Origin of the sequence: Streptomyces roseochromogenus subsp. oscitans DS 12.976, assembly GCF_000497445.1 — a bacterium.
In the GTDB taxonomy this organism is placed as follows: domain Bacteria; phylum Actinomycetota; class Actinomycetes; order Streptomycetales; family Streptomycetaceae; genus Streptomyces; species Streptomyces oscitans.
In genome coordinates this window covers 3,539,276-3,583,166 of record NZ_CM002285.1, presented here as the reverse complement: position 1 = coordinate 3,583,166, position 43,891 = coordinate 3,539,276, and the positions used below count along the sequence as shown (strand labels likewise).

The following is a 43,891-nucleotide window of genomic DNA, read 5'->3' as shown; positions in this document are numbered from 1 at the left end:
CCCTCGACCAGTTCCGCGCCGGCACCCTGGTGATCGGCGCCGCCCTGCTGGCCGGCGCGGTCATGCGCTGGATACTGCCCCGCGTCGGCATGCTCGCCGTACGTTCGCGGTTCACGGACATCGCCACCTACGGCATCCTCGGCCTCGCGATCGTCCTGCTGGCGCTGATGGCCCAGCCCAAGCCGTGGATCGTGGTCCCCTTCCTGAAGGACACCCTGCACTTCACGCTCAGCAGCAACAGGTAGCGCTGTCCGCGAGCGGTCTGCGGCTGAACGGCGGCTCGTCCCCTCCCCCGAGAAGGACGAACCGCCGCCCCGAATCAGCCTTCCGCCTGTGAACTGCCTGTTCAACGCCTGTCCTTGCGCTGTGGCATGGAAGTGACCGTTCCGCTACGGTGCCCGCGCGCCGTCCACGCTCCCGCGCGCCCCCACTGCGGGAACTGGGATCCTCAGTCGGTGCATCCTTGTGGGTAGCCAGGACGGGGAAAGCAAGACGGGGGAAAGCAAGGGGGGAGCCATGCCTCGTTGGAAAGATCTGCCGGACGATCTGGATCCGCAGATCAAGGAGTTCACCAACCAGGTGCGCCGGCTCGTGGACCACAGCGGCCTGAGCGTCGCGGCACTCGCCGACCGCACGGGCTACAGCAAGACGTCCTGGGAGCGTTATCTGGGCGGCCGGCTCCTCGCACCCAAGGGCGCGATCGTCGCGCTCGCCGAGGTCACCGGCACCAATCCCGTGCATCTGACCACGATGTGGGAGCTGGCCGAACGCGCTTGGAGCCGGGCGGAGATGCGGCACGACCGCACCATGGAGGCGATCCGCATCTCCCAGGCGCGCGCCGCACTCGGGGAGTTCGGGGCGGCGGAGGCCACCGGGGGGCCGTCGGGCCGTACGAGTGCCGACTCGTCGGGTCGTGGGGGTGCCGACCCCTGGGGACGCAGGGGCGCCGACTCGTCCGGTCGTACGGGTGAGGGGCCGTCGGGTCGTACGGGTGCCGGACCTTCAGGTCGTACGGGTGCCGGGCCCTCGGGTCGTACGGATGGGGGATCGTCCGGTCGTACGGGTCGTACGGGTGGCGGTGTCGGTGCGGCCATGGGGATCGCCGGTCCGGCCGGTGTCTCCCCGACGATTCCGCCCCAGCCGACGGCCCCGGACGCCGACGCTCGCGAGGGCACGGGCCGCGGGGCGGCCGACCGTGATGGTGCGGGCCGTGCTCCGGGCGACCGTGACGGTGCCGGGCGCGGCAGCGGGACCTCGGGGGGCAACTCCTGGGGCCTGGCCGGGTATCAGGGCCCGTCCCAGGCAAGCGCACGCCCCGGCACCGGCGCACGCGCGGGTAGCGGGGCGGGCGGCGCTGCCGCCGTGGGCGCTGACGGTGCCTCGGGCGTAGCCGCTGACGCCGCCTCGGGCGGTGCACGGCCCGGCGCCTCGCCCTACGGCCCCGGCTGGACCCCGAGCACCCCGAACCCGTACGACGGGCAGGGACAGGGACAGGTAGCGGCGGCCGGGCCCGCTGGGGGTACCCCCTCTGGGGGAGACACCGCGGCTCCAGGGAGTGCCGGCCGGCAGCGGGTGATCATGTTCGTCGCGGGGCTCGTCGGTGTGCTCGTCGTCATCGCCGCCGTGTTCTACGTCACCGACCGGGGCGGTGCGCGGCACGAGAACGCCGCCAAGCCGTCCCCGAGCGCGACGCACGCGAGCCCGCCGCCCGGCGTCAAGTGCGCCGGCTCCGCCTGCGACGGCAAGGACGCCGAGGCCATGGGGTGCAGCGGCGACCTGGTCACCACCGCCAAGACCGCCACCATCGGCACGACCACCCTGGAGGTCCGCTACAGCAAGGCCTGCGGCACCGCCTGGGGCCGGATCACCGGCGCCGGCCGGGGCGACAAGGTCCAGGTCTCCGCCGGCCGGGTCCAGCAGACGGGCGAGACCAGCGGCGTGGGCGACACCATCGCGTACACGCCGATGGTCGCGGTGCAGGACGCGGCCCAGGCCAAGGCGTGCGCGACGCTGGCGTCCGGGCGGACGGGGTGCACGAAGTAGGACCGCGCGGATGGGGTGGTACGCGGCGGTGCGCGGGGCCGGGAAATCGGGTGGGTGAAATTCCGGGGGCGGGCGCATGGAGGGGCGGATCCTGGGCACGCGTGGGATACCCCCACGGGAGTCCGGCCATCCGGTACCCCCACCCGGCGGCCGCCTCCGTCCTCTCCCCCTCTCCCGGACGGGCGGCCGCCCTTTCGTTCCGACACGCGTGCCGCCTCCGGTTCCGCTGCCGGTTCCACCGCGCGTTCCGCCTCGGATTCCACCTCGCATTCCGCCTCGGGTTCCGCCTTGTGGGGCGAGCCACAGGGCCCCGTACGTCTCGCATGCCGGATGCGCGATAGCCTGACCGGTGGATCTCTCTTGACGCCAAGAGATCGATCATCCGCCCGGGGCAGGGACGCCCCACCGCCAGCTGTCATACGGAGAACGCCATGACCCGCACTCCCGTGAACGTCACCGTCACCGGCGCGGCCGGCCAGATCGGTTACGCCCTGCTCTTCCGCATCGCCTCCGGCCAGCTGCTCGGCGCGGACGTGCCGGTCAAGCTCCGCCTCCTGGAGATCACCCCCGCGCTGAAGGCCGCCGAGGGCACGGCGATGGAGCTCGACGACTGCGCCTTCCCCCTCCTCCAGGGCATCGACATCACCGACAACCCGAACGTCGCCTTCGACGGCGCCAACGTAGGCCTCCTCGTGGGTGCCCGGCCGCGCACCAAGGGCATGGAGCGCGGTGACCTGCTGGAGGCCAACGGCGGCATCTTCAAGCCGCAGGGCAAGGCCATCAACGACCACGCCGCGGACGACATCAAGGTCCTGGTCGTCGGCAACCCGGCCAACACCAACGCGCTCATCGCGCAGGCCGCCGCGCCGGACGTCCCGGCCGAGCGCTTCACCGCGATGACCCGCCTGGACCACAACCGCGCGCTGACCCAGCTGTCGAAGAAGACGGGCACCCCGGTCTCCGAGATCAAGCGCCTGACCATCTGGGGCAACCACTCCGCCACGCAGTACCCGGACATCTTCCACGCCACGGTCGCCGGCAAGAACGCCGCCGAGGTCGTGAACGACGAGAAGTGGCTGGCCGAGGACTTCATCCCGACCGTGGCCAAGCGCGGTGCCGCGATCATCGAGGCCCGCGGCGCCTCGTCGGCCGCCTCCGCCGCCAACGCCGCCATCGATCACGTGTACACCTGGGTCAACGGCACCGCCGAGGGCGACTGGGCCTCCATGGGCATCCCGTCCGACGGCTCCTACGGCGTCCCGGAGGGCCTGATCTCCTCCTTCCCGGTGACCGTCAAGGACGGCAAGTACGAGATCGTCCAGGGCCTGGACATCAACGACTTCTCCCGCGCCCGCATCGACGCCTCCGTCAAGGAGCTGGAGGAGGAGCGCGAGGCGGTCCGCGCCCTCGGCCTGATCTGACGCGTCACATCTGACCGGCAGCATCCGTTCCCGGTCCCCGGCCGCTGCAACAGCGGCCGGGGACTGTTGCGTTCAGCACCCGAACAGCCTCCCCGAAGGGAAACTGGACCTGCTGGACTTCGTCGGTGCAGCGCGCGGAGTACGCCCGCATCGCCGACCGCCCCGACGCATCCCGCTCCAACGTCACCACGATCGCCGGTGTCCGCTACCGCGTCACCCGTGTCGAACGCCTCGTCCGTATCGATCCCGACGGCCCCGAGGGCCCCCGTCCCTCCGACCACGACCCCGAGCCGCCCATCGACGTCCACGTCCGTCAGCTCAAGGAGCAGGGCCTCTGGAAGGAGGACGGCGAGGAGGAGCCGGTCGAACCCGATGAGCGGCAGGAGGAGTTGCGACGGCTCTGGGAGACGGAGTGGGAGCGGATCCAGGCGCTGCGCCGCAGACGAGGGCGTAATGAGTGAGCCGGAGCGGGGCCGGTCCCGGTCGTCGGCCGTCGGCCGTCGGACGTCGGTCGTCCCCGGAGCCGGGGCCGCAGCAGTGTGTGCCGCCCTGCCGCCCCGGTCATGAGCGGCCCGCACCGGACAGCTCCGGCTCCCGCCCGGCCTCGACCGTACGGCCCCCGGCCCCGCCGCCCCCGTACCCCGCCACCACCACCGCCGTGGCCCCCAGCACCACCACCGCCACCGTCCGCAGGGCCGGGCCCAAGCCGTAGGTGAGGTCGGCGTGGGCCGACAGGACCGTGCCTGTGACCGCTACTCCCAGGGCTGCGCCGGTCTCCCGGGCGGTCGTGCCGAGGCCGGAGCCCAGGCCCGCCTGGTGGGCCGGGAGTGAGGTGACCACGCCGAGGGTCAGGGCGGGCATGGACAGGCCGGTACCGGACGCGATGACCAGCAGCCAGCCGACGTACACCGCGTAGGGGGTGCCCGCGTCGGCCGTGGACGCGCCGAGCAGGCCGAGGCTGATCAGAGTGAGTCCGGTGCCGATGACCGCGCGGGGGCGGTGGGCCCAGCGGGTGGCCAGCCGCTGGGCGACTGCCATGCCGACGGGCAGCGGCAGGATCGCGACGCCGGTGAGGGCCGCGCCGAAGCCCTTGAGGTCCTGCAGATACTGCGAGTTGACGAAGAACAGGGCGAACAGGCCGAAGAAGCCGACGGCCGTGCCGAGCGAGGACGCCCGGAGGCGGGAGGAGCGGAAGACACGCGGGTCGAAGAGGGGGGCGGGGGAGCGCAGGGCGTGGGCCGTGAAGGCCGCCACAAGCACCGCGCCCGCCGTGAAGGCGCCGAGGATGCGGGTGGAGGTCCAGCCGTAGGCCGGGCCCTCGATGATGCCGAACAGGATCGCCACCAGGCCCGCCGTCAGCAGCAGGGTGCCGAGGGGGTCGGGGTTGCTCCGGGTGGAGCGTTCGGTGCGCGGGACCGTGGTCGAGACGGCCACCGCGAGGACGACGGCGAGCGGGACCATCGCCGCGAACAGGGCGCGCCAGGTGAGGAACTGCCCGGCCAGGCCACCGCCCAGGTTGCCCGCCGCGCCGCCCAGGCCGATCGACAGCGTCCAGGCCCCCATCGAGCGGGCCCGGTGCTCGGGCGCGGACAGCTGCATGAGGATCGAGAGGGTGGACGGTGTGATCAGCGCTGCTCCGGCGCCGGACAGGCCCCGGCCCGCTATCAGCACGGCCGGGCCGGTGGCGAGGGCACTCGTGGCGGCGCCCGCCGCGAACAGGGTGAGCCCCGCGAGCAGGGCGCCCTTGCGGCCGTACCGGTCGCCGAGCGCGCCGGCCGGGATCAACAGGCCCGCGAAGACGATGCCATAGGCGTCCACCGTCCACAGGATCTCCGTGTGCGTGGGATGCAGGGGCGACGAACTCAGTTGCGGGATCAGGAGGTTGATGGCGGCGACCATGCTCTGCGCGACCAGGACGCAGGCGCACAGCGCGAGCAGGGTGGGGCGTTTCAGGGCGTGCGGGGGCACGGCTCCTCCCGGGAGCTTCGGTGGGTGGTGTGGGATGCGATCTCACCGTAGGCTCGCCGCTGACCTGCTTTCCAGTGCAACCTTTACAAGGGATACCTGCGCATGACGCAATCCACCGGGCCGGACCTGAGACTGGACCTGAATCTGCTGGTCGCGCTGGATGTGCTGCTGGAGGAGCAGAGCGTGCGGGGCGCCGCGCACCGGCTGCATCTGTCCGAGCCCGCCATGAGCCGCACCCTGGGCCGGATCCGCAAGGCGCTCGGCGACCCCGTCCTGGTGCGGGCCGGACGTCAGATGGTGCCCACCCCGCGCGCGCTGGCCGTGCGGGCCGAGGTGAGCGCGGTGGTGGAGCGGGCCCGGGCCCTGTTCGCGCCTGGCCGGGATGCCGATCTGCGCACGGTGACCCGTACGTTCACGATCCTCGGCCATGACTCGATCGCCGCCATGCTCGGCGCCGCCCTTTTCGAGCGCGCCGCCCGCGAGGCGCCCGGCATCCGGCTGCGTTTCCTCTCCGAGAGCCATGTGGACGCCCCGTTCCTGCGCCAGGGCACGGCCGACCTGGAGGTCGGGGTGATCGACACGAGCGCGCCCGAGGTGCATGCGGAGACGGTGTACGAGGAACGCATGCTGGGCGTCGTACGGGCCGGACATCCGCTGCTCACCGGGGAGTTGACACCCGAGCGGTTCGCCGGGGAGGCCGGTCATCTGATCGTCTCCCGGCGCGGCAGGCAGCACGGGCCGGTCGACGAGGCACTGGCCGAACTCGGCCTGAAGCGCCGGGTGGTGGGCAGCGTCGGCACCTACCCCGCCTCGCTGTTCGTGCTGCGTGAGACCGATCTGATCGGACTGATCAGCCACTGGGGCCGCCCGCTGGCCGACACCCTCGGCCTGGCCACCTTCGAGATCCCGCTGCCGCTCCCGGCGGTCGGCGTCGGCTACGCCTGGCACCCACGCCACGACGCCGACCCCGCCCACGCCTGGCTGCGCGCGTGCGTAAGGGAGCTGATCGTCCGGGCGTCAGGCGCCGGTAGGGCCTGTCCGGCGGATCAGGTCGCAGGAAAGTGACGGTACGTCACCAGTTCAGGTGAGCGGGGGCTGGTGCGTCCAGCTGCACGGCGGAGGAGGGCGGCGACGCGGAGCGTCGGCAACCGACGACAACGCCGCTGGGGGTGCCCCCACGCCCTTGAGGCAGTGGGGGAGGGCGTGCCGGCCCCCGCGTCCGCGACAGGATCCGCCGGACAGGCCCTAGAGCCGCTTCTCGAACCAGTGGGCGGCATAGACGTTGTCGTCGTAGCGCGGGATCTCGGTGTATCCGCACGCCCGGTACATCGCCTGCGCCTCGCTGAGTACGGCGTGTGTGTCCAGGCGTACGACCGTGAGGCCGCGCGCCAGCGCCGCCCGCTCCAGCTCCGCCAGCAGCCGGCGAGCCAGACCCAGCCTGCGCGCCTGCGCATGCACCCACAGATGCCGAATCTCGCCCACGCCCGGTTCCAGGCGGCGCAGGGCCCCGCAGCCCACCGGCAGCCGTTCCTCGTACGCCACCAGGAAGGCGCCGGCGTCGCCGGTGACCTCTTCGGGCCGGACCAGGGCCGCCTTGTCGAAGCCCTCGGGGAAGCGGGCGTCGATGTCCGCCGCGTAGGCGTCCAGGCAGGCCCGTGCGTCCGGGCAGGCGCCGTCGACGGTCTCGACGGTGATCCCGGCCAGCCGCAGCAGCCGCTCCGCGCTCCCCATGGCTCCGCTCAGCTCGGCCCGCTGGGCGGGGGTGAGCCCGCCGAGAAGGCCGGCCACGAGCGCGTCGGACCGGCGGTTCTGCTCGGCGACCTCGGCGCGCCCGGCCGGGGTCAGCTCGACCCTGCGCAGCCGGTTGTCGTGCGCGGGCACACCGACCCGGACCATGCCCTGGGCGTCCAGCGCCTTCACCATCCGGCTGAGATACCCGGCGTCCAGCCCGAGCCGCCCCCGCAGCTCCCGCAGGGACACCCCGTCACCGATCTCGAACAGCAGCCGGGCCTCACCGAGCGGCCGGTCCTGGCCGAGGTAGTGATCGTCCAGGACGCCGATACGGCGCGTGAAATACCGATTGAAGCGACGGAAGGCGGCGATGTCCTCGTCCGAGGCCGGTCGCTCGACCTCGTCCGAAACTGGCCGCTCGACCTCGTCCGGGACCGGTTGCTCGACTCCTTGACCTGAGTCAATGGAATGCATTCTTTGACTTTAGTCAGAGAATTGGGCCGCGTCCACGGTTGCTTTTAGTCGTTCTGTCCGTTTTCGGCCGCATTTTCAGTGACGCCGCGCACTTTCGGTCACCGATTACGCATGGTTTCCGCGGGGTCGGGGCAGGCGGACGCGGTCCCCGAGGGTGGCACGTGTGTGACACAGGGGCAGGGAACAGGAACGGAAGGCAACACCGATCATGGCGGACAGAACGGAACGACAGGCTCAGGCGACCATCCACGCGGGGGGCGAGTGGCTGGGAGCGATCTCTGGCGCGACGCGCGAGGTCCTCGACCCCGCGGACGCGCGGCCGTTCGCTGTGGTCGCGGAGGGTGACGAGAAGGATGCCGAGCGTGCGGTGGCCGCCGCCCGGCAGGCATTCGACCACGGCCCCTGGCCCCGCACCCCGGTCGCCGACCGCGCCGCGCTGCTGCGCCGCGTCGCCGACCTCCTCGTGCGGGGCCGCGAGGAACTCGGCCTGCTGGAGAGCCAGGACGCGGGCAAGACCGTGGAAGAGGGCCGTATCGACATCGACTGTGTCGCCGACGCCTTCCGCTACTTCGCCGACCTGGTCGCCGCCGAGGCGCCCGGCCGGGTCGTGGACGCGGGCTCGCCCGACATCCACAGCGTGGTCGTGCACGAGCCCGTCGGTGTGTGCGCGCTGATCACCCCCTGGAACTACCCCCTTCTCCAGGCCAGTTGGAAGATCGCCCCGGCGCTCGCCGCGGGCAACACCTTTGTCATCAAGCCCAGCGAGATCACCCCGATGACGACCATCGCGCTGATCGAGCTGCTCGCCGAGGCCGGGCTGCCCGCCGGTGTCGCCAACATCGTCACCGGCCCCGGGCACACCGTCGGCGCCCGGCTCGCCGAGCACCCCGACGTCGACCTGGTCTCCTTCACCGGCGGCCTGGCCAGCGGCGTCAAGGTCGCCCAGGCCGCCGCCCCGACCGTGAAGAAGGTCGCGCTCGAACTCGGCGGCAAGAACCCCAACGTCGTCTTCGCCGACGCCTGCGCCACCGAGGAGGGCTTCGACACGGCCGTCGACCAGGCCCTCAACGCTGCCTTCATCCACAGCGGCCAGGTCTGCTCGGCCGGCGGCCGGCTGATCATCGAGGAGTCGATCCGGGACCGCTTCGTCACCGAACTCGCCCGCCGGGCCCAGAAGATCAGGCTCGGGCGGGGTACCGCCGACGGTGTCGAGTGCGGCCCGCTGGTCAGCTGGCAGCAGCGCGCCAAGGTCGAGGCGTATGTCGCCTCCGCGCTGGAAGAGGGCGCGGTGCTGCGCTGCGGCGGCAAGCGGCCCGAGCCGAGCGAAGCCCGCCCGGAGTCCGGCTACTTCTACGAGCCGACCGTCCTCGACGCCTGCCACCGCGAGATGAAGGTCGTACGCGAGGAGGTGTTCGGACCCGTCCTCACGGTGGAGACCTTCCGTACCGAGGACGAGGCGGTGCTGCTCGCCAACGACACCGAGTACGGGCTCGCCGGCGCCGTCTGGACCGCTGACGCGGGCCGGGCCCGCCGCGTCGCCGGCCGGCTGCGCCACGGCACCGTCTGGATCAACGACTTCCACCCCTACCTGCCGCAGGCGGAGTGGGGCGGCTTCGGCAAGAGCGGCACCGGCCGCGAGCTGGGGCCCGCCGGACTCGCCGAGTACCGCGAGGCCAAGCACGTCTACCAGAACCTCGCGCCGAAGCCGGTGCGCTGGTTCGCAGGCGGCACCGACTGAATCGACCGAGTCGAAAGTCGGCTGAATCGGCTGAGTCCCACCTCTTTCCCCACCTCTGGAGTAACACCCCTCATGTCCGAGACCACCCCCCACGTCTACGACTACGTCGTCATCGGCGGCGGCACCGCGGGCTCCGTCATCGCCTCCCGCCTCACCGAGAACCCGGACGTCACCGTCGCCGTCATCGAGGGCGGCCCTAGCGACGTCGGCCGCGACGACGTCCTCACCCTGCGCCGCTGGATGGGCCTGCTCGGCGGCGACCTCGACTACGACTACCCGACCACCGAGCAGCCGCGCGGCAACTCCCACATCCGGCACAGCCGCGCCCGCGTCCTCGGCGGCTGCTCCTCCCACAACACCCTCATCTCCTTCAAGCCGCTGCCGTCCGACTGGGACGAGTGGGAGGCGGCCGGCGCCAAGGGCTGGGGCGCCGTCCCCATGGAGGCCTACTTCGCCCGCCTGAAGAACAACATCGTCTCGGTCGACGAGAAGGACCGGAACGCCATCGCCCGCGACTTCGTCGACGCCGCCCAGTCGGCCCTCGGCGTGCCCCGGGTCGAGGGCTTCAACAAGAAGCCGTTCACCGAGGGAGTCGGCTTCTTCGACCTCGCCTACCACCCGGAGAACAACAAGCGGTCGAGCGCGTCCGTGGCCTACCTCCACCCGGTGATGGACGAGCGCCCCAACCTGACCATCCTCCTGGAGACCTGGGCGTACAAGCTGGAGCTGAACGGCACCCGCGCCGAGGGCGTCCACGTGCGCACCAAGGACGGCGAGGAACTGCTGGTCCGCGCCCGGGGCGAGGTGGTCCTGTGCGCGGGAGCCGTAGACTCCCCGCGCCTGCTGATGCACTCGGGCATCGGTCCGCGGGCGGACCTGGAGGCCCTCGGCATCCCGGTCGTCCGCGACCTGCCGGGCGTCGGCGAGAACCTGCTCGACCACCCCGAGTCGGTCATCGTCTGGGAGACCCACGGCCCGATCCCGGAGAACTCCGCGATGGACTCCGACGCGGGCCTGTTCGTGCACCGCGACCCCGACCACGCGGGCCCGGACCTGATGTTCCACTTCTACCAGATCCCGTTCACGGACAACCCCGAGCGACTGGGGTACCAGCGGCCGGAGTTCGGGGTGTCGATGACCCCGAACATCCCCAAGCCCAGGAGCCGCGGCCGCCTGTACCTGACCAGCGCCGACCCGTCCGTGAAGCCCGCCCTGGACTTCCGGTACTTCACCGACGAGGACGACTACGACGGCCAGACCCTGGTCGACGGCATCCGCATCGCCCGTGAGATCGCCAAGACCGAGCCGCTCGCGAGCTGGCTCAAGCGTGAGGTCTGCCCCGGCCCGGAGATCCTCGGTGACGCCGAGCTGAGCGAGTACGCCCGCAAGGTCGCGCACACCGTCTACCACCCCGCCGGTACCTGCAAGATGGGCGCCGCCGACGACCCACTCGCCGTGGTGGACCCGGAGCTGAGGATCCGCGGCCTCGACGGCATCCGGGTCGCCGACGCCTCCGTCTTCCCGACCATGCCCGCCGTGAACCCGATGATCGGGGTGCTCATGGTCGGGGAGAAGGCTGTCGACCTGATCGGTGGTGATGCGTGATGAGCACGGCCATGACGACGATGGACTCGCCGACGACGGAGACGCCCGTCTTCTCCGTCTCCGGCCTGTGGAAGGTCTTCGGCCCCAAGCCGGAGCGGATTCCCGCCGACCAGGAGCTCAGCGCGCTGGACCCGGCCGGCCTGCGCGCCCGCACGGGCTGTACGGCGGCCGTCCGGGACGTCTCCTTCGACGTCCGCAAGGGCGAGGTGTTCGTGGTGATGGGCCTGTCGGGCTCCGGCAAGTCCACCCTGGTCCGCTGTCTGACCCGCCTCATCGAGCCCACGGCGGGCACGATCGCCATCGACGGCGAGGACGTCCGCGCGATGGACAAGTCCCGCCTGCGCGAACTGCGCCGCCACCGGGCCGCCATGGTCTTCCAGCACTTCGGCCTGCTCCCGCACCGCACGGTCCTCGACAACGTGGCCTACGGCCTGGAGATCCAGGGCGTCGGCAAGGCCGAGCGCCGCGAGCGGGCCGCCGAGGTCGTCGCCAAGGTCGGCCTGGAGGGCATGGAACACCGCCGGCCCGCCCAGCTCTCCGGCGGCCAGCGCCAACGCGTCGGTCTCGCCCGGGCACTGGCGGTCGACCCCGAGGTGCTCCTCTTCGACGAACCCTTCAGCGCCCTCGACCCGCTCATCCGGCGCGACATGCAGGACGAGGTGGCCCGCCTGCACCGCGAGGAGGGCCGCACGATGGTCTTCATCACCCATGACCTCACCGAGGCCCTGAGGCTCGGCGACCGCATCGCCCTGATGCGTGACGGCAGGGTCGTCCAGCTGGGCACCCCGGAGGAGATCGTCGGCTCCCCGGCCGACGACTACGTCCGCGAGTTCGTCCGGGAGGTCCCGCGCGAGCAGGTCATGACCGTGCGTACGGCCATGAAGCCGGGCGACTGCGGCGGCCCGGACCACCCGGGCGCACTGGCCCCGGACGCGGTCGTCGTGGACGCGATCAAGACGGTGGCGGACATCGGCACTCCGGCGTGCGTGGCGGAGAAGGGCAAGTGCGTGGGCATGGTCGACCACGAGCGCCTGCTCGGCGTGGTCGCCGGCGTCACCACACCAGCCGCGGCACCCGACGCCGCCGTAGGGGCGGGCAGTCGTGCCGCTGGGGCGGCGCCCGTCCCACAGAAAGCAGCACCCGACAAGCGTCGGCAAGCGACCCCACCCAGCCCGCGCACCAGCCCGGAAGGCCCCCGCACCAGCCCGGAGGCCGTCTGATGGCAACGCTCACCGTCCCCACCTCCACCCGCGCCAGAGCACCCCGCGTCCTCAAGAGCCGAGCCGCGGGCAAACTCCTGCTGCTCGCTCTCGTCGCCGCGGTCCTCGCCCCCTGGGCCGCCACCCAGTGGCCCGGCGCCGCCTGGCCCCACGACCTGACCGTCAGCCTCGACAAACCCCTCGCCTCGGCGAGCAACTGGGTCATCGACAACCGGGACAGCCACCCCCTGTTCCTGTACTTCTTCGGCTACATCAGCAACGCGGTCGTCCTCTCCGTACGCGCCGTCTACCTCACCCTGCTCGCCGCGGGCTGGACCGGCGTCACGGTCTTCGGCGCCCTCGTCGCCTGGCGTGTCGCCGGTGCCCGCCTGGCCGCCGGCACGGCGATCGCCTTCCTGGCCTGCGGAGCACTGGGCATGTGGGTCCCGACGATGCAGACCCTCGCACTGATGGTCGTGGCGGTTCTCGCCTCCGTGGTCGTCGGCGCCCTGCTCGGCCTCGCCGCCGGTCTCTCCGACCGCCTGGACCGCGCCCTGCGCCCGGTCCTGGACACCATGCAGGTGCTCCCGGCCTTCGCCTACCTCCTCCCCGTCGTCCTGGTCTTCGGCATCGGCGTCCCCGCGGCCGTCCTCGCCACCGTCGTGTACGCCGCCCCGCCGATGGCCCGCCTCACCGCGCTCGGCCTGCGCGGCGCCGACCCCGAGGTCCTGGAGGCCGTGGAGTCCCTCGGCTCGACCCGCCGCCAGCGGCTGCTGACCGCGCGTATCCCGCTGGCCCGGGGGGAACTCCTCCTCGGCCTCAACCAGACGATCATGATGGCGCTGTCCATGGCCACCATCGCCTCGATCATCGGCGCCGCCGGCCTCGGCGACCGCGTCTACCAGGCGCTCGCCTCGGTCGACGTCGGCGCGGCCCTCGCGGCCGGCATCCCGATCGTGCTGCTCGCGGTCGTGCTGGACCGGGTGACCGGAGCGGCGGGCGACGGCACCACGCGCCCGAAGACCATCGGCTGGGCATACGCCCTGGCCGTCACCGTGGCCGTCGCCCTGGCCGCCCGCCTCCTCGGCCGTCTGGACTGGCCGAGCGGCTGGAACCTGAACATCGCCGAACCGGTCGACCGCGCCGTCGACTGGATGACCAGCCATCTGTACTCCGGTGTCCCGGTCGTCGGCGGTACGGCCGACTGGGCGGGCCACTTCACCACCTGGGTCCTGGACCCCGTCCGCGGCGGCCTGCAGTGGCTGCCCTGGTGGTCGGTGCTGCTGATCGTCGCCGCCCTGGCCTGGTCGATCGGCACCTGGCGCACCGCCCTGACCGCCGTCCTCGCCATGGCCGCGATCGGTGTGCTCGGCGTCTGGGGGCCCGCCCTCGACACGCTCTCCCAGGTGCTGGCCGCCGTCGCCGTCACCCTGGTCCTCGGCTTCGCGACCGGTATCGCCGCCGCCCGCAGCGACCGCGTCGAACGCGCCCTGCGCCCGGTCCTGGACGTCTTCCAGACCATGCCGCAGTTCGTGTACCTGATCCCGGTCGTCGCCCTGTTCGGCGTGGGCCGCGCGCCCGCCGTCGCCGCGGCCGTCGTCTACGCCCTCCCGGCCGTCGTCCGGATCACCGCCCAGGGCCTGCGCCAGGTCGACCCGGCCGCGCTGGAGGCGGCGCGCTCGCTCGGCGCGACCGGCCGCCAGCAGCTGTGGCAGGTCCAACTCCCGCTCGCCCGGCGGTCGTTGCTGCTCGCCGTCAACCAGGGCGTGGTCCTGGTCCTCGCCGTGGTCATCATCGGCGGCCTGGTCGGCGGCGGCGCCCTCGGCTACAGCACGGTCTTCGGCCTCGCCCAGGGCGACCTGGCGACCGGTCTGGTGGCCGGTGCCGCGATCGTATGCCTGGGCCTGATGCTCGACCGGGTGACCCAGCCGACCGAGCGACGTACGAAGAAGGGAGCGTGACATGACGAAGCATCCGAAGTCGACGAAGCTGAGCCGCAGGACGGCGCTGATCGCCGCCGGAGCGGCCACCGTGTCGCTGCTCACCGGCTGCGGCGCCGCCGACATGACCAAGCAGGCCAGCCCGTTCGCGAACGCCCAGGGCGCCAAGTCCGTGACCCTGTCCGTGCAGTCCTGGGTGGGCGCGCAGTCGAACGTCGCCGTGGCCCAGTACATCCTGGAGCACAAACTCGGCTACCGCGTCGACACCGTCCAGGTCGACGAGGTGCCCGCCTGGGACGCGCTCAGCCAGGGCCGCGTCGACGCGATCCTGGAGGACTGGGGCCACCCGGACCAGGAGAAGCGGTACGTCGAGGACAAGAAGACCATCGCCCGCGCCGGCGACCTCGGGGTGACCGGCCACATCGGCTGGTTCGTGCCGACCTACCTGGCCAAGCAGCACCCGGACATCACGGACTGGAAGAACCTCAACAAGTACGCCTCCCTCTTCCGCACCGCGGAGAGCGGCGGCAAGGGCCAGCTGATGGACGGCTCCCCGTCGTACGTCACCAACGACAAGGCCCTGGTGCAGAACCTGAAGCTGAACTACCAGGTCGTCTTCGCCGGCTCCGAGGCCGCCCAGATCACCCAGATGAAACAGTTCGCCAAGCAGCAGAAGCCCTTTCTGACCTACTGGTACTCACCCCAGTGGCTCTTCAAGAAGGTCCCCATGACGGAGGTGAAGCTGCCGCCGTACAAGGACGGCTGCGACGCGGACGCGGCGAAGGTCGCCTGCGCCTACCCGCACACCCCGCTGCAGAAGTACCTCAACGCCGGTTTCGCGAAGTCCGGCGGCAAGGCGGCCGCCTTCCTGAAGAAGTTCAAGTGGACGACCGAGGACCAGAACGATGTCTCCCTGATGATCGCCGACGAGAAACTGTCACCCCAGGACGCGGCGAAGAAGTGGGTGGACAGCCACCCCGACGTATGGAAGCGATGGCTGACCTGAACGGCCCTGTCAGGCAAGCCTGTTGGCGACCTCCCGCAGTGCGGACGTCGCCATCCGCTGGAGTCCCGGTCCGAACGTGATGCGGCTGGCCCCGAGTTCGCCGAGTTCGGCGAACGAGGGGCCCTCGCCGTCCGGGCGGGCGTTGATGTTGACCGGGCCCTGGATCCCGGACCGCAGCAGAGGCAGTACGTCCGCCGGGGCGAGGATCGGGTAGACGCAGTCGGCGCCCGCCGCCACGTACAGCGCGGCCCGCTCGATGGCCCGTTCGGGATCCTTGTCGCCGTGCACGAAGACGTCCACGCGGGCGTTGACGAACAGCCGGTCGGCGGCGGCCGAGCGGACCTCGGCGAGGAACTGGGCCTGCTCCCGCGGGTCCTTGAGGACACCCCCGACCGAGTCCTCCAGGTTGCAGCCGACGGCACCGGCCTCCAGCAGCCGCTCCACCAGCTCCTTGGGCGCGAGCCCGTACCCGCTCTCGATGTCCGCCGATACCGGCACGTCCACGGTCCGGGTGATCCGCGCGACCGCCGCGAACATCTCGTCGGCCGGCGTGGACCCGTCCTCGTAGCCGAGCGACGCGGCCACCCCCGCGCTCGGCGTGGCCAGTGCCGGGAACCCGGCCTCCACGAACACCCGGGCGCTGGCCGCGTCCCAGGGCCCGGGAAGGATCAGCGGATCGCCCGGCACGCGCCCATGATGCAGCGCGCGGAACACCTCGACCTTGTCGCTCATGGCCGGTAACCCCCTGGCAGGACTCGACGGCTGACCATCAGGCGGTTCCAGCCGTTGATGACGGTGATCAGGCCGATGAGATGGGCGAGTTCGGCCTCGCTGAAGTGTTTCGCGGCATGCTCGCACACCTCGTCCGACACGCCGTCGGTGAGCAGGGTGACCGCCTCGGTCAGCGCCAGCGCCGCCCGCTCCCGCTCGCTGAAGAGGTCCCCGGTCTCCTCCCAGGCATTGAGGAGCTGGATCCGCTGCTCCGACTCCCCGTGCTCACGGGCCAGTCGGAGGTGCATGTCGAGGCAGAACGCGCAGTGGTTGAGCTGTGAGGCGCGGATCATCACGAGCTCGGCGATGACCGGATCACCGAGCCCTTTCTTCGCGGCCGCGCTGAGCGCGGACATCGCCTGCGCGACCTCCCGGTCCAGTATCTGCGTACGGCTCACTTGTGCTGCCCCGGTCGGTAGTGGCCCGGGACCATCCGCGTGGTCACGCCGATCCGGTTCCAGGCGTTGATCACCGTGATCGCGGCGATCAGCTGGGCCAGCTCGGCCTCCTCGAAGTGCTTGGCGGCCCTGTCGTACACCTCGTCCGGCACGAAACCGTCGGTGAGCACGGTGATCGCCTCGGTCAGCTCGATCGCCGCCAGCTCCTTCCCGGTGTAGAAGTGCTTCGACTCCTCCCAGGCGCTGAGCTGCACGATCCGCTCCACGCTCTCACCGGCCGCGAGCGCGTCCTTGGTGTGCATGTCGAGGCAGAACGCGCAGTGGTTGAGCTGCGAGGCGCGGATCTTCACCAGCTCGTACAGCGTGGGGTCCAGGCCCCGCTTGGCGGCGGCGTCCAGCCGGATCATCGCCTTGTAGACCTCGGGGGCGTGCTGGGCGAATTGCAGCCGGGGGGTGTGCTCGGGGGCGTACTCGATGGTTTCTTGTGCACTGCTCATGTCCTCGACCCTACGAGCGAGGCAGCCCAGGAGTATGGTCCATTTCCATGGCGGAATCATGGGCCACTCTGGGCGTCGACCTGCACCTCGAACCGACCGCCTCCGGCGGACTGCGCCGGGGCCTGACCGACGCCCTGCGCGACGCGGTCCGCACCGGCCGTCTCGCCCCCGGCACCCGGCTGCCCTCCTCCCGCAGCCTCGCCACCGACCTCGGCATCGCCCGCAACACCGTCGCCGAGGCCTATGCCGACCTGGTCGCCGAGGGCTGGCTCACGGCCCGCCAGGGCTCGGGCACCCGAGTGGCTGAGAGGGCCGCCGTCCCGCCGGCGGATGCGGCACGGGGCAGGGCACCGAGCCGCAGGGAACCGGCCCGCCCGGCCTGCAGCCTCATCCCCGGCAGCCCCGACCTGGCCGCCTTCCCGCGCGCCGAGTGGCTCAAGGCCGCCCGCCGCGCCCTCACCACAGCCCCGTACGACGCCCTCGGCTACGGCGACCCGCGCGGCCGCCCCGAACTGCGCACCGCCCTCGCCGGCTATCTCGCCCGCGTGCGCGGCGTCCGGACCGACCCGGAGACCATCCTGATCACCTCCGGCTTCGCGCACGCCCTGCGCATCATCGCCGCGGTGCTCGCGGCGCGCGGGATGCGCACGGTGGCCGTCGAGTCGTACGGCCTGGACGCCTACTGGCGCCTGCTGCAGGAGGCAGGCCTCGCCACCCCCGCGCTGCCCTACGACGAACTCGGCACCGACACCCGGGAGTTGGCCGACGCCGACGCGGTGCTGCTCACCCCCGCCCACCAGTTCCCCATGGGCACGCCCCTGCACCCCGACCGGCGGACCGCCGTCGTGGACTGGGCCCGGCACACCGGCGGGCTGGTCCTGGAGGACGACTACGACGGCGAGTTCCGCTACGACCGCCAGCCCGTCGGCGCCCTCCAGGGCCTCGACCCCGACCGCGTCCTCTACTTCGGCACCGCCAGCAAGTCCCTGGCCCCCGGACTCCGGCTGGGCTGGATGGCACTGCCCCCGGCCCTGGCGGCGGAGGCGGCCTCGGCCAAGGGCGGCAACGACACCGTGGGGGTGCTCGAACAGCTCACCCTCGCCGAGTTCATCACCTCCGGCGCGTACGACCGCCACGTCCGCTCCTCCCGCCTGCGCTACCGGCGCCGCCGCGACGCCCTCGCCGCCGCCGTCACCGCCCGCGCGCCCGAGGTCACGGTCACCGGAATCGCCGCCGGCCTGCACGCGGTGCTGCGCCTGCCGCCGGGCACGGAACAGTCGGTGATCCAGGCCGCCGCCTGGCAGGGCCTGGCTTTGCAGGGCCTCACCTTTCACCGCCACGAGGCGGCTGCCGCCGAGCCACTGGACGCCCTGGTCGTGGGCTATGCGACACCGCCGGACAGCGCGTGGGCGGGGGCGTTGGAGGCGCTGTGCAGGGTGTTGCCCTGAGGGCGCTGCTCGGCGTGCGAGGAGCGGGCGAGGCTCTGCTGCGTCAGCCGGCGGTGAGGTAGGAGGGGGAGAGGAACAGCGTGGCGAAGGTGTACGGGCCGTTGTGCTGGTCCAGCCAGGCGCACACGGTGGTGACGTCGCCGGAGATGATCGCGGAGAGGATGACGGTGTGCAGTTCGTACGACTCGGTGTGGCCGACTTCGTCAAGGAAGGCGGCGTACCGGTCGTTGATGTTGCGCTGGTAGGACGCCATGGCGGTGAGGAACGCCGTGGTGACCGGAGACGAAGCGGAGGCCGGGTCGATGTCGTCGACGTCCAGGAGGCCCGTGACGTCGCGGTACGCGTACCGGTCGATCCCTGGCGAAGGTTCGTGGATCTGGCACTGTTCAGCGGCGAGGCGGGTAATGGTGCGGGCTTCGCGGTCACAGGCCCCCTCCATGACGATGCCGAGGTTGCGGGTGGTGCGTGATCCGACGGGGTCAGGGGCCGAGTAGCTGCGGCCGTCGGGGCGCCGGAAATTGAGTCCGTACTGTCCCCGGACGACGCTCTCGCCAAGTAACCGGTAGGTGCGGCAGGAGCCGTAGTGGAGACAGTCGTGGGCGTAGGACCGCAGGAGATCGAGGGCGGCGACCGGGGGATTTTCCGGCAGGCCGGTGGCCATCGGACCGTACATCGTGATCAGGGCCTGCATCTGGAGGTGCCGGTATCCCTGGTTGGGGTGGTGGAAGCCGCCGAACGCGTCGGGCTGCGTCGACTCCACACCCACAAGGACACGCTCCAACGGCAGCAGCCGGGCCAGTCCGAGGGCGCTGTACCGCAGCCGGAGCAGCGCGAGGCCGTAGCGGAAGACACCCGCGTCCAGCCCCGCAGCCTCCCACTGCCTCAGCACCTCGGACAGGGACAGGAAGGTGACGGCCGGGTGGTGGTGGGTGAGGCTGGCGGCGGTGCGGAGTTCACTCAGCCGGGCGAGGAGGCGTTCGGTGTTGCCGTAGAGCCGTTCGTTCGGGGCGAGGATCAGGCGTTCGGGTCCTGACCGAAGATCAGGCACCGGTGTGATTCCTGCATCCCGTCCGGCAGTTCGTCCGGAGTGAACCATCGTGCCTCCAGAATCTCGAATGAGTCGATCTTGAGGGTCCCGCCGACGAGTTGCGTGTCATAAGCAACCTCGACGCGGAGCTTGTAGCCGCTCTTGAGGTGGACGAGCCGCGTGGCCTTGACCTCCAGCCCGGTCTCCTCATGCACCTCACGGGCCACGGTGGCGGTGAACTCCTCGCCCTTGACGGCGTAACCCGTGGGCAGGCCCCATTGGCGGTCCTCGGGCCATAGGCGATGACGCAGCAGCAGGACGCGGCCGGCATCGTCACGCACGATTCCGGTGACGCCCACCATGAATTTGGCGTGCGCCAACCAGAGGATGCGCCACTGCACCGGGCCTCGGATGATGCGCCAGATACGGGCGATGAGCTTCTTCACGAGGTTCTCCTCGGCGTCGACGGCGGGTTCCTGCGGAGTGCGGGAGCCTAGCGGCCGTCGACCGTGCGCTGTACGGCCTCGATGTTGTCGGCGGCTGTCGACATCTCGATGCCGGAGGGCAGTCGGACATGGGCAACGCGGACCACGCGGCCTCCGTCGTGCATCTCGTGCGTGACGGCCGTCAGCTCGCCCTCGCTGCGGGGCGCGATGTCCCGGCCCTGGCGGGCAGCAGAGGGTGATCCTCGAATCCTGCGGAGTCGACACGGCTCACTTCTGAGGCTCCTCGGGCGTCTGACCGGCCAGGCTCAGAAACTTCTCCCAGCCCCGGTCAGATCGGGCGAGGAGAGCGGGGCTCGGGCCTCGCGGAGGCTCCGGGAGGTGGTGCCGGCGACTGCTGGAGCCTGGCACGTGGCGAGGCAGAGACTCAGGCATCCTCATCTCCTCGTGGGTGGGACGTCCCGCCCCTTAGGGGGTGAGCGGGGCGGGACTCTCCTCATAAAGCCGCCGGGTCGGGGAGCCTGCGGATTGGCGCCCGGCGGCGGTTTCCACCGTCCCGCTCAACAGATGTTGAACTCAACGAAGTTGCGAGTAATTGCGGAGATTCACCCGAGGCAGTCGATCGCGGTGGTGATGAGCCGACGGGCACGGTCGCCGTAGAGGGCCATTTTTGCCAGCTCGGCGAACGCCTTGGCGTAGTCGGCCAGTTCGCGGGGCTGCGTCACGTTGACCTCGGCTGTGAGGGTTTCCACGACCAGGTGACGGTCGTCGTAGAGGTAAAACGCCTCCAGCGGCCACATGGAGCGCCGAGCGGTGAACGGGATGATCCCGAGGGAGACAGAGGCGAGCGGCATGACGGTGAGCAAGTGCCGCAGTTGTGCAGCCATGGTCTCCGCGTCGCCGAGGCGGTAGCGCAGGACGCACTCCTCCATGAGGACGACGAAGCGGTGACCCCCTTCGTACAGGAAGCGGGAGCGGGCGACACGGGCGGCGACGGCTTCGGGGACGTCGTTGGGGGTGCCCTGGAAGTCGGTGATGGTCTCCATGAGCGCCGTGGCATACGCAGGGGTCTGGAAGAACCCGGGCACGACGTTGGAGACGTAGGAGCGGCAGATCTGGGCCTGTGCGTGGAGGGCGAAGAAGTCCTCTTGGACCTTGCGCATGCCGTTGCGCTGGAGCCTGCGCCATTCCACGTACATCGAGTCGACCGCGCGGGCCGTTGCGATGAGATCTTCGATCTGACCCTCGGCCTCACACGCTGCGCACCAGGCACGGATATCGGCGTCCGTAGGGGCGGCCTCGCCCTTTTGAATGCGAGTGGTCTTCGCAGGATGCCAGCCGCAGCGGACGGAGAGTTCTTTTCCGCTGAGGCCGGCGTCCTTGCGCAGGTGCGCCAGGCGCACCGCGAGTGCTTCACGGGCCGCCTGAGCGCTGGACGAGGGAGAAGCGGGCATGGGGGGGCGGCGCGGGGGTCAGACGGCGAAGTGCTCGTGAGGAACGGCGCGCTCCCACACCGTCTCGAACGCCGCCGTGACCATCTTCACCACGGCGGGGTCCTCGTTGAACTCGTGTCCTGCCCAGTCGCCGTCACCGGTGAACCAGTGGAAGAGGACCAGACGCTCATCGATCAGCCAGAGGTCGTTCCCGGGCAGAGCGATGTCGGAGGCCATTCGCCGGGGGAGCCACCGAACCTGTTCTCCTGCCGCCAGATTCACGGCAGTCCCCGCGTGTTCGAAGCGGATGTAGTCGGTCACCGGCTCGGATACGATCCGGGCCCGGCGCATCTGCACACCCCGGGTGACGGTCTCTCGCACCAGCGGCACCCACCCTGACCATCCTGCGGAGTCAGGGTCAAGGTCCGGATGGACTCCCGTGCGCCGGAACCGGGCGAAGTCTTCGGCCTCATCGCCGACGGCGTAGACGTCGCGCATCTCCAGGTGCGCGGCGGACCGTTCAGCGCTCCGCAGCAGTGCGGCGAAGTCCGGCACGTCGTTCTGCGACATCACACGCCTCCCTCAAGATCGGCACGAGCCGGGCCGGGATGCGGATGACCGCCTCGTGCGCGGGGATACCCGTGTCGTGTCCTGCAACCCACTCCGTACCGCTGATCAGTGCCTTCAATACTTCCTCGGCCTTGATGCCCTGGACGACCAGGTCGGCCGTCTCCTCCTCGACCCACACCGTCGGTGAGCCACCGCCCTGTGTCTCCGGGTCGATTCCGATGAACTCTAGGTTCACGGTCCCCTCCTGCGCCAACTCGCTTGCGGTTTCTTGCGGATGACGCTTCCGGAGGTGTGGGGGACCGTCAAGGGTGGCGTACGGACGTTCGCGGAGACCGGCTCGAACAGGCCATCTGAGAAAGGGTTCTGCCTGCCGACCGGGGAATGCGTCTGCGTCGGCTAGGCGGAGGGCTTGGGGGGTGCGGGGGAGGGTGGCAGGGGATCTGCCACGAAGGTTCCCAGTCCGACTTCGCCCCGTGTCCAGCCCTGTTCCCGTACGTGCCGCATGGCTTTCGCGGCCGTCGCGTTCACGACACCGAACTCGTGGGCGATTTCGAGAGTGGACGGAACGCGGCTTCCCGGTGGATACGTGCCGTCCTTGATGCGTCGGATGATCTCCGCTGCAATCTGGCGCCACAGCGGACGCGTGCGGTCGAGCTCCATGAACGTCAGCGTGGGTGACCACGGCATTCTGCGCATCCGTGGTTATCCACGGTTATCCGCGCTCGTGGCTTCGAAGACAGAACGGCCCCGACGGGAAGCGGCTACTTCCTCGCCGGGGCCTCAGCCGACTGAACTGGAGTCGACCTATGCGCAGCCTACTGGCCGCGATCCTGAGCCTCTTCCTGCCTCCTCGCGGAGCGCACCGCGCTCACACGTCACCGCACCTCGCCTTCTCCCCTCCCGTCCCCGTGTACAGTCCCGCTCCCGCGCGGTGGCCGCGACCGTGCCCCTCGGACGTCATCGCTGCTGACGGTCTGCCCCTGGTCCGGCCGTACCTCGCCGTCTGGGAACGCGAGCGTGACGAACATGACCGGTGGCGCCTTCAGCGGGAGCGGCGTCGGGCGGCGGTGCTCGCGGCCCTGGGCCAGGACTACGCCCCGCAGGAGGCCGCCGCATGAGGACGCCGCGTTACCGCAGCATCGGTGTAGACCCGGCCACCGGCAAGGAGGCGTTCGTGGTCGCTCGCCCCGGCGGTCTCCTTGAGGCGCTGGCCGACGCGCAGGCCCTGGAGACCGCCGCCGTCCTAGTGGCAGTCGTCGGCGCCGTACTGGAGGCGGGGGAGGCGTCGGACCTCGAACTCGCCGCCCTCGTACCGCCTTTGCATGCGGCGCTCGACGAATGCGTCGGCATGATCGTGGCGGACCGGGAGTGACGGTGTAATGGTGGGTGCCCAGGGTTCGTCCTGGGCACCCACCGAGTGGCCGCTTCGAGGAAGCGGCCTCAGCCTTCTTCCGCCACCGGCGCCTCCCCGAATCGCGCCAGCGCCAGTGCCCCGGCCACCGCCACCGCGAACCCCAGCACCGCCAGCCAGACCAGGCCCTCGCGGGTGCGGTCGCCGAGCCAGATCACGCCCACCGCGGCCGGGCCGATCGTCTCGCCGATCACCAGACCGGCGGTCGCCGTCGTCACCGAGCCGCGCTGCAGCGCGGAGGTCAGCAGCACAAACGCGGCGCCGCCGCCGAGCAGCAGCGCATACGTCCCTGGGTTGGTCAGCAGGTCGGCCGGGTGCAGAGAGTCGATGAGGCGGACCGCGACCTCGACCACGCCGAAGCCGAATCCGGCGCCGAGCCCCAGCAGCAGCGCGCGGGTGCGCCCCGACAGCCGGCCGCCGATCCCACCGAGCAGCAGTACGCCCACCGCCGCCGCGACCATCGCGTACTTCAGCCAGCCCGGCCCGCTCCGGTCGCCCTCCGCGCCCGAGGCCAGCCCGAGCATCGCCAGGCCCGCGCACACCACCCCGATGGCGGCCCACTCCAGCCCGCTCAGCCGGACCTGCAGCAGCCGCGCCGCCACCACGGCCGTCACCGCGAGGCTGGCGGCCAGCGCCGCGCCCACCGCGTAGATCGGCACCGATCGCAGCGCCGCGATCTGCAGCAGGAAGCCCAGACCGTCCAGCGCCAGTCCCGCGATGTACCGCCACTGCCGCAGCGCCCGCAGCAGCAGCGCCGCGTCCCCGCCGCCACCTCCGTCCGTGCTCGCCGCCCGCGCGGCAACCGCCTGCAAAACCGTCGCGGTGCCGAAGCAGACCGCCGCGCCGAGGGCGCACACCATTCCAAACAACACAAAGGGACTCTAGGCGAACGGTAAAGCGCCGGGTCGCCCGCACGGGCCTTCTCACCGATCTCTAGCCCGACCCGGGAGCCCCCTCTCAGCCGATCAGTACCGCCCGCAGCTGCTCCAGCCCCCAGTCCAGGTCCTCCTCGCTGATCACCAGCGGGGGAGCGAGCCGCAGGGTGGCGGTGTGGGTGTCCTTCACCAGCACACCCCGGTCCATCAGCCGCTCCGACACGGCCCGCGCTGTACCGGCTTTCGGCGCGAGGTCCAGGCCCGCCCACAGCCCGCGCCCGCGGACCGCCGTCACCGTGCCCGTGGCCCGCAGGGCCGCCAGCGCCCGGTGCATCCGCGCCCCCAGCTCCGCCGCCCGGGCCTGGAACTCGCCCGTCCGCAGCATCGCGATCACCTCCAGCGCCACCGCGCAGGCCAGCGGATTCCCGCCGAACGTCGACCCGTGCTCGCCCGGCCGGAACACGCCGAGCACCTCCGCGCTCGACACCACCGCCGACACCGGCAGGATCCCGCCGCCCAGCGCCTTGCCCAGCACATACATGTCCGGGACCACTCCCTCGTGCTCGCACGCGAAGGTCCGCCCGGTCCGGCCGAGACCTGACTGGATCTCGTCGGCGACGAAGAGCACGTTCCGCTGCCGGGTCAGCTCCCGGACGGCCGGGAGATAGCCGGCCGGTGGCACGATCACCCCGTTCTCGCCCTGGATCGGCTCCAGCAGCACCGCCACGGTGTTCTCCGTCAGCGCCTCCCGCATCGCCGTCAGATCGCCGTACGGCACGATCTGGAACCCCGGCGTGTACGGCCCGAAGTCCGCCCGCGCCTCCGGGTCGGTGGAGAAGCTGATGATTGTCGTCGTACGACCGTGGAAGTTGCCGCCCGCCACCACGATCTTCGCCATCTCCGCGGGCACCCCCTTCACCCGGTACCCCCACTTCCGGGCCGTCTTCACCGCGCTCTCCACCGCCTCCGCGCCGGTGTTCATCGGCAGCACCATCTCCATCCCGCACAGCTCGGCCAGCTCCGCGCAGAACGCGGCGAACCGGTCGTGCAGAAAGGCGCGGGAGGTCAGCGTCACCCGCTCCAGCTGCGCCTTCGCCGCCTCGATCAGCCGCCGGTTGCCGTGCCCGAAGTTGAGCGCCGAGTAACCGGCCAGCAGATCCAGATAGCGCCGCCCCTCCACATCCGTCATCCACGCCCCCTGCGCCGTGGCCACGACGACCGGCAGCGGGCGGTAGGTGGGCGCACAGTGCGCCTCGGCGGCGGCTACGAGGTCTTCTGCGTCTTCTGCAGCGGTCATGGCCTCTCCCGGATCCGGCGGGAACACGACGGTGGGCTCCTTCTTATCTTCGCTCGCATGGTGGACGAGGGCCTGCCACGCCGGGCGCGCCCGGTAGGCTGACCAGCGGGCCGTGACTGGCGCGCTGGGATGGGAAGGACCATCGGGGAGCGGCCCGAGTGTGATGTGTGCCGTGCGCCTGGGCCGAACGTGAACGCTGTACGCACGCCGTCCGGAGGTCCTCATGCCCAAGCAGCAACCCCTCTCCACCGAGTCCACCGCCTTCCGCGCCGCCCTCGACGTCATCCGCACCGTCGAACCGCGCATCGCCGAGGCCATCGGTCAGGAGGTCGCCGACCAGCGCGAGATGCTCAAGCTGATCGCCTCCGAGAACTACGCCTCCCCGGCGACCCTGCTGGCGATGGGCAACTGGTTCAGCGACAAGTACGCCGAGGGCGTCATCGGCCGCCGCTTCTACGCCGGCTGCCGCAACGTCGACACCGTGGAGACGCTGGCCGCCGAGCACGCCCGCGAGCTGTTCGGCGCCCGCCACGCCTACGTCCAGCCGCACTCCGGCATCGACGCCAACCTCGTCGCCTTCTGGGCCGTCCTCGCCGACCGGGTCGAGGCCCCCTTCCTGGAGAAGGCCGGCGCCCGCCAGGTCAACGACCTCTCCGAGGCCGACTGGGCCGAGCTGCGCCAGGCCTTCGGCAACCAGCGCATGCTCGGCATGTCCCTGGACGCCGGCGGCCACCTCACCCACGGCTTCCGCCCGAACATCTCCGGCAAGATGTTCGACCAGCGCTCCTACGGCACCGACCCGGCCACCGGACTCGTCGACTACGACGCCCTGCGCGCCCAGGCCCGCGAGTTCAAGCCGCTGATCATCATCGCCGGTTACTCGGCCTACCCGCGGCTGCTGAACTTCCGGATCATGCGCGAGATCGCCGACGAGGCCGGCGCGACCCTGATGGTCGACATGGCCCACTTCGCGGGCCTCGTCGCCGGCAAGGTCTTCACCGGCGACTTCGACCCGGTCCCGCACGCCCAGATCGTCACCACCACCACCCACAAGTCGCTGCGCGGCCCGCGCGGCGGCATGGTCCTGTGCGACGACTCCCTCAAGGACCAGGTCGACCGCGGCTGCCCGATGGTCCTCGGTGGTCCGCTGCCACACGTCATGGCCGCCAAGGCCGTCGCCCTCGCCGAGGCGCGGCAGCCCGCCTTCCAGGACTACGCCCAGCGCATCGTCGACAACTCCCGCGCCCTGGCCGAAGGCCTCATGCGGCGCGGCGCCACCCTGGTGACCGGCGGCACGGACAACCACCTCAGCTTGATCGACGTCGCCACCTCCTACGGACTCACCGGCCGGCAGGCCGAGTCCGCCCTGCTGGACTCCGGCATCGTCACCAACCGCAACGCCATCCCGGCCGACCCCAACGGCGCCTGGTACACCTCCGGCATCCGCATCGGTACCCCGGCCCTGACCACCCGCGGCCTGGGCCTCGCCGAGATGGACGAGGTCGCGGGCCTGATCGACCGGGTCCTGACGACGACGGAGCCGGGCACGACCAAGTCGGGCGCCCCGAGCAAGGCCGCCCACGTCCTGGACGAGAAGATCGCGGACGAGATCTCCCACCGGGCGACCGACCTGGTCTCCGGTTTCCCGCTCTACCCGGAAATCGACCTCGGCTGATCACTCCCTGAGCGGCAGCCAACCCAAAGGGGCGCGGGGCCGCATCAATGTGCGGCCCCGCCGCGATGGGGGTCCCCCTGGGTTCGAGCGAAGCCGAGAACTTGGGGGAGCGACCGGCCACGACGGGTCCGCAGTCCCCGATGCACTGCAGAACCCCCACCTCACGGGCAAATCCCACCCTGAGCCTCTGAGAGAATGGGCAACATGGCTTCCGCTGACCAACCTCGCGTGCTCTCCGGCATCCAGCCCACCGCCGGCTCGTTCCACCTCGGCAACTACCTCGGCGCCGTCCGCCAGTGGGTGGCCCTGCAGGAGTCCCACGACGCGTTCTACATGGTCGTCGACCTGCACGCGATCACGGTCCCGCAGGAACCGAAGGAACTGCGCGCCAACACCCGCCTGGCCGCCGCCCAGCTCCTCGCGGCAGGCCTGGACCCGGACCGCTGCACCCTCTTCGTGCAGAGCCATGTCCCCGAGCACGCCCAGCTCGCGTGGATCATGAACTGCCTCACCGGCTTCGGCGAGGCGAGCCGTATGACCCAGTTCAAGGACAAGTCCGCCAAGCAGGGCGCAGAGCGCGCCTCGGTCGGCCTGTTCACGTACCCGATCCTGCAGGTCGCCGACATCCTGCTGTACCAGGCGAACGAGGTGCCGGTCGGCGAGGACCAGCGCCAGCACATCGAGCTGACCCGTGACCTGGCCGAGCGCTTCAACGGACGCTTCGGGCAGACGTTCACGATCCCGTCGCCGTACATCCTCAAGGAGACGGCGAAGATCTACGACCTTCAGGAACCGTCGATCAAGATGAGCAAGTCGGCGTCCACGCCGAAGGGCCTGATCAACCTGCTCGACGAGCCGAAGACCACCGCCAAGAAGGTCAAGAGCGCCGTCACCGACACCGACACCGTGATCCGCTACGACGCGGAGAACAAGCCGGGCGTGTCGAACCTCCTCACCATCTACTCCACGCTCACCGGCGCGTCGATCGCCGAGCTGGAGCGGGACTACGAGGGCAAGATGTACGGCGCCCTCAAGACCGACCTGGCCGAGATCATGGTCGATTTCGTGACGCCGTTCCGTGAGCGCACCCAGCAGTACCTGGACGACTCCGAGACGCTCGACGCGATCCTCGCCAAGGGCGCGGAGAAGGCGCGCGCGGTCGCCGCGGAGACGCTCGCGCAGGCCTACGACCGCGTCGGTTTCCTGCCGGCGAAGCACTGAGCCGCACGCACCGGCGCTGAGGCGCACGGCCGTACACACGTCCGAGTGGACAGAGCGCTGCACATCACTTCCGTTGCGCCTGCCCACAGGACATCCATAGCCGTACAGTCGGTAGCCGACGGCCCGGGCGAGAAGGCCGAGAAGACGACGGACGCGACGACAGGAGAAGACGTGGGGACCGTAACGATCGGCGTGTCGATCGCGGTCCCGGAGCCTCACGGCAGCCTGCTCCAGGAGCGGCGCGCGGGCTTCGGCGACCCCGCGGCTCACGGCATCCCCACGCATGTCACGCTGCTGCCGCCGACCGAGGTCGAGGAGGCGGAGCTGCCGGCCGTCGAGGCGTATCTGACCGAGGTCGCCGGGGCCGGCCGGCCGTTCCCGATGCGGCTGTCCGGCACCGGCACGTTCCGTCCCCTGTCCCCGGTGGTCTACGTCCGTGTCGTCCAGGGCGCCGAGGACTGCGCCTGGCTGCAGCAGCGGGTGCGGGACGCGTCCGGGCCGCTGGCGCGCGAGCTGCAGTTCCCGTACCACCCGCATGTCACCGTCGCGCACGGCATCGACGAGGCGGCGATGGACCGCGCCTTCGCGGAGCTGGCCGGCTTCGACGCGCAGTGGCCGTGCACCGGCTTCGCGCTCTACGAACAGGGCGCCGACCTGGTCTGGCGCAAGCTGCGGGAGTACACGTTCGGGGTATCGGTGGTGCCGCCACAACCGGGCCACGCGGACGTCGAACGCGGGACGATCGCGAGCCGGTAGCTCCCTGCGGCGGCAACTTACAGCGGCAACCTGCGGAACAGCGCCCGCGGGATGTGCCGTAGCGCCGCCATCACCAGACGGAGCGCGCCCGGCACCCACACCGCTTCCGAGCGGCGGCGCAGGCCCAGTTCGATGGCCGTGGCGACCGCCTCCGGGGTGGTGGCGAGCGGGATGCGGTCCCGGTCGGCCATCGCCGTCGTACGGACGTGTCCGGGGCGTACGACCATGACATGCACGCCGGTGCCGTGGAGGGCGTCGCCGAGGCCCTGGGCGAAGGCGTCGAGGCCGGCCTTGCTGGAGCCGTAGATGAAGTCGGCGCGGCGGGCCCGCTCGCCGGCCACGGAGGACAGGACCACGAGAAAGCCGTGCCCCTGGGACTGCAGGGCGCGGGCGGCGACCAGGGCCGCGCTGACGGCGCCGGTGTAGTTGGTCTGGGCGACCCGGACGGCGCGTACCGGGTCGCGCTCGTCATGGGCCTGGTCGCCGAGGATGCCGAAGGCGAGCAGCACCAGGTCGATGTCGCCCTCGGCGAAGACCTTGCCGAGGACGCTCTCGTGGGACTCGGGGTCGAGGGCGTCGAAGGCGACGGTGCGGGTGTCCGCGCCGAGGGTGCGCAGATGCTCGGCGGCCTGGTCCAGGGCCGGCGAGGGGCGGCCCGCCAGCCACACCGTGCGCGCGCCGCGAGCGATCAGCCGGCGGGTGGTGGCCAGCGCGATCTCGGACGTGCCGCCGAGGACGAGCAGGGACTGGGGAAGACCGAAGGCGGCTGAGGATGCAGGCATGTCGGTGACCGTATCGCCCCGATATGAGTGGTTAGTTACTGAACATTCGCCCGCTCCACACAATGGGTGATTAGTGGGATGTCATACGAGCGCGCCGCCGGGGGCAGGAACGGATCATGGACTGGCTGAAAAGACTTCCCGGCATCGGGCCGCTCGTCACCTGGCTGATGGAGACACACGCGTGGCACTCCTACGAGCGGCTGGACCGGGTGAAGTGGTCCCGGCTGGCCGCGGCGATGACGTTCATCAGTTTCGTGGCGCTGTTCCCGCTGCTGACCCTGGTCGCCGCCGTCAGCGCCGCCACGCTCAGCGCGGCCCGGCAGAAGACGGTCGAGCTCAAGATCGCCGAGCAGTTCCCCGGCGTCGTCTCCACCCAGCTGGACCTCACCTCGCTCGTCCACAACGCCGGCACCGTCGGTGTCATCGCCGGCGCCCTGCTGCTGTTCACCGGCATCGGCTGGGTCGGCCAGATGCGGGACTGCCTGCGCGCGGTGTGGGAGCTGCCGGACCAGCAGCGGAACCCGGTGGTGGCCAAGGCCAAGGACGCCGGCACCCTGCTCGGCCTCGGCGGTGCCCTGCTCGTCACGTTCGCCGCGTCCACGTTCGCCTCGGCCGCCGTCGGGCTCGTCTCGCGCCACCTCGGCCTGGCCGCGTACGGCTGGGGCGGCGTGCTGCTGCGGATCGCCGCGTTCGCCGTCGCCGTGCTCGCCGACTTCCTGGTCCTGCTCTACGTCCTGACCCTGCTGCCCGGGGTCGAGCCGCCGCGCCGCCGCCTGGTGGTGGCCGCACTCCTCGGCGCGGTCGGCTTCGAACTGCTCAAGCTGCTGCTCAGCGGCTATATCCAGGGGGTCGCCGCGAAGAGCATGTACGGCGCGTTCGGCGTCCCCGTCGCACTGCTGCTGTGGATCAACTTCACCGCGAAACTGGTCCTGTTCTGCGCCTCCTGGACCGCAGAGCCAGGCCCCGACATCACTGACGCGGCCGACGGCGCATCAGGTCCGGCAGCGGCCAGCGGCGATTGATCAGGAACGCCCCGCCCGCGAGCAGCGCCAGCACCCCGCCCGTGATGGCCGCGGCGATGCCGACGCCGCCGGAGCCGGCGGTATCACTGGCCACCGGCTTGGAACCGGACCTGTGGGTCCCCGCGGACTGCCCAGCGGAGGCGCTGGGGCTCGGCAGGGCGCTCTTCGGCGGCACCAGCTCGCCCACCGGGTTGACCTTGCCGGCCGCCTGGAAGCCCCAGTCGAACAGCTTGGCCGTCTCCTTGTAGACCTCGTTGTGCTCGTGCTTCTCCGGGTGCATCACCGTGACCAGCAGCACCCTGCCGTTCCGCTCGGCGACACCGGTGAACGTGGCGCCCGCGTTGGTGGTGTTGCCGTTCTTCACGCCCGCGATGCCCTGGTAGACGGGCACGTCGGCGTCACCGCTCAGCAGCCGGTTGGTGTTGCGGATCTCGTTGTCCCCGAACTTGGCGCTCACGGTCGAGCAGTAGTCGCGGAAGTCCTTCTTCTGCAGCCCGGAGCGGGCGATCAGGGTCAGGTCGTACGCCGACGACAGCTGACCCGGCTCGTCATAGCCGTCGGGCGAGACCACATGGGTGTCCCGCGCCTGGAGTTCGTCGGCGTGGCTCTGCATGTCCTTGACGGTCTGCTCGACGCCGTCGTTCATCGCGGCCAGCACGTGTACGGCGTCGTTGCCGGAGCGCAGGAAGACGCCGAGCCACAGGTCGTGGACGTTGTAGGTGCGGCCCTCCTTTATCCCGACCACGCTGGAGCCCTCGCCCATGCCCGCGAGGTCGGACGGCGCCACCTTGTGCTCCATGGTCTTCGGGAACCGGGGCAGCAGGGTGTCCGCGAACAGCATCTTCAGCGTGCTCGCCGGCGGCAGCCGCCAGTGCGCGTTGTGCGCGGCGAGCACATCGCCGGACTCGGCGTCGGTGACGATCCAGGAGCGGGCGGTGACGTCCTTGGGGATGACGGGCACGCCCGGGGCGAGATTGACCTGGGTGCCGGGCTGCCCGAGCCGTTCGCCGCCCACGGTCGACATACGGGCCGGGGGCGTGGCCGTGGCATTCGCCGAGGGGGCCGGGGCGGCGAGCGCGGCAGGCGCGGTGGCGGTCAGGGACAGCAGTGTGGCGGAGATGACCAGCAGGGCTCGCCAGCCGGTCTGCTTCGGTGCGGGCACGGACGAGAACGTACCCGTCGCGGACCGTGAAATCCCGCCTTCGACCCCACCCCCGGCACGGAAACGGACACGGGACGGCGATACTGGCTCCATGCTGTGCTCGTCCGGGGGACACCCCCCGGACCCCCGGCCTCCTGCGAGCGCCCGGCATTGTGTGGAAAGGTCAGCTCCGGTGAAACTCAGCCGCCCCGTCTCCTGGTTCCTGCTCGCCTTCGGGGTGTGGAGCTGGGTCATCTGGGTCACTTTCGTCAAGAATCTCGTCAAGGACAGCAGCGGGCTCGCCTTCGACCACGGTCACCCGACCGCGTACTTCTGGGTGCACCTGCTGCTGGCGGTCGTTTCCTCCGTATTGGGGACGGTCATCGGGGTCATCGGGTTGCGCGGACTGCGCGCACTGCGCCGGACGTCATAGAGCCGGGCGTCATGTCGTCATAGAGCTCGACGTCATAGAAACGCGAACCCCTCTCACACCCAGAAAGCCCTTCCCACAGCTGAAACAGGTGTGATTAGGTGAGCCGCGCCACTAGGGGGTGGCGAAATCGTGCTGGCCAGGGGTAGGGCCTTTGAAGGGGCCTGGGGAGGGCACCACCATGCGATCTCTTCGCATGCGCATTCTCATGACGCTGCTCGTACTCGCGGTCGTGGGAATCGGCGGCTGGCAGCTGCTGCCGTCGCAGGAGAACAAGAACAAGACCATCACGGTCGGTACGACGGACGCCGTCACGGACCTCGATCCTGCCGGAGCCTACGACGCCGGTTCCTGGGCGTTGTTCAGCAATGTCTTCCAGTCGCTGCTGACATTCGAGCCGGGCGGTGTCGAGCCGGTCCCGGACGCGGCGAAGAGCTGTGCCTTCCAGGGCAGCGGTCTGCGGACCTACCAGTGCATCCTGCGCTCCGGGATCACCTTCCCGAGCGGGCGCGCGATGACGGCCGAGGACGTGAAGTACTCCTTCGACCGGGTCAAGAAGATCAACTCCGATGTGGGACCCGCGTCGCTGTTCTCCACGCTCACCTCGGTGAGCGCCGACAGCGCGACGACCGTCACCTTCCATCTGTCGTCCGCGGACGCCACCTTCCCGCTGAAGGTCGCCACCGGCGCCGGGTCGATCGTGGACAAGGACACGTACCCGGCGAACTCCCTGCGCACCGGCACCACCGTCGACGGCACCGGCCCGTACACGCTGACGTCGTACACCAAGGACCAGCGGGCCGAACTCGCCCCGAACAAGCGCTACCAGGGCTACCTCAGCGGCACCGGCCGCCCGGTCGAGCTGCGCTACTACGCCGACTCCGCGAAGCTCGACAGCGCCTGGAAGGGCAAGGAGATCGACGTCGCCACCCGGAACCTGTCGCCGGGCGTGCTCTCCCAGCTCAACCCGAGCGACCCCAACAAGCGCGTCACCGAGTCCGACAGCGCCGAGACCCGCAACCTGTACCTCAACACCCGCGCGGACTCCCCACTGCACGACGTACGGGTGCGCCGCGCGCTGGCCTGGCTGGTCAACCGCGAGGAACTGGCCGCGACGGTCTACCAGGGCACGGTCGACCCGCTGTACTCGCTGATCCCGACCGGCATCACCGGCCACACCACCTCCTTCTTCGACGACTACCCGGCGCAGAGCGTCCAGAAGGCGCGCGAGCTGCTCACCCAGGCCGGGGTGAGCCTGCCGGTGCGCTTCACCCTCGGCTACGGCAAGAGCCGGGGCGCGAGTGAGGAGGAGGCCGCGGCGCTGAAGCAGCAGCTGGAGGCGGGCGGCCTGTTCAAGGTGGACGTCCAGGGGTACGAGTGGACCGACTTCCAGAAGCGCTGGGCCGCGGGGAAGATGGACGCCTGGGCAGTGGGCTGGGTGGCCGACTATCCCGACCCGGACACCTTCGGCGCCGCGCTCGTCGGCAGCGGCTCCACGATGAGCACCGGGTACAGCAACAAGCTGGTCGACCATCTCATCCTGGACAGCCAGCAGTACGCCGACCGCAGCCGGGCCGTGAACGACTTCAGGAACATCCAGACGGACGTCGCCCAGGACGTCCCGCTGATCCCGCTGTGGCAGCGCAAGGAGTACGTGGTCAGCACCGAGGACGTGGGCGGCAGCCAGTACCTGGACGACGGCACGGGCGTCTTCCGCCTGTGGCGTCTGCAGTGGATCTGATCAGCCGGCCTGCTCGTCGGTCTGCTCGCCGCGCCCCTCGGCCTCCTTGGTCTCTGTGGTCTTCTTGGTCTCCGTGGTCTTCTTCGTCCGCGGATCCGGCAGTGCCTTCGTCATGCCGGGCAGGAAGTCCGTGAACAGTTCATGGATCTCCAGGACCAGGGGGCGCAGCACGCGGAAGCGGGCGAGCGCCACGCCGCGGGCGGTCAGCCGGGCGCCGCGGCGGGCCAGGCGGTAGCTGCGCTCCCGGCCCTCCGTGCGGTCGAAGACCCAGTACAGGACCAGTCCCATCTGGGCGAGCCACATCAACTCCGGGAGGACGTCCCGCAGTTCGGGTGCGACCTTGGACTTGGAGCCGGCCAGCACCGCCCGGTGGACGCCGATGGCCTGCTCGCGGGCGTGCTCGCTCTCCGGCGAGAACGGGCTCAGCGGGCTGTCGGGGTCGGCGGCGTTCTTGAAGAACTGCACGGCGAACTCGTGGTAGGGGCGGGCGATGTCGAGCCAGCCGGTCAGCACGCCCGCCAGCCGCGCCTCCAGGTCGGTCTCCCGGTCCAGCACCTCGCGGACCGCCGCCTGGTGCTCGGCGGCGATCCGGTCGTAGAAGCCCTGGATCAGGTGTTCCTTGCCCTCGAAGTAGTAGTAGGCGTTGCCGACGGAGACGTCGGCCTCCTTGGCGATGGCCCGCATCGTGGTCTTGTCGTACCCGCGCTCCTGGAACAGCCGCATCGCGGTCTCCAGGATCAGCGCACGGGTCTGCTCGGACTTGCTGCTGGGTGGACCGGTCGCCTCGGGACCGTCGTTCTTCGCGGGCACGCCAAAGAGCCTAAGCGCTCCGTTGGGCATGCATGACGGGCCGTCGGTCGTCCGGGGGTCCGTTGCGGCTGGTCGCTCCCCCAAGTTCTCGGCTTCGCTCGAACCCGGGGGACCTCCATCGCGGCGGAGCCGCATATCGATACAGCCCCGCGCCCCTTCTGGGGCGCCGGCCCGACCCTCGTCAGCCCCTGCGGCCCAGTTCCCGGCGTTTGGTGTAGTCCGTGAAGCCGACGATATTGCCCCAGGGGTCGGCGATCTCCACCGTCCAGCCGGTGGCTTCCTGGAACACCTCGTCCAGTGGCGGGATGCCGGCGTCGGCCAGCTCCCGCGCCGCGGCCCGTGCGTCCGGCACCTCCAGCCAGAGGCGCGGCGAGTGCCACGGTGGCATGCGGTGCCCGAGCGCCAGCTCGGCGCACAGCAGGATCCCGGGTGTCTCCCCGCCGACCTTCAGCTGCGCGATCCCGGCCTCGTCGAACCGGAACCCCACGGTGAATCCGGCCCGCTGGTAGAAGTCGAGGGCCTCGCCGAGGTCGCCGACGGGGAGCAGCACGTGGTCGAAACCGAGCAGTTCGTACGACTCTTCGTCTGACATGTCGTCAGATTAGAACCGTTGGGCAGCGGAACCCGTCAACAGCGTGGCGAAATCCGGCAAATACACCCAAGGGCCCCGCTTCCGGAGGAGTGGAAGCAGGACCCTTGAAATAAATCGGGAGAGCTAGTGAAGATGCTGTGAAGATTAGTAACGGCGGGTGATCAGCGCGCGCTTCACTTCCTGGATCGCCTTGGTGACCTCGATACCGCGCGGGCAGGCGTCCGTGCAGTTGAAGGTCGTACGGCAACGCCACACGCCGTCACGGTCGTTGAGGATCTCCAGGCGCTGCTCGCCCGCCTCGTCCCGGCTGTCGAAGATGAAGCGGTGGGCGTTCACGATCGCGGCCGGACCGAAGTACTGGCCGTCGTTCCAGAACACCGGGCAGGACGATGTGCAGGCCGCGCAGAGGATGCACTTCGTCGTGTCGTCGAAGCGCTCGCGGTCCTCCGCCGACTGCAGACGCTCGCGCGTCGGCTCGTTCGTGTCCTTGGTGACCAGGAACGGCATGACGTCCCGGTATGCCTGGAAGAACGGCTCCATGTCCACGACCAGGTCCTTCAGGACCGTCAGGCCCTTGATGGGCTCGACCGTGATCGGCTTCTCGGGGTTGATGTCCTTGATCAGCGTCTTGCAGGCAAGGCGGTTCTTGCCGTTGATCCGCATCGCGTCCGAGCCGCAGATGCCGTGCGCGCACGAGCGGCGGAAGGTGAGGGTGCCGTCGACGTCCCACTTGATCTTGTGGAGGCCGTCGAGGACACGCTCCTTGGGGTCGATCTCCAGCTGGAAGTCTTCCCAGGCCGCCTCGGCCGAGACCTCCGGGTTGAACCGGCGGACCCGGAAGGTGACCGTGATCAGGTGCGAGGAGGCCGCGGCCTCCGCCTCCACCTTGTCCAGAACGGGGGTAGCCATCAGTACTTACGCTCCATCGGCTGGTAGCGGGTCTGGACGACCGGCTTGTAGTCGAGACGGATGGACTCGGTGCCGTCGTCGCCCACCTCGCGGTACGCCATGGTGTGGCGCATGAAGTTGACGTCGTCGCGGTTCGGGTAGTCCTCGCGGTAGTGACCGCCGCGGGACTCCTTGCGGGCCAGGGCGGAGACGGCCATGACCTCGGCCAGTTCGAGCAGGTTGCCCAGCTCGATGGCCTCCAGCAGGTCCGTGTTGAACCGCTTGCCCTTGTCCTGGATCGAGACGTTCTTGTAGCGCTCGCGCAGCTCGGCGATCTTCTCGACGGCCGTCTTGATCGTCTGCTCGGTGCGGAACACCATGACGTTGGCGTCCATGGTCTCCTGCAGCTCCTTGCGGAGCGCGGCCACCCGCTCGTTGCCGGTGGACTCGCGCAGCCGCTCGATCTGCTCGACGACGAGCGACTCCGGGTTCTCCGGCAGCTCGACGAAGTCCGCCGTGTGGGCGTACTCGGCGGCGGCGATGCCCGCGCGGCGGCCGAAGACGTTGATGTCCAGCAGCGAGTTGGTGCCGAGACGGTTGGCGCCGTGCACGGAGACACAGGCGACCTCGCCGGCCGCGTACAGACCCGGGACGACCGTGGTGTTGTCCGACAGGACCTCACCCTCGACGTTGGTCGGGATACCGCCCATCGCGTAGTGCGCGGTCGGCTGGATCGGGATCGGGTCCGTGTACGGCTCGATACCGAGGTAGGTCCGCGCGAACTCGGTGATGTCCGGCAGCTTGGCGTCCAGCTGCTCCGGCGGCAGGTGGGTCAGGTCGAGGTAGACGTGGTCGCCCTCGGGACCACAGCCGCGGCCCTCGCGGATCTCCGTGTAGATGGAGCGGGAGACCACGTCACGGGACGCGAGGTCCTTCATGACCGGCGCGTACTTCTCCATGAAGCGCTCGCCGTCCTTGTTGCGGAGGATGCCGCCCTCACCACGGGCGCCCTCCGTCAGCAGGATGCCCATGCGCCAGATGCCGGTCGGGTGGAACTGGAAGAACTCCATGTCCTCCAGCGGCAGACCGCGGCGGTAGCAGGCCGCCTGGCCGTCACCCGTCAGGGTGTGCGCGTTGGAGGTCACCTTGAAGAACTTGCCGGTGCCGCCGGAGGCGTAGATGACCGACTTCGCCTGGAAGACATGGATCTCACCGGTGGCCAGCTCGTAGGCGACCACACCGGCGGAGTGCTTGACCCCGTCGACCTCGGTGATCAGCTGGTCCAGGACGTAGAACTCATTGAAGAACTCCACGCCCTCCTTGACGCAGTTCTGGTACAGCGTCTGGAGGATCATGTGGCCGGTGCGGTCCGCGGCGTAGCAGGACCGGCGGACCGGGGCCTCGCCGTGGTTGCGGGAGTGGCCGCCGAAACGGCGCTGGTCGATCGTCCCGTCGGGCGTCCGGTTGAACGGCAGGCCCATCTTCTCCAGGTCGAGGACCGCGTCGATGGCCTCCTTCGCCAGGATCTCGGCGGCGTCCTGGTCGACCAGGTAGTCACCGCCCTTGACCGTGTCGAAGGTGTGCCACTCCCAGTTGTCCTCCTCCACGTTGGCGAGCGCGGCGGCCATACCGCCCTGCGCGGCGCCCGTGTGGGAGCGGGTGGGGTAGAGCTTGGTCAGCACGGCGGTGCGGCTGCGCTTCGTCGACTCGATGGCCGCGCGCATGCCCGCGCCACCGGCGCCGACGATGACGGTGTCGTACTTGTGGATCTTCATGATTCTCGCAGCCCCGTGCCTAGCGGATGTTCGGGTCGAAGGTGAAGATCACCAGCGTGCCCAGCAGGATGGTGAACACCGTGGCGGTGTAGAGCAGAGCCTTCAGCCACAGCCGGGTGTTCGGCCGCTCGGCGTAGTCGTTGATGACCGTGCGCAGGCCGTTGGCGCCGTGCAGCATCGCGAGCCAGAGCATGAGGAGGTCCCAGACCTGCCAGAAGGGGCTCGCCCAGCGGCCGGCCACGAAGGCGAAGCCGATCTTGGAGACACCGCCGTCCAGCACGAGCTGGATCAGCAGGTGGCCGAGGACCAGGACGACCAGCACGACGCCGGACAGGCGCATGAACAGCCAGGCCGCCAGCTCGAAGTTGCCGCGCGTCGACTTCGGCGTCTTCTTGGTGCGCTTGCGCGGCGCCTCGATCAGCGGGGCCGGGTTGTCGGCGTCGTAGAGCGGGGCGCCCTCGACGGGGCCGACGCCGGCTGCGGTGGTTTCAGTCGTGGACATCTGCGTCAGCTCCCGAACAGGACACGAGCGGCGTGGCCGAGCACGGGGTAGATCGCGCCGGCCATCAGGACGATCCAGACACCCATCACGGTCCAGAACATCTGCTTCTGGTAGCGCGGGCCCTTCGACCAGAAGTCGACGGCGATGACGCGCAGGCCGTTGAGTGCGTGGAAGAGGATGGCGGCGACGAGGCCGTACTCCAGCAGTCCGACGATCGGCGTCTTGTACGTGGCTACGACCTTGTCGTAGTCCTCGGGGGAGACACGCACGAGAGCGGTGTCCAGCACGTGAACGAACAGGAAGAAGAAAATGAGGACACCGGTGACTCGGTGAGCCACCCACGACCACATTCCTTCCCGGCCGCGGTACAGCGTTCCAGCCGGCACGGAAGTCCCTCCGGGAGCGGGGATTGGGGCCGCGCCGGCTTCTCTGTCGGTCGGGCCCGGCCGGGTACGGTCCACCGGCCCTCAGCATCGTATCCATGCGGTGCGCTGCCGTTTACGGGGGGCCTATCTGTGTGATCAAACTGGCATCGGATGGGCTACTGCCTTGCGGCTAGTGGGGTGGGGTGTCCTGTTATTTGCCGATTGCGGGTGCGTTGTGGCTGGTCGCTCCCCCACTCTCGGCTTCGCTTGAGCGGGGGGACCCCCATCGCGGCGGAGCCGCAGACGGATGCAGCCCCGTGCCCCTCAGGGACGTCGCCAGTCTGCTTCTTGCAAGGCGGCGTAGCTCCTCTGCCGCTATTACCCGCTCCTCCTCGGGATCGTTTGTCAATCGTGATCGGATCGCCCCGAGGATGTGGTCGATGGCCTCGTCCGGCGGGACATCACCCAGATAGATGACGAACGCGTGCCCGAATCGGGCCTCGTAGGCCGCGTGGGCCGCGCTCAGGGCCGTGTGGGCGACGGAGTATGTGCCCTCCGGCAGCTCCGGGAGCGACTCGCCCGCCAGGGCCTCCGACAGGTCGCTCGGTGACAGGTCGTACGCCGCCTCGTCCGCCGCGGCCAGGAGGGACTCCAGGTCGGGATAGGGGCGGTGGTGCGCGATACGGCGGGACCAGCGCAGGCTGTGCAGGCAGTGCAGCAGGAGGGCGCGGGCCTCGTCGGCGGGGGCGGTGTTGAACGCGTCGAGGGGCTTAGGGAGAGAGGGGAGACGGTGGGCGGGCAGCGTGGGTCCTCGCGTCACATGTGGCGTGGCAGGGGATGCTGTGAAAGGTGTGTCGTCAGGTTATCGAGAGTGGTCACGGTGTGTCCGTGGGACGCCTGAAATTCACTCGAACGGCAGAGTTTCGGAACGGCTGGATGACGAACGGCGTGCGGATCGGTCGTACGTTGGCAGCGTGACCCAGCACAAGCGCCGGGCTTCGGCGCAGCAGGTGATACGTAAGCGGGCGGTCGTGGCCGCCGCGTTCGTCGGGACCGTCGCGCTCGGCACGGGCGTCGGCGTGTGGGCCTCGTCGGGCGGGGACGGCGGGGCGACGGAAGGGGGTGCGCGGCAGTCGTCGTCCGGCCGGGTGGCCGAAACCGGCGATGCGGCCACGCCCTCGGCGAGTCCGACGACCGGCCGGTCCTCTCCGCTGTCCCAGGCGCCGCGCACGATACCCGCCGTGCGCTCGCACACCGCGGCGCGCGGCCCCGGCTGGAAGCCGCAGAAGGCGGACCGGGTGGTGGTCAGCGACGGGGAGCTGGCCGACGAGGGGAAGCTGATAGCCGGGGAGCTGGGGCTGACCTACGCCGGGCAGAAGGACGACGTGCGGGCGGGGGACGTCCGGCTCGCGCTCGGCGGCGGGGGCGGGAACCAGGAGTCGTACACGATGACCGTCCGCGACGGGCGGGTCGACATCAGCGGACCCGGCGAGGCGGGGGTGTTCTACGGCACCCGCACGCTGAAGCAGGAGGTCCACGGCGGCGGTACGGCGCCGGAGGGGGTCGTGCGGGACGAGCCGGCCAAGCCGGTGCGCGGGTTCATGCTGGACATCGCGCGCAAGCCGTTCAGCGAGTCCTGGATCGAGGACCGAATACGCGAGCTGGGGGACCTGAAGTTCAACGAGCTGGGGCTGCACTTCTCAGACGACCAGGCCTTCCGGATCGAGTCCGGCAGCCATCCCGAGATCGTCTCCAAGGACCATCTGACCAAGGCGCAGGTCAAGAAGATCGTGGACCTGGCGACCAGCCGCCACATCACCGTCGTACCCGAGATCGACTCACCGGGACATCTGGGCGCCGTCCTCGCCGCCCACCCCGATCTGCAGCTCCGCAACGCGAGCGGGGTCGCCACCAAGGGCGCGATCGACATCTCCAAGCCCGCCTCCGCGAAGATCGTCGACGATCTGCTGAACGAGTACGCGGGGCTGTTCACCGGCAGTCAGTGGCATCTCGGCGGTGACGAGTACCAGGCGCTGACCGTGAAGGATCCGCAGGCCGCGTATCCGCAGCTGGCCGCGGCCGCCCGGCAGAAGTACGGCGCCTCCGGCACGGTCGCCGACCTCACCACCGGCTGGCTGAACGACCGCGCCAACACCGTCCGCGGCCACGGCAAGACCATGCGTGCCTGGAACGACGGCTTCTACCGCGGGACCTCGGTGCAGGCGGCCGGGGATCTCCAGGTCGCCTACTGGACCGGCAAGGAGATCGGCGCCCGGCAGCCCGTGGAGTACCTGAGCGCGGGGCGCAAGGTCCTCAACTACAACGACGAGTTCGTCTACTACGTCCTCGGCCAGCCGCAGACCTTCGTCTACCCGACCGGGCAGCGGATCTACGAGCAGTGGAGCCCGCGCGTGCTGCGCGGCACGGCCGCCGTACCGGCGAGCTACGACGGGCAGATCCTCGGCGGCTCGTTCGCGGTGTGGTGCGACTTCCCGAACGCCCAGACCGAGGCTCAGGTCGCGGCCGGGATACGGATGCCGCTACGGGCCACCGTGCAGAAGCTGTGGGATCCCGGCCGGCCGTCTTTGTCCTGGCAGGACTTCCAGCGACTTTCGGCCAAGCTCGGTTGAACCCACCCCCCTGTGACACCCAGAGGGTTTCGCACGCAGTAAGGGGAAGTGCGGGCTCCGTACCGGTCGGCGCCCCGGCGAGGGAGACATTTCATGAGCCTGGTGGAACGAATCGCACAGGCCGACGAACGCGGACTGGCGGCCAGCGGGTTGGCTTGTTTGGACCGGTGTCTGCCCCTGCTCGGTGCTGACGACGAGCTGCTGCGGCCCCTGTGGGCGAGCCTCGCGGACGGCTCCGACTGGGGTGCGAGCCTGGAGAAGGCCCGCGGGGCGCTCGGCGCCGAGGGGCCCGACGAGGAGGAGGCGGCGCTGCTGGTCCGCCGGATGCTGCAGGCGGCGCCGGCCGAGCGCACCGCCGGCGCGGTACGGCCCTGGGCCGACGCCTGCTCGGTCGCCGCGCTGCGGGTGCACCGGCTGCTCGATCCGGCCGTGGACGGTATGCCGGACACCGACGGCCTCGACGCCGGGCGGGCGGGCGACATGGCGGACCTGCCGCCGCTGGTCGCCGCGGAACTGCGGCGGCAGACGGCCGTACTGGACCTGCTGGCCGAACACGGGCCGCACGGGCTGCGCCGCGCGCTGGATCTGTCGATCGAGGGGCGGCGGGTGCTGCGCGCGGTGGTGTCGCGCAGGGCGCGCAGCGAGTCCTGCTGAGCCGCACGACTCATGTACGACTCATGCAGGTACGGCGACGCTGTGACCGTGCTGCGGTGGACGTGGGGTAGTCCTGCGACGGTTGGCGAAACGTTTCCGGATCGGGTGACGGATGGGCGGGGCCGGTCGCTCTTCCCTATGTGACAGCCCAGTACGTGACACCACAGCAGGAGACCCGGCCGCCGGCCGCGGCGAAGCCCGTGCGATGGGCCGCGGACACCGTGGCGACGATGCGCGAGGGCGCCCGGGTGCGGCTCGACTACTCGGCGCAGAGCCTGTGGCGGGTCGACCGGATGATCGAGGAGATTCGGCGTGAGGGGCCGCCGTACGCCGCCGTCGAGCGCGTGCTGCGCGGCTTCGGCGCCTACGCCGGTGAGGTGATCGTCCGCCAGACCGGCGCCGAGTGGTGGACGACCGGCGGCGACCACTGGGTGCGCACCCCCGACGGGCGGCTCTGGGACCCCGTCGACGAGGCCCGGCGCGCCTACGGCGGCCACGGCTCGCTGCGCCTGCTGTGCCGCGACGCGACCGCCCCCCACTGACTCCCGGATGACCAACACGATGCTTCAGCGCAACCGTCCGCCAGAACCTCACCGTCGCGTCGGCAAGGGCCACCGTCCCGCTGTGACACTTCCGTAAGGCTCGGCGCTGATGATCGTGGAGGGCGGAGACACGGCCGGTGCGTGTCGGACCGTGACGGGCGCGCCACGCAGTGGCCATGAACGGGGCACGAACGAGGACGTCTTGGGCCAGGGAGGGGAACCCCGGCGCGCACAGCCGCGGGACGGGGAGCTGGGGGCGGCCGTCGCGCGCGCCCAGGACGGCGACGAGACCGCCTTCGCGGTGGCGTACCGGATCGTGCAGCCCGGCCTGCTCGGCTATCTGCGGGGCCTGGTCGGCGAGGACGCCGAGGACGTGGCCGCCGACGCCTGGCTGGAGATCGCCCGCGACCTCGGCCGGTTCCAGGGCGACGGCGCCGGCTTCCGCGGCTGGACCGCGACCATCGCCCGGCACCGTGCCCTGGACCATCTGCGCCGCCGGCGGGTACGGCCCCGCATCGCGCCGCTCGAACAGGACGCGCTGGAGCTGCCCGGCCGGCTGAGCACCCACGACCAGGCCCTGGAGACGCTGTCCACCGAGCGGGCGCTGGATCTGCTGCGCAGCCTGCCGCGCGACCAGGCCGAGGCCGTGCTGCTGCGGGTGGTCGTCGGCCTCGACGGCCCGGCCGCCGCACGCGTCCTCGGCAAGCGCCCCGGCGCCGTCCGCACGGCCGCGCACCGCGGGCTGAAACGCCTCGCCCGGAACCTGGGCGGCCAGGGCGCCGCGCAGGAGGGCGGCGAAGGTGTGACGGATGACGGCCCCCGGACGCTGGGTGAGTCGACATGAACGGCGCCGACCGTCACCCGTACGAACACGGGGAAAACATCGGTCCCGGACCCGGCACGAGGTCCGGGAGGAGGTCGCGCGTCTCCGGTACGCCGGACGAGGACGGGAACAGGCATGGGTGAACGGCACAGCGGCGACAGACTCTTCGGTCGCGGTCGCGGGCACCCCGGCGGCACCCTCTTCGCACCGGACCACGTCGCCGGGAACCGCACGGCCTCCGGATTCG

The 43,891-nt window shown here is 70.5% G+C and carries 44 protein-coding genes and 1 riboswitch; of the genes, 22 read left to right on the top strand and 22 right to left on the bottom strand.

Annotated features, from left to right (window positions below; all coding sequences use genetic code 11):
• The 4 genes from M878_RS99885 to M878_RS65170 all read left to right on the top strand — a co-directional run.
• Positions 1–245 (top strand): DUF3017 domain-containing protein (locus tag M878_RS99885; protein ID WP_023547266.1); only part of this gene is annotated, 245 nt, incomplete at its 5' end.
• A 271-nt stretch (positions 246–516) separates the two neighbouring features.
• Positions 517–2,043, top strand: coding sequence for a helix-turn-helix domain-containing protein (locus M878_RS65180; protein ID WP_023547265.1), 1,527 nt, complete (start codon positions 517–519; stop codon positions 2,041–2,043).
• Between the two features lie 431 nt (positions 2,044–2,474).
• Positions 2,475–3,464 carry a malate dehydrogenase gene (locus tag M878_RS65175; protein WP_023547264.1) on the top strand — a complete coding sequence of 330 codons (990 nt, stop codon included), beginning with the start codon at positions 2,475–2,477 and terminating at the stop codon, positions 3,462–3,464.
• Between the two features lie 125 nt (positions 3,465–3,589).
• Positions 3,590–3,925 (top strand): DUF5954 family protein, encoded by a 336-nt coding sequence (locus M878_RS65170; protein ID WP_023547263.1) that lies wholly within the window; start codon positions 3,590–3,592, stop codon positions 3,923–3,925.
• A gap of 100 nt (positions 3,926–4,025) precedes the next feature.
• On the opposite strand, the gene M878_RS65165 is transcribed toward M878_RS65170, so the two are convergent.
• Complete coding sequence (locus M878_RS65165) at positions 4,026–5,432, bottom strand: MFS transporter (RefSeq protein WP_023547262.1); 1,407 nt, start codon at positions 5,430–5,432, stop codon at positions 4,026–4,028.
• A gap of 102 nt (positions 5,433–5,534) precedes the next feature.
• Here M878_RS65165 and M878_RS65160 point away from each other — a divergent pair, with 102 nt between their 5' ends.
• Complete coding sequence (locus M878_RS65160) at positions 5,535–6,497, top strand: LysR family transcriptional regulator (RefSeq protein WP_023547261.1); 963 nt, start codon at positions 5,535–5,537, stop codon at positions 6,495–6,497.
• Positions 6,498–6,677: 180 nt separating this feature from the next.
• Here the strand turns inward: M878_RS65160 and M878_RS65155 are convergent, their stop codons facing one another.
• Positions 6,678–7,535 carry a MarR family winged helix-turn-helix transcriptional regulator gene (locus M878_RS65155; protein WP_031225009.1) on the bottom strand — a complete coding sequence of 286 codons (858 nt, stop codon included), beginning with the start codon at positions 7,533–7,535 and terminating at the stop codon, positions 6,678–6,680.
• A gap of 310 nt (positions 7,536–7,845) precedes the next feature.
• Between M878_RS65155 and M878_RS65150 the strand changes: the two genes are divergently transcribed.
• The 5 genes from M878_RS65150 (at position 7,846) to M878_RS65130 (ending at position 15,125) form a co-directional block, all read left to right on the top strand.
• Positions 7,846–9,375: an aldehyde dehydrogenase family protein gene (locus M878_RS65150; protein ID WP_023547259.1), complete on the top strand. Its 1,530-nt coding sequence runs from the start codon at positions 7,846–7,848 to the stop codon at positions 9,373–9,375.
• 72 nt (positions 9,376–9,447) lie between these two features.
• Positions 9,448–10,980, top strand: a complete 1,533-nt coding sequence (locus tag M878_RS65145) for a GMC family oxidoreductase (RefSeq protein ID WP_023547258.1) — start codon at positions 9,448–9,450, stop codon at positions 10,978–10,980.
• 11 nt (positions 10,981–10,991) lie between these two features.
• The gene (locus M878_RS65140) at positions 10,992–12,200 is read left to right on the top strand and encodes a quaternary amine ABC transporter ATP-binding protein (RefSeq protein WP_167345800.1); all 1,209 of its coding nucleotides are present in this window, start codon (positions 10,992–10,994) and stop codon (positions 12,198–12,200) included.
• Positions 12,200–14,140: an ABC transporter permease gene (locus M878_RS65135; RefSeq protein ID WP_023547256.1), complete on the top strand. Its 1,941-nt coding sequence runs from the start codon at positions 12,200–12,202 to the stop codon at positions 14,138–14,140. The genes M878_RS65140 and M878_RS65135 overlap by 1 nt, the downstream gene beginning before the upstream one ends.
• Position 14,141: 1 nt before the next feature.
• Positions 14,142–15,125: an ABC transporter substrate-binding protein gene (locus tag M878_RS65130; protein WP_023547255.1), complete on the top strand. Its 984-nt coding sequence runs from the start codon at positions 14,142–14,144 to the stop codon at positions 15,123–15,125.
• A 9-nt stretch (positions 15,126–15,134) separates the two neighbouring features.
• Here M878_RS65130 and M878_RS65125 read toward each other — a convergent pair whose 3' ends face one another.
• From M878_RS65125 to M878_RS65115, 3 genes are read right to left on the bottom strand one after another with little or no spacing between them, the layout of a single operon-like run.
• A complete protein-coding gene (locus M878_RS65125) occupies positions 15,135–15,857 on the bottom strand; it encodes an isocitrate lyase/PEP mutase family protein (protein WP_023547254.1) in 723 nt (240 codons plus the stop codon).
• A complete protein-coding gene (locus M878_RS65120) occupies positions 15,854–16,294 on the bottom strand; it encodes a carboxymuconolactone decarboxylase family protein (RefSeq protein WP_023547253.1) in 441 nt (146 codons plus the stop codon). The genes M878_RS65125 and M878_RS65120 overlap by 4 nt, the downstream gene beginning before the upstream one ends.
• Positions 16,291–16,791: a carboxymuconolactone decarboxylase family protein gene (locus M878_RS65115; RefSeq protein WP_023547252.1), complete on the bottom strand. Its 501-nt coding sequence runs from the start codon at positions 16,789–16,791 to the stop codon at positions 16,291–16,293. Before M878_RS65115 ends, M878_RS65120 begins: the two co-directional genes overlap by 4 nt.
• 47 nt (positions 16,792–16,838) lie before the next feature.
• On the opposite strand from M878_RS65115, the gene pdxR reads away from it, so the two are divergent.
• Positions 16,839–18,239: a MocR-like pyridoxine biosynthesis transcription factor PdxR gene (gene pdxR, locus M878_RS65110; RefSeq protein ID WP_023547251.1), complete on the top strand. Its 1,401-nt coding sequence runs from the start codon at positions 16,839–16,841 to the stop codon at positions 18,237–18,239.
• 43 nt (positions 18,240–18,282) lie between these two features.
• Here pdxR and M878_RS65105 read toward each other — a convergent pair whose 3' ends face one another.
• The 6 genes from M878_RS65105 to M878_RS65080 all read right to left on the bottom strand — a co-directional run bounded on the left by M878_RS65105 (position 18,283) and on the right by M878_RS65080 (position 22,372).
• A complete protein-coding gene (locus M878_RS65105) occupies positions 18,283–19,287 on the bottom strand; it encodes a hypothetical protein (RefSeq protein WP_245238105.1) in 1,005 nt (334 codons plus the stop codon).
• Positions 19,254–19,712, bottom strand: coding sequence for an NUDIX domain-containing protein (locus M878_RS65100; protein WP_023547248.1), 459 nt, complete (start codon positions 19,710–19,712; stop codon positions 19,254–19,256). Before M878_RS65100 ends, M878_RS65105 begins: the two co-directional genes overlap by 34 nt.
• 602 nt (positions 19,713–20,314) lie before the next feature.
• Positions 20,315–21,163 carry a helix-turn-helix domain-containing protein gene (locus tag M878_RS65095; RefSeq protein WP_031225006.1) on the bottom strand — a complete coding sequence of 283 codons (849 nt, stop codon included), beginning with the start codon at positions 21,161–21,163 and terminating at the stop codon, positions 20,315–20,317.
• 18 nt (positions 21,164–21,181) lie between these two features.
• Positions 21,182–21,712, bottom strand: a complete 531-nt coding sequence (locus tag M878_RS65090; protein WP_023547245.1) for a DUF6879 family protein — start codon at positions 21,710–21,712, stop codon at positions 21,182–21,184.
• Positions 21,663–21,947, bottom strand: a complete 285-nt coding sequence (locus M878_RS65085; RefSeq protein ID WP_031225004.1) for a hypothetical protein — start codon at positions 21,945–21,947, stop codon at positions 21,663–21,665. Before M878_RS65085 ends, M878_RS65090 begins: the two co-directional genes overlap by 50 nt.
• Before the next feature lie 161 nt (positions 21,948–22,108).
• On the bottom strand, positions 22,109–22,372 hold the full coding sequence (locus M878_RS65080) for a GntR family transcriptional regulator (RefSeq protein ID WP_031225003.1): 264 nt from the start codon (positions 22,370–22,372) through the stop codon (positions 22,109–22,111).
• Between the two features lie 454 nt (positions 22,373–22,826).
• On the opposite strand from M878_RS65080, the gene M878_RS65070 reads away from it, so the two are divergent.
• The gene (locus tag M878_RS65070) at positions 22,827–23,084 is read left to right on the top strand and encodes a hypothetical protein (protein WP_023547241.1); all 258 of its coding nucleotides are present in this window, start codon (positions 22,827–22,829) and stop codon (positions 23,082–23,084) included.
• A 68-nt stretch (positions 23,085–23,152) separates the two neighbouring features.
• Here M878_RS65070 and M878_RS65065 read toward each other — a convergent pair whose 3' ends face one another.
• Together M878_RS65065 and rocD are read right to left on the bottom strand one after the other, a co-directional pair.
• Positions 23,153–23,983, bottom strand: coding sequence for a hypothetical protein (locus M878_RS65065; RefSeq protein ID WP_023547240.1), 831 nt, complete (start codon positions 23,981–23,983; stop codon positions 23,153–23,155).
• 97 nt (positions 23,984–24,080) lie between these two features.
• Positions 24,081–25,295 carry an ornithine--oxo-acid transaminase gene (gene rocD, locus M878_RS65060; protein ID WP_031225002.1) on the bottom strand — a complete coding sequence of 405 codons (1,215 nt, stop codon included), beginning with the start codon at positions 25,293–25,295 and terminating at the stop codon, positions 24,081–24,083.
• Positions 25,296–25,397: 102 nt separating this feature from the next.
• Positions 25,398–25,486, top strand: a riboswitch (ZMP/ZTP riboswitch).
• Positions 25,487–25,518: 32 nt separating this feature from the next.
• On the opposite strand from rocD, the gene M878_RS65055 reads away from it, so the two are divergent.
• The 3 genes from M878_RS65055 (at position 25,519) to M878_RS65045 (ending at position 28,947) form a co-directional block, all read left to right on the top strand.
• Positions 25,519–26,970, top strand: a complete 1,452-nt coding sequence (locus M878_RS65055; protein WP_023547238.1) for a glycine hydroxymethyltransferase — start codon at positions 25,519–25,521, stop codon at positions 26,968–26,970.
• A 195-nt stretch (positions 26,971–27,165) separates the two neighbouring features.
• Entirely contained in the window at positions 27,166–28,191 is a 1,026-nt protein-coding gene (gene trpS / locus M878_RS65050; protein WP_023547237.1) for a tryptophan--tRNA ligase, read from the top strand.
• 171 nt (positions 28,192–28,362) lie between these two features.
• Positions 28,363–28,947, top strand: coding sequence for a 2'-5' RNA ligase family protein (locus tag M878_RS65045; protein ID WP_023547236.1), 585 nt, complete (start codon positions 28,363–28,365; stop codon positions 28,945–28,947).
• 17 nt (positions 28,948–28,964) lie between these two features.
• On the opposite strand, the gene dprE2 is transcribed toward M878_RS65045, so the two are convergent.
• Positions 28,965–29,729: a decaprenylphospho-beta-D-erythro-pentofuranosid-2-ulose 2-reductase gene (dprE2, locus tag M878_RS65040; RefSeq protein WP_023547235.1), complete on the bottom strand. Its 765-nt coding sequence runs from the start codon at positions 29,727–29,729 to the stop codon at positions 28,965–28,967.
• Between the two features lie 116 nt (positions 29,730–29,845).
• Here dprE2 and M878_RS65035 point away from each other — a divergent pair, with 116 nt between their 5' ends.
• Positions 29,846–30,751, top strand: coding sequence for a YihY/virulence factor BrkB family protein (locus M878_RS65035; RefSeq protein WP_023547234.1), 906 nt, complete (start codon positions 29,846–29,848; stop codon positions 30,749–30,751).
• Here the strand turns inward: M878_RS65035 and M878_RS65030 are convergent.
• Entirely contained in the window at positions 30,699–31,913 is a 1,215-nt protein-coding gene (locus M878_RS65030; RefSeq protein WP_023547233.1) for a D-alanyl-D-alanine carboxypeptidase family protein, read from the bottom strand. The two genes, M878_RS65035 and M878_RS65030, sit on opposite strands and share 53 nt — an antisense overlap.
• Positions 31,914–32,085: 172 nt before the next feature.
• Between M878_RS65030 and M878_RS65025 the strand changes: the two genes are divergently transcribed.
• The gene (locus tag M878_RS65025) at positions 32,086–32,325 is read left to right on the top strand and encodes an SCO4848 family membrane protein (RefSeq protein WP_023547232.1); all 240 of its coding nucleotides are present in this window, start codon (positions 32,086–32,088) and stop codon (positions 32,323–32,325) included.
• A 193-nt stretch (positions 32,326–32,518) separates the two neighbouring features.
• Positions 32,519–34,063, top strand: a complete 1,545-nt coding sequence (locus M878_RS65020) for an ABC transporter substrate-binding protein (RefSeq protein ID WP_023547231.1) — start codon at positions 32,519–32,521, stop codon at positions 34,061–34,063.
• On the opposite strand, the gene M878_RS65015 is transcribed toward M878_RS65020, so the two are convergent.
• From M878_RS65015 to M878_RS64985, 7 genes are all read right to left on the bottom strand, one after another.
• On the bottom strand, positions 34,064–34,873 hold the full coding sequence (locus tag M878_RS65015) for a TetR/AcrR family transcriptional regulator (protein ID WP_023547230.1): 810 nt from the start codon (positions 34,871–34,873) through the stop codon (positions 34,064–34,066).
• Positions 34,874–35,054: 181 nt separating this feature from the next.
• Positions 35,055–35,465 (bottom strand): VOC family protein, encoded by a 411-nt coding sequence (locus tag M878_RS65010; RefSeq protein WP_023547229.1) that lies wholly within the window; start codon positions 35,463–35,465, stop codon positions 35,055–35,057.
• Positions 35,466–35,609: 144 nt separating this feature from the next.
• Positions 35,610–36,374, bottom strand: coding sequence for a succinate dehydrogenase iron-sulfur subunit (locus M878_RS65005; protein ID WP_023547228.1), 765 nt, complete (start codon positions 36,372–36,374; stop codon positions 35,610–35,612).
• Positions 36,374–38,128 (bottom strand): succinate dehydrogenase flavoprotein subunit, encoded by a 1,755-nt coding sequence (sdhA, locus tag M878_RS65000; protein ID WP_023547227.1) that lies wholly within the window; start codon positions 38,126–38,128, stop codon positions 36,374–36,376. Before sdhA ends, M878_RS65005 begins: the two co-directional genes overlap by 1 nt.
• A 19-nt stretch (positions 38,129–38,147) precedes the next feature.
• Entirely contained in the window at positions 38,148–38,630 is a 483-nt protein-coding gene (locus M878_RS64995) for a succinate dehydrogenase hydrophobic membrane anchor subunit (protein ID WP_023547226.1), read from the bottom strand.
• A gap of 5 nt (positions 38,631–38,635) precedes the next feature.
• Positions 38,636–39,016, bottom strand: a complete 381-nt coding sequence (sdhC, locus tag M878_RS64990; protein WP_037730126.1) for a succinate dehydrogenase, cytochrome b556 subunit — start codon at positions 39,014–39,016, stop codon at positions 38,636–38,638.
• Positions 39,017–39,206: 190 nt separating this feature from the next.
• Positions 39,207–39,815 carry a 2-oxo-4-hydroxy-4-carboxy-5-ureidoimidazoline decarboxylase gene (locus M878_RS64985; RefSeq protein ID WP_023547223.1) on the bottom strand — a complete coding sequence of 203 codons (609 nt, stop codon included), beginning with the start codon at positions 39,813–39,815 and terminating at the stop codon, positions 39,207–39,209.
• Positions 39,816–39,969: 154 nt separating this feature from the next.
• On the opposite strand from M878_RS64985, the gene M878_RS64980 reads away from it, so the two are divergent.
• The 4 genes from M878_RS64980 to M878_RS64965 all read left to right on the top strand — a co-directional run bounded on the left by M878_RS64980 (position 39,970) and on the right by M878_RS64965 (position 43,665).
• A complete protein-coding gene (locus tag M878_RS64980; RefSeq protein ID WP_023547222.1) occupies positions 39,970–41,625 on the top strand; it encodes a beta-N-acetylhexosaminidase in 1,656 nt (551 codons plus the stop codon).
• 93 nt (positions 41,626–41,718) lie between these two features.
• The gene (locus M878_RS64975) at positions 41,719–42,279 is read left to right on the top strand and encodes a hypothetical protein (protein WP_023547221.1); all 561 of its coding nucleotides are present in this window, start codon (positions 41,719–41,721) and stop codon (positions 42,277–42,279) included.
• A 155-nt stretch (positions 42,280–42,434) separates the two neighbouring features.
• Entirely contained in the window at positions 42,435–42,821 is a 387-nt protein-coding gene (locus M878_RS64970; RefSeq protein ID WP_209445529.1) for a hypothetical protein, read from the top strand.
• Between the two features lie 202 nt (positions 42,822–43,023).
• Entirely contained in the window at positions 43,024–43,665 is a 642-nt protein-coding gene (locus M878_RS64965) for an RNA polymerase sigma factor (protein WP_023547218.1), read from the top strand.
• The last annotated feature ends 226 nt before the right edge of the window (positions 43,666–43,891 follow it).

Bases quoted from the DNA above. Each gene is read 5' to 3' on its own strand.
- M878_RS65180 (WP_023547265.1), top strand. From the start codon at position 517: ATGCCTCGTTGGAAAGATCTGCCGGACGATCTGGATCCGCAGATCAAG.
- M878_RS65175 (WP_023547264.1), top strand. From the start codon at position 2,475: ATGACCCGCACTCCCGTGAACGTCACCGTCACCGGCGCGGCCGGCCAG.
- M878_RS65160 (WP_023547261.1), top strand. From the start codon at position 5,535: ATGACGCAATCCACCGGGCCGGACCTGAGACTGGACCTGAATCTGCTG.
- M878_RS65150 (WP_023547259.1), top strand. From the start codon at position 7,846: ATGGCGGACAGAACGGAACGACAGGCTCAGGCGACCATCCACGCGGGG.
- M878_RS65145 (WP_023547258.1), top strand. From the start codon at position 9,448: ATGTCCGAGACCACCCCCCACGTCTACGACTACGTCGTCATCGGCGGC.
- M878_RS65140 (WP_167345800.1), top strand. From the start codon at position 10,992: ATGACGACGATGGACTCGCCGACGACGGAGACGCCCGTCTTCTCCGTC.
- M878_RS65135 (WP_023547256.1), top strand. From the start codon at position 12,200: ATGGCAACGCTCACCGTCCCCACCTCCACCCGCGCCAGAGCACCCCGC.
- M878_RS65130 (WP_023547255.1), top strand. From the start codon at position 14,142: ATGACGAAGCATCCGAAGTCGACGAAGCTGAGCCGCAGGACGGCGCTG.
- M878_RS65125 (WP_023547254.1), bottom strand. From the start codon at position 15,857: ATGAGCGACAAGGTCGAGGTGTTCCGCGCGCTGCATCATGGGCGCGTG.
- M878_RS65115 (WP_023547252.1), bottom strand. From the start codon at position 16,791: ATGAGCAGTGCACAAGAAACCATCGAGTACGCCCCCGAGCACACCCCC.
- pdxR (WP_023547251.1), top strand. From the start codon at position 16,839: ATGGCGGAATCATGGGCCACTCTGGGCGTCGACCTGCACCTCGAACCG.
- M878_RS65095 (WP_031225006.1), bottom strand. From the start codon at position 21,163: ATGCCCGCTTCTCCCTCGTCCAGCGCTCAGGCGGCCCGTGAAGCACTC.
- M878_RS65090 (WP_023547245.1), bottom strand. From the start codon at position 21,712: ATGTCGCAGAACGACGTGCCGGACTTCGCCGCACTGCTGCGGAGCGCT.
- M878_RS65080 (WP_031225003.1), bottom strand. From the start codon at position 22,372: ATGGAGCTCGACCGCACGCGTCCGCTGTGGCGCCAGATTGCAGCGGAG.
- M878_RS65070 (WP_023547241.1), top strand. From the start codon at position 22,827: ATGAGGACGCCGCGTTACCGCAGCATCGGTGTAGACCCGGCCACCGGC.
- M878_RS65065 (WP_023547240.1), bottom strand. From the start codon at position 23,983: ATGGTGTGCGCCCTCGGCGCGGCGGTCTGCTTCGGCACCGCGACGGTT.
- rocD (WP_031225002.1), bottom strand. From the start codon at position 25,295: ATGACCGCTGCAGAAGACGCAGAAGACCTCGTAGCCGCCGCCGAGGCG.
- M878_RS65055 (WP_023547238.1), top strand. From the start codon at position 25,519: ATGCCCAAGCAGCAACCCCTCTCCACCGAGTCCACCGCCTTCCGCGCC.
- trpS (WP_023547237.1), top strand. From the start codon at position 27,166: ATGGGCAACATGGCTTCCGCTGACCAACCTCGCGTGCTCTCCGGCATC.
- dprE2 (WP_023547235.1), bottom strand. From the start codon at position 29,729: ATGCCTGCATCCTCAGCCGCCTTCGGTCTTCCCCAGTCCCTGCTCGTC.
- M878_RS65035 (WP_023547234.1), top strand. From the start codon at position 29,846: ATGGACTGGCTGAAAAGACTTCCCGGCATCGGGCCGCTCGTCACCTGG.
- M878_RS65020 (WP_023547231.1), top strand. From the start codon at position 32,519: ATGCGCATTCTCATGACGCTGCTCGTACTCGCGGTCGTGGGAATCGGC.
- M878_RS65010 (WP_023547229.1), bottom strand. From the start codon at position 35,465: ATGTCAGACGAAGAGTCGTACGAACTGCTCGGTTTCGACCACGTGCTG.
- M878_RS65005 (WP_023547228.1), bottom strand. From the start codon at position 36,374: ATGGCTACCCCCGTTCTGGACAAGGTGGAGGCGGAGGCCGCGGCCTCC.
- sdhA (WP_023547227.1), bottom strand. From the start codon at position 38,128: ATGAAGATCCACAAGTACGACACCGTCATCGTCGGCGCCGGTGGCGCG.
- M878_RS64995 (WP_023547226.1), bottom strand. From the start codon at position 38,630: ATGTCCACGACTGAAACCACCGCAGCCGGCGTCGGCCCCGTCGAGGGC.
- M878_RS64975 (WP_023547221.1), top strand. From the start codon at position 41,719: ATGAGCCTGGTGGAACGAATCGCACAGGCCGACGAACGCGGACTGGCG.